Source organism: Dyadobacter sp. Leaf189 (assembly GCF_001424405.1).
Classification (GTDB): Bacteria; Bacteroidota; Bacteroidia; order Cytophagales; family Spirosomataceae; genus Dyadobacter.
Genome location: NZ_LMPS01000004.1, coordinates 921,463 through 979,133, shown reverse-complemented (window position 1 = coordinate 979,133; position 57,671 = coordinate 921,463). Strand labels below are relative to the sequence as shown.

The window sequence follows — 57,671 nt, the reverse complement described above, 5'->3', positions numbered from 1 at the left end:
TCGGGGAAGAGCTTGAAGCTTTTTACACGAACCTGATCATTGCCGGGCGCACTTTCGATATTATCCCAATGCTTTTCAAGGCTCTTGTGTGAGACTTTACTCAGGTAATTGGTGACAATATGCGTAGTTTCTCCCTGATCTATCAGTCTGCCTTTTTCAAAATAGAATGCTTTGTTGCAAAGTGCCTGTATTGCAGTCAGGTTGTGGCTCACGAAAATGAGTGTCCGGCCACTTTCTGAAACATCACGCATTTTGCCGAGACATTTCTTCTGAAATTCCGTATCACCTACTGCCAGTACCTCATCTACGATCAGGATCTCAGGGTTAAGGTGGGCAGCAATTGCAAATCCAAGCCTCACGTACATTCCGGAAGAATATCTTTTTACCGGAGTATCAAGGAATTTTTCAACACCTGCAAAATCAACGATCGCGTCAAAGGATTCCCTGATTTCACTTTTGTTCATCCCCAGGATAGCGCCATTCAAAAAGATGTTTTCGCGCCCGGTCAGTTCAGGGTGAAATCCGGTACCTACTTCCAGCAAACTGGCAATGCGGCCTTCGATCTTGATCTGTCCTGTGCTGGGCTCGGTAATCCGGCTGAGAATTTTGAGCAGGGTAGATTTACCCGCGCCGTTGTGTCCGACGATACCGATCCGGTCGCCCTGGTCGATACTGAAGTTGATATCTTTTAATGCCCAGAATTCTTCTTTTTCAGAAAAACCATCCTGTGCTTTCTTTCTTGGAAATATCTTGTCGACCGTATCCGTAACAACATCGCGCAGGCTTGAAGACCCACTTTTGCGTTGGTGGTCGATGATATATTTTTTACTGATGTTTTCAGCTACAATTACAGGCATGCCCAGGTGTAATTTTCAGATGTGATCCACAAACGTGTTCTCTTTTCTTCGAAAATAGATCAAAGATAATACGAGAATCAAAAAGGAAATGATCACCGTTGAGTATAAACTTTGTGGATTGAAATACGATTTTTCTCCCAGTAAACACCAGCGAAAACCACCGATAATGCCCACCAGGGGATTCAGATTATAATACTTCTCAAACCAGGTATCTTTGACAAGCGAGCTTGGGTAAGCTACCGGCAATATGTACATCCCCACTTGAATCAGGAATGGGATCAACTGGCCGATGTCACGGAAGCGCACATTGAGCACCGCGAAAAAGAGCCCGAAGCCCATTGATGTAATAAATGTAAGTAAAACGAAGAAAGGAATATATATGATCTGCCAGCTGATTGTGTAATCAAAGAATGGTGTAAGTACGATGAAAATGCCCAATGCGATCAGAAAGTCTACAAACCCGACTGCAATTGAACTAAGCGGCATCAGCAGCCTCGGGAAGTATACCTTTGATACGAGGTTAGAATTAAGCAGGATACTGTTGCTGATTTGCTGGAATGTATTTGAGAAGAAAGTCCAGATTGTAAGCCCGCTTAAAACCATTAAAGGGTAGGGGATACCTGGATCACTGTCGATTTTGGCAACGTAGCTGAATACAAAAACCATAACGGTCATTGTCATAAAAGGACGAAGTACGCTCCATGCCACGCCAAGCAGTGTTTGCTTGTAACGAACAGAGATATCTCTTTTAGACAAGATCCACAAAAGCTGTCTGTGCATCCAGAGATCTTTCCAATAGTCCTTTTCAGAACCGCCTGCTTTGATTGTAATTGTGTGTTGCGCCGCCATTTTTTACGCTCTCTCTACTTTAACCGTGGTAGCAGGAGTACTGAATACTGTTCTTAAATAAGTAAATATCAATGCGATCAGCAAGCCCGACAATGCGCCGATCTTAGCATTACGCTTGTCTTCTGCTTTCATGTCCAAAGGCACCTTGATACCTTCGATTTCTGTAAATAAGGGTGCTTCCCGAACAAGCGACATCTGCATTTTTTCTGCATTCGCCATTGCTTCGTAATAAAGCTGCTGCAGGAACGTCGATTTACGCTCCATGCTGTTGGTAGAAACTTTCGCCTCTGGCAGCATAATCTGCGTACTGTAATCCATTTGCTTAGCCAGCTTGTGCTCGGCAATTCCGAGTACCCTGGCCAGGGAGTCTGCACGGTGTTGAAGCAGTCGCAGTGTTTTTCTTGTTTTCTGCGTCTGGTTCTCGGTATACATTTCTTCTACCGTTTTCAAAAGCGTAGTAACCCAAAGCCCCGCCAGCGCCTCATTTTCCATCTGCGTAGATAATGCAATGAAAGAAGATTTTCTGTCAAGAGAAGCTATTTCAGTCGCATCAGCGGCTTTCTTAACGATTTCGTTCAATACAATTCTTGAATTCCTGTCCAGCTTTTTCAGATCGTTTGTCTGAAAATGGAAGTTCTGCAAGTCAGGCCTTTCTTCCCAATCCGAAGTTTTAATGCCGCTGGAATCGATAAAGAAGTTGGCAAAAATCTCTTTTTTACCATGAATGTCCACTTCCTTCATCAGGTTCCTTTCGAGTACCGGACGGGATTTAACAAAATAGAAGAAGTTCTCACCGGTAAAGATGTTGGCGTCAGGCGCTGTTCCAAGTCCGAGTAACCCGGCCATATCACCTAAACCCGAGGCCTGGCTTCCTCCACCTAGGTTAAAGACAACATTTGCTTCGTACTTGGGCGCTTTTTTAATGTAAGTGTCCATGGCATACCCGATCCCGAAGCCAATAATGGGCAGAAGCAGGATCATTTGCCAGTTGCGAAGGATCGCATCCTTTACAACGATCACCTTTGCGACAACTTCCTTTGGAGATAGTTCATCGTCAGGAATTTGTTGCCTATGCGGGGGTGTGAGTGTTTCAGCCATTATCTAATTGAGCGAAAAGCCAATACTGTTACTATTAATCCCATTACAGAACTTAACAAGCCTGTGGCGGTAGATATTGCCTGTTGCGTATTCAACTGAGGCGCTGCGCGCACTGGTACAAAAATCTCAGATCCTGGTTCAACCTTTGGATAAACGTTGAAGAACAGGAATCTTCTTGTGCGGTCAATATTTCCATTCGGGTATTTAATGTACGAGCTTTTCCGCAACGATTGAACCGTAAAGCCTCCCGATTGTGAAATATAGTCCGTAAATGACATTCCCTTGCCATATTTCACGGTAGTAGGATAAAGTACGGATCCAGCCACCTGAACAGTTTCAAGGCGTTTTGGTATCCTGATAATATCGCCTTCCTGTACGATCAGATCTTCAAACGATCCTGGATTTTTTAGAATGTTCTTTAAAACAATACCGATTTTTTCCTCTTTCACATTAGGCTGATCTCCCAGGATTGTGCCTTTTTTGATGCTCTGCTCGGTAATCGCGGCCTGGTCAAAATCGGTAGGCTCTTCAAGGTCACGGACAATCGTGCGGCGAAGCAATGTGGCACCTTCAGGATAAGCCAGTTCTGTTAATCCGCCTGCTCTCTTGATGATGTCACTAATCTTGTCATTTTTATTGATGATCGTGTACGGACCTGTTACGAGCACTTCTCCTTCTACAAAAACAGTTTGCTGCTCTACATAATTAGGAGATTTACGAACAATAACCTGGTCAAAAGGCAGCAGTCTGAAATTTGTTGCTTTGCTGTTGAGTGACAAGTCGCGGTTCAGGTCAAACTTGAAGACCTCCGAGATTTGTGCATTTGCAGTACCGGCCACCCCATTACGCTTCCGTCTTACCACTTCTACCTCGGTCGTGTAAGCCGATTCTTTAAGGCCGCCAGCCTGTACCAATGCATCTTCCAGCGTCATTTCTGATGTGTAAGGGAATTTGCCCTCATTAACGCCAACTTTGGTATTATTAACTTCACCTTCCACACTCACATAAGCCGATTCTGCCATATCGAATTTCGACGGCACAATCACCTGGTCGAGACGGGTGAGGATCAGGTCAGGAACTACGTTGTTGATCAGATCAGTGTAGTTCATGGAGATATTCTGCAAAGTAAGATCATCACGAGTTCGCAGAACACTGATACGGCCGACGAAAGCATCTTCACGTAATCCCTGCGCATTTTCAATCAGTGCTTTTAACGTTGGGCTGCTTTCAAGTGAAAAATTACCAGGCCGCATTATGGCTCCTTCAATAGTGACAATGTTATCAAACCTGTCGAGTACAGTACCAACATCAATAGAGTCGCCGGTGACAACGTCGAAGCTATCATAGTTGCCTTCCGCTACATCCAGCAATTTTCTTTCCTTGGATGTAATACGCTGGATTTTAAGTCTGGCGCGGTATGCTTTGTCCTGAAATCCGCCTGCATATTTAAGAACATCCCCCAGCTTTTCTTCGGGTTTCAGCTCATATATACCCGGACGTTTAACCATACCGGTGATTTCTGCTCTTTTCAGATAGTAACCAACTACAATGTTATCGTTGTCCTGAACACGGATATCTCCTTCAATTTTACCATTTACAAGATAATCGTAGATATCCATGTGAGATACCACTTTCCCATGCCGCACAACGCGCACATCGCGGAAAGATCCAATTTCATTAGGTCCGCCAGCCTGGTACAGCGCATTGAATGCAGAAGAGAGGGAAGATACTTCGTAAGTGCCCGGATTGATTACTTCCCCGGTCACAAACACCTTTACTGAACGAATATTGCCAAGCGTTACCATCAGTTTGGTACGTGCCGTTTCTCCGCCTGATCCCAGCAGTCCGGGAACAAACTTGGCGAATTTGTCAATCAATATCTTTCTGATCTCTTCAATGGTGCGTCCTGCTACCTGAACAGGTCCTACACGCGGGATCAGGATATTTCCGTCCTTATTTACAATGCCTTCGTAGGTGCTTTCTGCGTAGTTGTAGATGTAAATGTTAAGCTCATCACCAGGACCAACTATGTAGTTTGTAGGTGTAGCAACCTGTAAATCAGGGATTGGATCCAGGTTTTTATTTGCAAAAATCGAGTAGCCGTAGATTTTCTGGCGAAATGCTTCTTTTTCCTGCTCAGCGGGCGTCAGCTCGGTCGTAGTAGATTTGTTTACCTTGCTTTGGTCATTGCCTTGCTCGCCATTTTGTCCATTCTGGTTTTGGCCGTTCTTTCCGGCATCATTGGACTGATTGGCGGCATTTTGCTGGTTTCCGGTTTGCTGGTTGCCATTTTGCGGATTACCAGACTGCGGATTGTTCGCATTACCTGTTGTACTACCCGGTGCGTTTCCTGTGGTGCTTCTTGGGCCGCTTTGCTGTGCACCTCCGGGTGTTCCCTGGGAAGTAGGAGCAGTTGTTGTTGGAGCTGTGGGAGTTACCTGTGAGATTGCAGGCAGGGATATCAGAAAACTCAGAAAATAAAGAAATAACGATTTATAACTTTTAGTTAATCTGAATCTGTTCATATGAAGAATTATTGTACTATTGAAATGCTGAAAATCCATGAAACCTATCTTTTTGACTACTATTTTTGAGTTTGGAATCCGGGCCAGCTTCGTTTTTCGATGTGTATGTGCTAGCAAAGTAAATTAGATTTTTCCTATTTTTAAAGAAATTCTATTAATCGGCCTCACCTAATCTGCGCAAAGTTATAACAGCGTAACGACAAAAAACTGAAATTATTAAAATACAATATTTAAAATCAGAAATAAGACTAAAAGAATAATTATAAAAATGGAAAGTGCGAACGTTCAATACGACGAGGATAGTATCAGGTCCCTGGACTGGAAGGAACACATACGACTTCGGCCGGGAATGTATATTGGAAAACTGGGTGACGGGTCGTCAGTGGACGATGGTATATATGTGCTTGTGAAGGAAATCGTGGATAACTCGATCGACGAGCACATGATGGGAAATGGGAAGACGATTGAGATCAAAATTTCGGAACACAGGGTTGAGGTGAGAGATTACGGCAGAGGTATCCCGCTGGGCAAGGTGGTGGATTGTGTATCGAAAATTAACACAGGTGGAAAATACGATTCCGGCGCTTTTCAGAAATCTGTGGGTTTGAATGGAGTGGGTACAAAGGCGGTAAATGCACTTTCACAATATTTTAAAGTGCAGTCATTTCGCGACGGCAGGACCAAAATGGCTGAATTTGAGCAAGGTGCATTGCTGAAAGAGTCTGCCGAAGAATCTTCCAGCCAACGTAATGGAACGCACACGTTGTTTGAGCCGGACGGGACTATTTTCAAGAATTTCAAATATATCCCGCAATATCTGGACAGTATGATCTGGAATTATTGCTATCTCAATGCAGGACTTACTATCAACTTTAACGGTCAGAAATACATCTCGCAAAACGGTCTTATGGACCTGCTGCAAAGCAAAACAGATGCGGAATCAATACGCTATCCTATTATCCATTTAAAAGGAGAGGATATTGAGTTTGCGATGACGCACGGTAATCAGTACGGCGAAGAGTATTATTCATTCGTGAACGGCCAGTACACAACGCAGGGTGGTACGCACCTCGTCGCATTCCGGGAAGCTGTGGTAAGAGCGGTGCGCGAGCACTTCGGTAAAGATTATGCACCGGAAGATATCCGCTCGTCGATCAGTGCGGCGGTAGCTATACGTGTGCAAGAGCCTGTGTTTGAATCTCAGACCAAAACCAAGCTTGGCTCCAGTACCATTACGCCGGATCCGAACAGTACCACTGTGCGGACTTTCGTGAATGATTTTGTGAAGGAAAGGCTGGACAATTACCTGCACATGAACCCGGAATCGCGGGATGCATTGAAAAAGCGAATCGAGCAATCGGAGCGGGAGCGTAAGGAGCTGGCGGGTATCAAAAAGCTGGCGAACGACCGCGCTAAAAAAGCCAATTTGCACAACAAGAAACTTAGGGATTGCAGGCTGCATTTGACAGACCTTAAAAACGAGCTCCGCTACGAAACAACGTTGTTTATCACTGAAGGCGACTCGGCGAGCGGATCCATCACGAAATCAAGAAATATTCAGACACAGGCGGTGTTTAGTTTAAGAGGGAAACCGTTGAACTGCTTTGGCCTTACAAAGAAGATCGTGTACGAAAATGAGGAGTTCAACTTGCTTCAACACGCGCTGGATATTGAGAATGGAGTTGAAAACCTCCGTTTTAACCGCATTATCATAGCTACCGACGCCGACGTTGACGGAATGCATATCCGCTTGCTGTTGATGACATTCTTCCTGCAGTTCTTCCCGGACCTGGTACGAAACGGACACGTTTTTGTGTTGGAAACGCCTCTTTTCCGGGTCCGCAACAAGAAGGAAACTATTTATTGTTACAGTGACGAGGAGAAGCAATATGCGATCCACAAGCTGGGCAGCAAGCCTGAAATTACACGTTTCAAAGGTCTGGGCGAGATATCCCCGGAAGAATTCGGGAAGTTTATCGGGGAAGATATGCGCATTGAGCCAGTTATCCTGCAAAAGGAAACCTCTATTCAAAAGCTGCTAGGCTATTTCATGGGTAAAAACACACCCGAAAGGCAGCGCTTCATTATCGATAATCTGAAAATCGAAAAGAATATAGAGGAACTCGCACTGGCCGGGTAACGGATATTATTACAATCATTTTACAATATCATCTGTGGAATTACAGGATTTAAGAAACAGGATTGACTCACTTGACGATCAGCTGCTGACCATTTTGAACGAGAGAATGGAGCTCGTTCAGAAAGTGGGAGAGCTGAAACGTTTGTCACAATCTATTATTTATCGCCCCGAAAGAGAAAAACAGATCCTTGACAGGCTTGAAAAACGAAATACGGGACTGCTCACGCGCCAGGCTATCGATGCCATTTTCTTTGAAATTTTTGCAGTATCCCGAAATCTGGAACTGCCCGAAAGAGTATCTTACCTAGGTCCCGAAGGCAGTTTCACGCACCAGGCCGCCGAGAGCCGTTTTGGCGGAATGAGCGAATACATGGTTTTGCCGACGATCCATTCTGTTTTTGAAAGCGTGGAAACCGGGCGGGCCAAGTTCGGTGTAGTGCCCATTGAAAATAACCAGGAAGGGATTGTGATCGAGACCGTGGATTTCCTGCGTGAAAAAAACCTGTCCATTGTAGCCGAAGTGCTGTTGGAGGTGCATTTTACTTTTGCCTCTCAGTCCGACAGCCTCAAAGATATCAGACGTATTTATTCCAAAGACATTGCATTCCGCCAATGCGGCAAATTCATAAACGAGTACCTTGATGGGATGAATGTGGAGCTGATCCCGGTGGAATCAACTTCGAAAGCCGCGAAAATGGCGGCGGAAGAGCCAGACGCGGCAGCTATTTGCTCCTCGATCTCGGCCCGGCTGTTCGGGGTACCTACGCTTTTTGACAACATTGAAGACAGTGACCAGAACAGGACCCGCTTTCTCATTCTTGCCAAAGATTTTGTAAACATCAAAAGCGACGACGACAAAACCACGATCATCGCCAATTTGCCCAATACAAACAGGCCGGGTGTACTTTATGAGTTCCTGAAAGATTTCAATGACCGCGGAATCAACCTTACCAAGATCGAAAGCCGGCCGCTAAGAGGCGAGGCTACATTCAGGACCTGGTTTCTGGTAGAATTCCTCGGGCATATGCAGGACCCGCCAGTGCAGGAGATCATGCACAAATACGGTACGCATTTGAAATGGCTTGGCAGCTATATCAAAATATCCTGATTATTTCAAAGTCCCCCGGTAAAGCGAGGGCCAATTACCATAAAGCTCGATGGACGTTTCAGTTCCATCGGGCAAGCGTACCTGCACTACCTTGTTCGCATTCGGTGACTGAAAGCAGTCCACTGCGAGTACCGCAATCTGCTTACCATTTACAACGGAGGTGATGAAAGGCTCCTTATGTTCAATAGCGAGCAGTGCCTGTTCTTTCTTGGGTTGTTTCCAGCCGCCATTTGACTTGAATGCAAGATCTTTGACAACACCACCCGTAATCACGTCTTCCACCTGCTTGGCCATCCAGTTGCCCAGCATATAGTATTCCGTAGGGAAATCCCAGTACATAGGTGCGCCGCTGGTCATGTTTTTGCCAACCTCACTTTCGGGCGTCTTTCCGTCTGCCGCATGCCACTCATATCCCCAGCCCCAGCTGTCTTTCGATAGCTTGTATGCATTCGGATCTTTGCCCACGGGCGCACTGTCCTGCCATAGGTAGTAGCCGTCAAACAGCACCAGCGAGAAGAGAGACAAGCTCAGCGCCTGGCTGGCCGGCATTAATTCTAGCTGGTTCATGATCAGCTCGCCTTTCGGGCTGGTAAGCTGGTAGTTCCAGGGGTTAATGGGGTCTTTGTATAAAGGCTGGTACTTGTTCCAGCCGTAAAAAATAAACTTGTTGTTTTTCTGATACGGTATCTGCTGGTTAATGCGCTGCGAATGCGTGGCAGAGAGCAGTACGAAGTTGTTAGGCGAGTTACCCTTTTCGTCCATCGGGAACATTGACTTCGAGTAAACATCAATCGGCACCGTGTTGAAAACAGTTCGCAGGCTTTCCCCGCTCGGCATCACGTCGAAATTGGTGTTATTTGATTTTGGCTCCTGATAATCTTTGTAAAAATCCGCCGGCTTCGCGCCACCTACTGTGTTGATGTGCGGATTGGTATAAGCGCCGCCGCCCCAGTAATCCATCAGGTACATTTGAGGATGATTTTTCTTGATCACACTTGCAAACCAGAACAGGCGCTGCTTCACATCAGGAGAATACTTCTGGTTCCAGAACTCAAAATCCAATGCATAAACACCAAAACCTGGAACACCTGCACGGGATTCAACTTCCTGTTTGCTGAGCTGTGAAAACCACTTATCATCCTGATCGGCAAAGTAGTTGGGCGTGGCTGTATAATGCAGCTTGCTGGGCGGGTACTCTTTTTCCGTATTAAAAAGATAGCCGATCCCACGCTTGTAATAGTTTTCTGCAGGGACGTAATCGTTGAGTCTGAACTGCGCGACAATCTTGTTTTTGACAGGTTCAAATTCCGGGAATTTTGTGTCAAATGTTACATTCAGCCCGCGGGGAGGAGCAAACCAATCTGGAATGTTAATCCTGGTCAATGCCGATTTCGTCTGTTCGGAGACCCTACCGGAAATCCAGATGTTTTGCTGGCGTAATGAGCGGTTTTTCATTTCATTCCACCAATCATTATAAGGTGCATCTATCCAGCGGGCAGTAATGGAGTAAAGGTATCCCGGCCTCACCTCAACACCGTTTTCCAGTCCGTTCACACCAATGCCGTCGATCATTACCACTTTGGTCCGTCCGTCCTGGTAATTGGCAAAATCTTTGAGGAAGAGCTTTCCGTCTTTTAACACCGGCCGCACATCGAGCCAGTTATCCTTGCTTCCGTGCCGGATCCATTGTGAAATATCCGGGATTTCTTTTTTGATAGCTTCGTCGAAGTTGAAAGAAGCAGTGGTTTCACATCCGGGTTGTCCCAGGCTGATCACTTTAATGCTCGCTTCACCTGCATTCAGATCCACTTGGGGGAGGGTAAGCCAGGTGCCGTACCTGTGCGGCACGTCTGCAAACTTCTGAACCTTGCCCGATTGGGTCAGTTCTATATGATAAGGAGCAAGCCCGCCAACATTTGCCGCGAGCTCAAATTGCATTTCGGAGCCGATCTGTCGGTACCTGCGTACGACCAGATCGCAGGCATTTGAAGATGAATCAATGGTAGTTGCAACCGGAAAATCCTTGGTACTCTCCGGATAATGCCGGTCGGTGGAAGGGCCGAAGCGGTTCCAGGCCCATAGCCCGGAACCAGCCAGAAAAATGAGTATTCCCGAGGCCCAAAGAAAAAATGATTTTGACAAAACTTTGTTTTTACGTACCACAATCTGATGATTACCACCAACGATAGAAAATGCCTATCGAACCATTAAGTGATGACACTCCTTTTTCAATATAGTCATGTTTGTAAGCTGTGCCATTATATTTAACCCGCACATCCACACCCACCGATCCATCTTGCTTGAAAAGGAATTTCGAGCCGAGCCCAACACCATATTTAGGTGCTACTTTCTGGTGCTGCGAAGACAAGCTGCCATAATAAAGCACATTGTCAAGAATGCTGACACCGCCGCTCACCTGAATGTAAGGCTGGATACTCGATGTTTTTCCCAGGAAATGGTAGTTACCGAACAGCTCTACCGGGTATTGCGACAAAGTGCGCGTTTGTACTGCTGAAATCGTCTCGTTTCCATTCTGATACAAAGCCCGCGGCAGTCGCTTCTGGAAATAGGTTGATCCGATTTCTCCTCCAATGGAAATGGGCGAATTTCTTAAAACCCATTCAATGGAAATGGAAGCATTCTGAAACGAGGCTTTATCAATGTACGAGTCAGCGAACGAGCCCAGGGGCATTGCTCCTGCAAACCGGAGTGTTGCCAGATAGTGCGTGTACCGTTCGAAAGGCGAAGGCAATGTATAAAGTTTAGGCGCATCCTGCGCAACAGCAGGTATAAAACCGGCCAGAAAAAAGGCTGCTATTATTAGTTTTTTCATTTTCAGTTAATCTTTAAATATCCTGACTGGCCAAAAATTGAGTCCACCATCGTGTCAACATACTGCCTTTCTCCGATACCGGCACCTCTGATCTGAGCGTCCCAGATTACATTGAAGGTCTTATTGGCAGTGTTTGGATTTTTGAAATCCAGCATCGAAACCAGCCAGTAGCTTTCGGCTGTTTCATAGTAGCTGTAATAGCTGGGGTATCCGTAACCATATCCGTAGCCTCCGCCCCAGTAGCCACCGTAATACGACGAAAGCGGCTGGGAAACTACATTCAGGTAAGTGTTGGTAACCCAGGTTACATTGATACCCACATCAGGGTTGCTCTTGGGACTGACATACTTATAACCAAGGCCCTGCATCTTCGTGATGATCCGGTTCAAAACATCCCGGTCCAAATCAGTTAATGCTGTTTGCTGACGGTTATTTTCCACTACAAGCACGGAGTCAACAATGCTGAAAGTTTTGTACTGCGTAAAATTGGCGGCCTGATCGTGATTGGTAACATATACCAGAGACTCCTCAGTCGACAGGTCACTGATAGGGTCTTTTGAGCATGAAATCAATCCGAGGCCAGCTATCAGAAGGAATAACGAGGCTTTTTTTAACATTTTGGGTCTAACATTTAAATTTGATAATTAAACGAAATTTAAAATTGAACATTTTACTCAGGTGCATTCCATGTTCAACTTTTTGGCTTGTTCAGCCCTCTTTGAAGCAATGACCTGAATATTCAGAAATTGGTTGTAAAGAACTTTCTTTGCAGAAATAACGCATTAGCAACCGTCGGGCACAGAAATGTTGTTGTAAAAAGACGAATAATAAAATCATGCAAAGGCAGGTCTTGTTGGTTTAACAAAAATGGATCTTCGTAAATAAGGAGAAGGCATTATTTGCCATCTTTGGTTTCAAAAGAAGCAGCAGCACCTTGCATTAAATAATAGATATGGAAACAAAAGAAGAGATTTTGAGGATCATAGATGTTCTTAATGATACCTATGAGAGTGAAGAAGCCTGGTATGGGCCGTCGGTAGTGGAGGCTTTGCGGGATGTTACCCCGAAGATGGCCGAGGCAAGGTTGAGTACCAATACGCATTCGATCGCGGAGATCGTGTACCACATGACGACATGGCGGATCTTTACAGTCCGTAAGTTGCAGGGTGATGCCGAGTTTGATATCAAAACACAGGATAAAGACTGGAAGAAATTCCCGGTTGTGGATGAATTTGAATGGGAGGCGATCCAGATGGAGCTGAGCCTGTCACAGGAAGAACTGATCTCGGAACTGGAAAAGATCGAGAGCGACAGCTTCCTGGAAGATTTTGTGCCCGGGCGCGATTATTCTTACTATACATTGATTCACGGGATCATACAGCACGATGTTTACCACGCCGGACAAATCGGACTGATTAAAAAGGCAGTGAAGGGAATGCGCCTGGAAGAGGACGATGATTTTGGCGCGTACAATGATCGTTCAGACTTTGATCAGGGTGCAGACTACTATTAATACTTGCATAAAATTTTGTTAAAAGTTAAAGTTGCATCGCATTTATTGTTTAAATTTTCTATTTTGCATTATAATGGATCGTTCCAGCGGAAGTGCTGCGAACATCCAATGGTGTGGATATAGACAAAAAGGCTGTCCGATATTTCGGTCAGCCTTTTTTTAAGTAGAAATGTGTGCGACATTGGGGTTATAAATATTTACTGTTCCTATGAAAATTCTAGTCGTTGAAGATGAGCCGAAGCTGGCCGGTTTCCTGAAAAGGGGGCTTGAAGAGCAATCCTGGGAAGTTGAGCTGGCTTATGATGGCCAGGTAGGCAAGAAAATGGCTTCCAATTACAGGTTCGATGTAATTATTCTCGACGTGAACCTCCCGCTCCTGAATGGGTACGATCTCGCCAGGCAGTTACGTAATGACGGGCTTTCAACCCCCATTCTTTTCCTGACCGCGCTGGGCACCATTGACGACAAACTGGACGGTTTTGAAGCCGGCGGCGACGATTACCTCGTGAAACCGTTTGAATTCAGGGAGCTGATCGCAAGGGTAAAGGTGCTCGCGCACCGCAGTACTACGCGGGAACAATCCAGCCAGGTACTGACCATCGCCGACCTGGAACTGAACCTGGACGAAAAGGTAGCGCGCAGGTCGGGCAACCGCATTGATCTTACCGCCAAAGAGTTCGCATTGCTGGAATACCTGATGCGCAACCGCGGCCGGGTGGTATCGCGGGTCGATATTGCTGAGCAGGTTTGGGATATCCGGTTTGATACAGGTACCAATGTAATTGACGTGTACATTAACTTTTTGAGGAAAAAGGTAGATAAGGATTATCCCAACAAGCTGATCCACACGGTAGTAGGAATGGGATACATTTTCAAAGAAGAATGAACATCAAGGCCCGCCTTACGCTCATGTTCACCATGCTGGTGGGCTCTATCATGGCGCTTTTCTGTGTGGCGATCTACTTTTTTTATGATCAGTACAGAGAGAAGCAGTTTTACTCATTTCTGAACGAGCGGGCGCAAACGATCGCGCAGCTGGTGGAGGCGAGTAACGGGATCAGCAAGGCGGACATTGAGAAAATTGAAAAGGAGAATAAAACCATTCTCCTGAACGAAGAAATCACCATTTACGACGGTGCCGACTCAGTGATCTACATGAGCGGGGCCGACGATCTTAAAATATCCAAAGCTACCCTGGCCGATGCACGTGGCGGAAAGGAAATCAAAACCAAATACCAGAATAAGGAAGTAATTGTAATCCGGCACATTCTGCAGGATCACCGCAAACCCTGGATCGTGGTGATTATTGCCGACGATACGCTTGGTATGAACCAGCTGAACCGGCTGCGCGAAATACTTGTAATCGGCTGGCTGCTGTCGCTCATCCTGGTGGCAGTGGCAGGCTGGCAGTTTTCCAATGATGCGATCAAGCCGGTGGCTGACATTATCGCCCAGGTTAACAACATTTCAGCAGGTAACCTGCACGAGAAGGTGAAAGTGGGCAGGGAAAAAGATGAGCTGGCATTGCTGGCTGAAACCTTTAATCAAATGCTGACAAGGTTGGAAATCGCATTTGTAGCTCAAAAAAACTTTGTCTCCCACGCCTCGCATGAACTCCGAACACCGCTCGCCCTGATCATGAGCGAAGCAGAGCTCGGTTTAATGAAAGAACGTTCTCCGGGTGAATACCAGGATGCCTTAAAGGGTATCTGGGCCGAAGCCAGGGAGATGAATGGGTTGGTCAGCCGGCTCCTTGAACTCGCGCAGACTGACGAGAATGCATTTAAAGTTTCATTCAGGAAAATCAGGATAGACGAAGTACTCTGGCAGGCAAAAACGTCGGTAGAGCAAAAGAACCAGGGATATGTGGTGAAAGTAGCTTACGACAAGATCCCGGAAGACGAAGAGCAGCTGAAAAGGTTTGGAGACGAAAGCCTGCTCCGCACTGCGTTCGTTAACCTGATGGACAATGCATGTAAATATTCGGATGATAAAACAGTGAATGTGTCACTGGAAATCGTGAACAATTACATCCGGATTTACTTCAAAGATCAGGGAGTAGGGATAGCCGCTTCAGAGTTACCCTACATTTTTGATACATTCTACCGCAGCGACGCTACCAGTAATAGAGCGGGCTATGGGATTGGTCTGGCGCTCACCAAGCGCATCATCAATATGCAGGGTGCCACCATTGATGTGGAATCTGCACCAGGCTCAGGGACAACGTTTATCGTGCGTTTCCCACCTTTTTAATTCACTTTTAATTCCGTGTTAACATCACTTTAACCCCCGTTTAACTCCTTTGCATTGTAAGCAATGTGCCTGCTTCCGCGGGCTTGAAAACTGCCTTTACAATCAGAGAGAACTCCATTAAGTTAAATTGAGTTAGGTGAGTAGTAAACATCGACTGGCCTCCGGAAATTTCGGAGGCCAATTTTTTTTATAAGCCGGTATCTGTCATGCGAACTGGCTTCTGTTGTTCCTCAATGCGTGTGGAAGGCAATGCCTCTGGATATTCCTGAACGATGAATTCGATCATTTTCTCACGGACCAGGCAGCGCAGGTCAAACGTTTCACCAGAGTTGCGGGCCGACATCAATGCACGGACGACCATGAGCTGTCCCTGCGTGTCGGTTACCTGCAAAGCCCATGATTTCCCATTCCAGAGCGGAGTTGTGTCCAGTATTTCTTTCAACTTTTCCCTGAGCCTTGGGATCGGTGCGTGGTAGTTGAGCTGGAAAAACGCAGTACCGATCAGCGCACTTTCATTTCTTGTCCAGTTTTGAAAAGGGTTTTCGATGAAATAGGTAATCGGCAGGACTATTCTCCGCAAATCCCATATATTGACAACCACATAGGTCAGGTTAATCTCTTCAATCCGGCCCCATTCACCTTCTACGATCACCACATCATCAATTTTGATAGGTTGGGTAAATGCGATCTGAATGCCCGCCATCAAGTTGGCAAGCGACTTTTGCGCGGCAAAACCGATGATCACACTGACAATACCCGCAGAAGTAAGTATACCTACACCATACTGCCGCACGCTGTCAAAGCTGAGAAGGAGAATAGAAACGCCGATCGTCACCACGAGGATGATGACCATTCTTTTTACAAACTTGATCTTGGTAAACAGCCTGCGTGCCTGATTGTTGTCAGGTGTATTAAAATCGAGCTGATCGACGAGGATCTTCTCTACAATGATCACAATGCGGACCACAAGCCAGGTACTGACCGCAATGAGGACTATTTTACAGATTGCAAATAACCAGGCATAGTCGGGGTAGGGTACCGCGTAGGCGCGTGCGGCGATGGTTACTGCAACCATTGGCACAAAGAAAAACAGCACATTCGTGAGGTTTTCGCGCACTGCACGCACCGCCCGCCATTGTTCCCGGGAAGCGGCGATCCTGATCAGGTTAATTAACAGCAAACTCATCACAAGGCCGACGAGCGCTGCAATCGTGAGGATCAGCCAGGGTGCATTTCTGTAATTAAGTACTTCAAGAAACTCCATTCATTGTATCAGATATCGTTGAGCCGCGCGACGATCATTCCCGTGTGCTTGGGAACCGAAGCTACATATTCAGCCAGCGGCACGTTTGACATCACCACCTTTTTGCCGCCAAGTGATGCGTGTATGAGGTAGGCGCGGCTGCCGACTTTGGTGATAATACCCATGTGGTTTACATCCAAACCTTCAATGGAAGAAGTAAATGCCACAATGTCGCCGTTGTGCAGCATTGGTTCTGCTTTTTGTATGCCGGCTTTGGGAATGTAGCTGTGTTCCCGCGTATTAATGATATTTTCCTGTTCCCGTATCTTTTCCCAGACCTCGCTCTCGGCCATTGCCGGGTAAAGGTTCGCGTGATTGGTCATGAAGTTGATCTCTTTTTTGAATGGTACTCCACCTACTTTTTCGGTGATATTTACAAGCCGGCCGCGTTTTTCATTTTCGTACATCCAGTCGAGTATGTAATGCAGGCGGGATGGGTAACCGTCAATGTTACCGTCGCGGTAGCGGAGTTTGGTAAGCTCGTTTTTGTATGCTTCAAAGCTTGCGTTTTCTGACTTTGCTATGGCCAGTGCGATGACGCTCTCTACCAGCGTGGTGCAATCCAGTCCGTCGAATTTACAAACGAGCTTTTCTGTCGGATTGCCTTCCAGGGTACCAGCCACATAGGGTGTTCCAAGGAAGGATTCGGTAATGCGGAGTACCTGTGTGCCAATGTCCCTGCTTTCAGGTAAATCCATTTTTTGTCCAAAAACTTTTTGCAGGTTCGTTTGCGATTGCGCCGCGCATGAAACTGAAATGAGAATGGATAAGGCAACAATTCTAAACATGATGGATTTCTGTTACGGGTAGGTGATTAAGCCGGCAATTACGTAAAAATAGTGATCAAAGGCCTATTTGCAATGCTAAGTCTGTCTGTGCGGGACTGCTTCCTGAATTTCTTCCCGCTCTTCCATTTTGCTTTTAACAGGAAAAAAGAACGCGAGCCCATGATGAAAAAACTGCCACGCCAGGTTCGCAATGAGGTTCTTTACCTCCGCTGTTTTCGCATTCCGGGATTTTAGTGCAAAAGCAATGGACAAGCCGAAACTGACAATCACGTTCATCACACCTATGCCTGCGATACCGATAATGGAATTGAAGATCAGTTCTGTTGAAACATGGTTTTCCAATCCCGAAACGGCCAGTCCGAAATTACCGGCGGCAAAGGTAATGTGCCGGATATCAAGCGGCAGACCGAATGTAAACCCGATCGCGGCCGTGGAGCCAAGGCACACACCCAGAAAGAAGTTACCTGCCAGACCACCAAAGTTTCGCTCGAAATAGTGCGCCACGCGATTAAGCCGCTCCTGGCCGAGCAGCTTGTTCAGTCTGCGGTGTTTCTGGATCCGCAGCGTGTATTTGTTATAAATCCATTTGTTTTCATAATACCCCGAGACGAGCCCTGAAAGCATCAGGTACACACCGGCAAGCGCGGCATGCGGCAGGGCGAGGCTTTCCCAGATATTCAGTTCGGCGATCAGCCTGATCGACTTTGCGGGATCGGCGATGTGGTACTCCATTGCACGGTAATACAGCTGGTCAATTCCGTATGCTACCGGAAATGCGATCACTGCATTTCCAACCAATGAAATAAACTGGCTCCGGATCAGCCTGATCAGCAGCTGCGTGGTGGAATGCAGCCAGTTTACATTCTCTCCATTATTGCTAAGGTTGGCCGCAATGGTAGAGGCAGTCATCGCAGGCTGCTTGGTAGCGATCGTAAAGCCCAGAATGTGGATCAGCATAAAGCCGAAAGAGTAGTTGAGGCTGTAAAAGAATGCCTCCCAGAAAATGGGCAAATGCTGGAAGTAGAGCCGCGTTTTGTTCGCACAAAGGAATGCAACGATTATGCCGCCGCCCAGCGCTTTTCCAAACAACTTCCAGTAGGCAGATTGATCCGAAGCGATATAGTGCTCGCCCGTTTTGGAAGTGTTTTCAATGACCTTAAATGTAAGCAGCTGCAAGTTGGTCGAGAAATGCTTCCGCAGACTGTAACGCGTATTTTCTGCATAAACAAACTCTTTCAGCAAGCCCGCGATCACCAGCCAGCGTTGTTCGTTGTCGGCAGTTTGAATGATTTCCAGCAGTTGCGTAAGCCTTTTCAGATACTGTTCAATCTGGCGTACCAGGTAAGTCAGCTGCAGACTGATGCCAAAAAGGTCTTTGTGCTTGTATATATAGCTGATCTGCTCTTTGCACTGGCTGATCATAACCAGAATGTGCTTGTAATCGTTTTCGCGGACTGCGCCCCGGTAACTGGCAGAATTAAGCGTGTTTTCTACAAAAAGGATAACCTCCCGGTTGAGTCCAAGGAAAGGGGAGTCCAGATCGTCTACCCTCGGAATCTTGGAGACGACTTCCGGGTCGACACCCAGTGTAGCGGCACGCTGCGCAAGTATCAGTACGGAGTTGAGTACCTCTTTTTCCATGTGGCCGCCGGAAGTAAAATCCTGATCGGTGAACACGAGCTGCAGGAAGCCGCTCCATTCCCGGTCAGAAATGGCGCGTACCCACTGATAGTCTTTTGTATAGCAGAAAAACTGATCGAAATGCGTTCTCAGCTCATTCGGCTCCTCTACCGGCGGCAGAAATTTGAAACTTAACCTTGCCGACGCATCTGAAAAGAAGCCCTTGTTGGCCCCGATCTCCGATTCGGTCAGCAGTGACACGAACTTGGTCGATAAAAGCACGGACATGATCTCACCTGCAATCAGCGCTCTTTCATCTTCATCCGAAAACAGACTGGAAAGGCTGTCAATGAATGCATATTTGCCCCGGCGGTTTGCCTTCCACCGGTTTCGCGCCTTTTCGAGGAATCTGCTGAAGTATCCCGCTTCGTTTTGTATTAAATCTGTCCTCATATTCAGAAATTTAGCGGCTTGTAACAAAATCCTCACGCACAGGCTGCACCGCCTTATTTCAGATAACCTGCTTCTTCACGATCTCATATACAAAAACCGATGCCGGAGGAAGCTCCACATGGACTCCCGTGGAAGTAATATCGCCGGTTTGTAAATGTACCTGTGATATAAATGCGGGAAAAACGGGTTTCAGCTTGTACAAACCGGTATTTTCGAGTTTGAGCACCTGGCTCCACGCATCCTGTGGAATGCGTACGTTCGTTTCAATGGCTTTTTCGCGGTTGAAGTTGCAGATAAACAACAGCTGCTGGTTTCCTGTGTGTCGCAGATAGCTGTAAACGAACTTCTTATCGTAATTAAAACTTTGTCCGTCGATATTTACGTATTGCAAATCATAGAATTCGCCCGCAAAAACAGCCTCGTTTTCGAGTACAAAATGATTAAGACTTTCGTAAAACTGACGGAGCCGCTTCTGGTCGTTGCTCAGCAGGTCGGTATTGAATTTCCCGCTATTTACCCAAAGCTGGAATTCGGTTACACCCCAATAATCAAAAATGGTAGTACGTCCGTCCTCTCCCTGAAAGCCTTCCGCAACAGTAGGATTCACCCCCAGCTCCTGACCAAAGTAGATCATCATTGGTCCGGTATGCAATGTAGCGCTGAGCACCATTGCCGGTACTGCCAGCCACGGATTGCCTGCAAAGTAGCGGGAGGCAATGCGCTGCTCATCGTGATTTTCAAGAAAGCGCAGCATATTGGGCGCAATGTCGCCCGACTCCTGCTGCCAGAGCCTGGTAATATCCTCCGCAGTTCCGTGTCCCTCGATCAGCCGGCGCAGTGAATTATAAAGTCCGACTTTATCGTACAGATAGTCAAACCTGCCGGTGTTGATATAGTTGTGGTACTCCGCCGGATTATATATTTCTGCAATAAAAATAACTTCCGGCTTAACCTTCCTGATCTCGGGGATCACCCACGACCAGAATGCAACCGGTACCATCTCGGCCATATCGCATCTGAAACCGTCCGCACCTTTTAATGTCCAGTATTTGAGGATATCATACATTTTGAGCCAGGTGGAAGGGATTGGGTCAAAATACGTCCTGTGTTCGTTGAGGTAGTCGATACCATAATTCAACTTGATCGTTTCGTACCAGTCGTACTGACTTGGCTGCGCCGCGAAAACATCATTTCCCGTCGCTTTCGCTGGCCTTTCGGAGTACGGCGCTTCGGGTTGTACCGGAGGTTTGTGGCCTTCGGGGACGATAAAATCCTGATTAGGGATGTAGTAAAAGTTGTTTGAGGGACTGAATGCAACTGTATCGTCATCATCTTCCCCAAAATCCAGTGCATTTTCCGGCCGCATATTTGAGCAGTATTGCCGCGCCACGTGATTTGGGACAAAGTCAATAATTGCTTTCAGGTTATTGGCGTGGGTGCGGCTGATCAATGCTTCAAATTCCTGCATGCGGTTATTTACATCCACAGCAAGGTCGGGATCTACATCGTAGTAATCTTTAACTGCATAAGGCGATCCGGCAATGCCTTTCACGATCAGCGGGTGGTCAGGTTTAATCCCGAATGCCGAGTAGTCGGTGAGTGTGGCGTGTTCCAGCACGCCGGTGTACCATACGTGCGTTGCGCCAAACGCTCTCAATGCCTGTAATGCCTCGTCGGAGATATCGTTGAATTTTCCCGAGCCGTTTTCCGCCAGTGTTCCGTAAAATTTGTTTGTGGTGTTTTGGTTTCCGAAAAGGCGCGTGAAAATCTGGTATATGACTAATTTATGCTGGTTTTCTAATGGCATGATTTGGGTGGACTATAATGCTGAACAGGAATGAATGAACTGCTAACTCTCTTGTTTTCAGTTGTAGTACGAGCTCTGTCTTGGAGCTGACACAGGAGAATGGGAATTTTTACTGCTTTGCAAGATATTAATTTTGAATGTACGCCCCCCATTCGGGACAGCCTTTTTGAAATCGCCTGGCAATTTGTAAATGATACGTGTTCAGGTTTACAAATCCGGTTGTTTTACTATTTCGTTAAAAAATAAAATTATAGCTGGTTTTTGCCTGCCCAGGCGGGCTGATTATTGTAATTCTCGGTGATTACTCGTAGGTTAGAGGCTTTTGAGCCATTTCTACTTGACTGTGGTACAGAAAATCTACTTACTCTTTTGCGCTGGTATTTTGCTGATGCTGACTGTATTAGGTCCTGGCAATGCTACTGCACAGGATTTTGGAGAGTGCCAGCGGCTGGTCAAAGATCTCCTGCCTGTTTTTAACCGCTCATTCGAAGAAAACAATCCTGCATTACTACGCGAAGAATCTTATCAGCGCGGTATCCGCAATCTGCAATCCGCCTACGCACTCTACCACAAAGAAGCATTTGACCCCTCTGATTCTGTACAGCGAATGAACAATGAGGCGGTGATCCTGGCGCTGCTTGGCAACTCGCAGAAGGCACTGCACATTATGGAAGAGCTCGATCTCAGTACGCAGGACGCCCATTTGCGATATAACAGGGGATTGTTTGCATTGCTTTCGGGTAAATACATTGCAGCCAGAAACGATTTTGCAGAAGCACCCGGCGGCTCTCAGGCTAACCTGAATACCGTAGTCTCATTTGGTAAACAGAAACAGTATACGCAGGCAATCGACTTTGCAACCGGCAACTCTGCCAAAAGCAGTGGCGGTAAATGGAACTATAACCTGGGCATGGCTTACAAATACACAGGCAGGACCGAAGAGGCGATCGATGAAGTAACTACCGCGATCAGGCAGAAGGACGAAATGGCTTACAGGTTGCAGCGCGGCGATATGCTCATGCGCACCGGCAATGAGAAAAGGGCAGTAAAGGATTTTGAAAAAGTCGCCAGAAAGCATCCGAAAGCACAGATACGTTACGCCAATGCATTGTTATCGCTCGGCCAGTTCGGCGCGGCGAAAGCGGTTTTTGCAACTTACCTGGAAACCGACGACCGTACTTTCCGGGGCGATGCGTACCTCGGAATGGCGCATTCCAATTATGGTTTGAAGCTGATCAGTGAGGCGCAGCGTTACTACAAGCTCGCTTCCACATTAAAGAGAGAAACGCCTGCATTGCAATCCGGTATCGCCAATACGCACCTTTCAAAACGTGAATACCAGACTGCATTTACGCTGTTTGACCGGGTTATTAAAAAGGATTCGACCTACATGCCCGCTTATCTGGGCCGCGCAGTCGCTTACTATGGTCAGAAAAAATATGACCTGGCGCTGAAAGATTTCAAGAAAGCAGAAAAGGCAATGGACGAAAACAACCGCTTTTTCGCAGACCTTTTCGTTACCAAAGCTTTCTCGGAGTATTATCTCAAAAAGACGAGTGAGGCACAGGAGGATTTTCAGAAAGCGATCAAACTGGATCCGACCCGTTACGAGGCTCTTGCAGGAATCAGCGGTATCATGATTGATCAGAAACGTTACTCCGAAGCAGGTACCTACCTGGCGAAGGCGCTGCAATATGAACAGGGGTACGATCTGATGTGGAGCAATTACGGCAACCTGCTGCTGCATTTTGATATGTTCAAAAAAGGATATCAGGTTTTCAAGAAGGCAGTTTCGTTGAACCCGGCCAATGTGAATGCACAGAATGGATGGGGTGTGGTGCTGCTTGAAAATGATCAGCTCGACAAATCCATGGCGCTATTCGACAGTCTGGTAAAGGAAAAACCCGAACTGCCTTTTTTACACAACAACCACGGGATTGTGCAGGCGTATATAGGAAACAGGCACGATCAGAAACACCAGGTGAATGAAGCAAACCTCCGGTACGACGGGGCTTATGAAGATTTCAAAAAAGCAATGGAGGCGGCTCCTTCCCGAAAGTTTTACAATGTAAATCAGGGCAACGTGTACCGCTATATGGAAAAGTACGATCAGGCCAGGCTGAGCTACCAGACTTATCAGGACAAAAGCGCATTGAACAATACTGCTGTTATGTATGCAGGACAGGAGCGGATCAAGGATGCCAAATATTACCTGGGAGTAGCGTTGCAGATCGACTCACTGCACCGCGTCTTTCAGTACAATATGACTGTGCTTGCAAAGGGAAAGCAGAAAGAAATGATGCGGTTGGTTGCCTCGGCGGATGAAAACAGCCCTTTTTCAGATATTGGGATCAAATATAGCCGCGACGGGTTTGTGACAATCTATTTGTACGACTACGAATATGATGTGCTTACATTCCCGGGCCGGCATTATATGCCTTTGCCGGTGGCAGAGTATAAAGAGGATTATTTTATTCCCGATTACGATTTCAAACTTGTGCCTTACGGAAAGAAGAAGAATACCCAGCCGAAGAAAAAGCACGTAAAGTACCGCAGCCAGAAAGTGAAGTTGCCGGGTTCAAAAAACAGGTCAGGGACCCGTTGTCCGGTGTTGTTTTAAGGGAGTGTGCACACAAAAAAGTTCTTTGAGAAACATTTTCTACGTATTTCTCCTGCCTATCCCCAAACATTGTAAAATTTTCTACTGTTTTCGGGTGTGTGTCTAGTGTTCTTGATTAGTATCGGTGTTTTGCGAGAATGTTCCTTACTTCTACAAAACTGATCGGTTTATCCAGGAAGTAGTCGGCGCCATTTCGGAAAGCTTCGTCACGCAGGTTGGTCATTGCGCTCATTGTCACTATATAAATCTTTTTGTCGGTGTACATGCTTTTGATCCGTTGTATCTCACCAATTCCTTTTCCATCGGGTAAGTTGTTGTCAATGAAGATCCAATCCGGTTTCATGTCACTAATGCAAGCCATTCCTTCCTCAATGGAAGCAGCTACTTTAATCGCTTCCTGAGGTTCCTTAATATTAAACTGTCTTACTAGAAAATTGCGCATCAACACTCCCAAGTCTGTTTCATCTTCAATAATTACAATCTTCATAGCGATGTGTTGAAAAATAAATTAGTCATCAATAGCGGAGGTGTTGGGCAGCGTCGACATTTGTTGTCGCGATTTGAAGTTAGTATGGCAATAATCCTGCCATCTTGAAGAGGAAAATGAAGTTTCAGATCAAAAAACACAGTATACCTGCGCATTCTCCATAGCCTGTTGTGTGTCCTTCTTTTACGCTGAATAGGTATTTTTATTTACATATTATGGCAAAGTGTCATAAGTGAAATAATCGTAAGTTGTTGTAAATAAGGAGAATGTGATTGAGGGTAACTGTGTATTCCTGCTGGTACAGGATTTTTCGAAATGAACTTGAAATTGATTGATAACATTAACGACTTGAAATTATGTCAGCTAATAGAGTTATTTTAGGAGTTGTGTCAGCGGCACTTGTAGGAGCTGTAATCGGATTGCTGCTAGCGCCGGAAGAAGGATCTACCACAAGAAAAAAGATCAAGAAAAAAACCAATAGTCTGGCCAGCGACCTCATCGATGCGCTGGAAAGAAGCAAGCATGATGCAAAGAAAGCCGCTGAGGATTTGAAAGAGGAAGGGCTTGCGTATAAAGACGAGGCAGTAAATAAGGCAGCCGAATATACGGATGCTGCAAAAAATGAAATCAACGATTTTAGATAAAATCACATAGGCCGGAATCATGCATTCCGGCCATTTTTGTTTACAGCTATATGGAAAATTCATCGACTACATCAACAAACAAGACAGGCAGCGAGCCAGCTTCCGATTCATTCAGCTTTGTAAATAGCCTGGTATCGTCAGGTAAGCAAGCGTTGGGCGGAGGGAAAGGGTTGCAAATGGGCGTGCATACCTTAATTGCACGTACTGCATTGAAACGCCTGCCGCCACCACTGAACTTCGTAGTGCCACTGGTAGTGGAGAAGGTTATTCTGAAACACGGCGTAAATGAAGGCAGGGAAGTGTTGCTGAAAGGATTGCGTTGGGTAAAGAAGGTAACCGACGAGCCCACAACCAAGCCTGTGTAACTATCATTACTTAGATATTGACAAAACCCCTCTCACGGAGGGTTTTGTTGTTTTGTAGCTTAGTGCCCGCAGGCCCGAGTCGGCGGCTGTTGCGCGGGTCGGCAAGGCTTTTGTTTTATTAAATGTGTCTCGTTATTTATTTTCCGCAAGCAGGGAACAATCGGGATATTTCAGCCATGGAGAAAACGGCATGCTGATTGCCGGAATTCCTTTACAAAAACAACTTTGTCTGTCAGGATTTTGTCTTGATACTTTTGATAATCAGACATATAAAAACGAGTGCAATCCGAACCCTGACCGAAGGGCGGCAAAGGACGTTTAACAGTTCGTGCCCACTTAGCTGCGTTTTCAAAGCAGCTCCAGGCTGACACCGACGTGAGCAAAGACGTAGAGAGTTGCGACATTCTGAATTATAATACTCAGTCTGTGGAAATAACTACGCAATCTTTACAATCACGATTGACCTTACAGGAAGATTGAATAAAGAGTAGTAAATTTAAAGCATTAAGAGAATTACCATTTTACCCTTACTTGCTCTATGCAAAGACAAACGCAGACGCAAAGGCAGACCTTAAAATATTCTCCATTGCAGATTCAAATGCTGAATTTATTGCATTTGACCACAATGGAGCTTGAACAACGAATCAAAGAGGAATTAGAGGAAAACCCTATCCTGGAAGAAGGTAAAGAAGAGAATGCCGCAGAAGAAACGGCGGACGATTTTGACGAACCTTCGGATTCCGGCTCCGGGGACGATACATCCGTACAGGATTATTACGATTGGGACGAGTTCAGGGACGATGATATTCCGGATTACAAAACATATGCAAACAACCAGTCGGCTGACAATGAGCTTTACACCCGGCCGATGGTCGAATCGATCTCCTTCCGGGACGATTTAAAGCAGCAGGTACATTTCCTGAGACTCGACGAAAGGCAGCAGCTGATAGCAGATTTTATCCTTGATTCGCTTGACGAAGACGGGTTCCTCAGGCGTGAAAGCGAAGTAATAGCAGACGATATTTCATTTGCAAACAGCATGTTCATCGATACCGAAGAGGTGAACCTGATGCTGAAAGTAATCCAGCAGCTTGAACCTGCCGGAATAGCAGCGAGTGACCTGCGCGAATGCCTGCTGATCCAGCTTAACCGCATGGAGACTCAGAATGAAACGTGGAAATGGGCATACCGGATTGTGAGTGATGCATTTGATGAGCTTGGGTCGCGCAATTACGATAAGATCATGCGCATTACCGGGCTCGATGAAGAGTCGCTTAAAAAGGCAGTTCAGCTGATCACTACGCTGAATCCCAAGCCAGCTTCGGGACTTCGCAACGATTCCATTGTGAATGAAAGTATCAAGCCGGACTTTATGCTCTGGTATACCGAAGATGGAGAGATTGAAGTACAGCTTACCTGGGGAAACAGCCCTGCATTGAAACTGAACAAGGTTTTCACGCAGATGGCGGAGCAGAAAAATGACAAGGCGACGAACCAGTTCCTGAAAAATAAAATGAACTCTGCGAAATGGTTTATAGATGCCATCAAGCAGCGTGAGAATACAATGCTCAGCACATTGAAAGCCATTGTAAGGCTTCAATATGATTACTTTCAGTCAGGCGACGTGAAAAAACTCCGTCCGATGATCCTGAAAGACGTAGCTGAGATCATTGATATGGATATATCAACGGTATCACGCGTTACTACCAACAAATATGTACAGACACCATTCGGGATCGTTTTGCTGAAAGATCTGTTTACAGAGGGGGTAACCAATGAAGATGGTACCGAAGTCTCTAACCGTGAAATCCAGGAAGCGATCCGTGAGATTGTGCTGGACGAAGACAAGAGGCACCCTTACAACGATCAGCAGATCACCGATATGCTTTCTGAAAAAGGCTATTCAGTTGCGAGAAGAACGGTTGCTAAATACCGCGAACAATTGAACATTCCGACTGCAAGATTACGAGTTACCATATAAATCTGATTAAGTTAAGCCCTAGAAACCTGGCATGAAAAAAATAGTTGTTGTTGATGATGAGGCAGATATTTGTTTTCTGTTGAAGAGATTTTTGTCCAAGAATGATTTCATAGTTGAAACAGCGCAAAACGGCAAAGACGGACTGGCATTGATCGAATCGATCTCGCCTGACCTGGTTATGACGGATTTCCGGCTGGGCGATATTACCGGAACGGAACTGCTGACAGCTATCAAATCTAAAAGGCCGCACGTGCCGGTTTTGATTATAACGGGCTATTCAGATATTAAAGTGGCGGTCAGCGTAATGAAAGCTGGTGCTTATGATTATATCACCAAACCGCTTTTCCCGGATGAAATCCTGGTAACAGTTAAAAAAGCACTGGCCGACGCAGAATCTTCGCAGAATGATGAGCAGGAATATTCGTATTCAGGCACGCCGGGCTCGGCTTCTGAAACAACTACTGCGAAGCCTACCAGAAAAATGCACTCCCGGACCAAGGCGGGTTACGTGATGGGTAACAGCGATGTTTCGGATAATCTTTTCAAACAGGTCGACCTGGTTGCACCAACTAATTTCAGCGTGATTATCTACGGTGAAAGCGGCTCGGGAAAAGAGGCGATTGCACAGGAAATCCACAATCGTTCACGCAGGAAGGATATGCCTTTCGTGGCAATGGACTGCGGTGCTATCTCGAAAGAGCTTGCAGGAAGCGAATTGTTCGGTCACGAAAAAGGATCGTTTACGGGTGCATTGCAAACGAAAATCGGTCACTTTGAGCTGGCTAACGGCGGTACCCTGTTCCTCGATGAAGTTTCCAACTTATCATACGAAATCCAGGTTGCATTGCTGCGTGTAGTGCAGGAGCGTAAGATGAGGAGAATCGGCGGATCCAAAGAAATAGAATTGGACGTACGGATTATCGTAGCAAGTAACGAGCGCCTTCTTGAATCTGCTAAAAACGGTAAGTTCCGCGAGGATTTGTATTACCGTTTTAATGAGTTCACGATCGAAGTACCTGCATTGAGAAACAGGAAAGACGATCTGATGCTTTTTGCAAATTCATTCCTGGATACCACCAATGCGGAGCTAAACAAGAATGTGAGCGGATTTTCGGAGGAAGTAAAAAGCGATTTTCTACATTACTCATGGCCGGGTAACCTTCGTGAATTGAAGAACGTGATCAAAAGAGCTACACTGCTTTCTGACGGTGAGCTGATTGAAGAAAAGGCGCTTCCATTTGAAATTGTTAACTATCGCAGGCTGAAAGACCTGGACGAAGAGCCGGTTGCAGCGACGCCAGCCACTCCGGGCATTGTGGATACACTCGAAGGGGAAGATTCAAAACCAAGCTTGAAAACTGTTGCGAACGAGGCGGAGTACGATATGATCATGCAGGTTTTAAGGGATGTTAATTTTAATAAAAGTAAAGCTGCCCGCTTGCTGAACATTGACAGGAAGACGCTTTACAACAAAATGAAGCAATTTGATATTTAGTCAGATCCGGCGGGTTAATGCATAATGAATAACAAAACAATTAAGGTCCTTCTTGTCGACGACGACGAAGACGACTATTTTCTTACCCGGGAGTATTTCAATGACCTGGTTAACTGGAAGTTTGACATTACCTGGTGTGCAACATTCAGGGATGCGCAAAATGAAATCAAGACTAAAAAATACGATCTGTACCTGTTTGACTACCTGCTTGGTGAAAGTACAGGTATAGATCTGATTGATCTTGCATGCCAGTTTGAATGCGAGGAGCCGATTATCCTTTTGACGGGAAAAGGGGATACTAAAATCGCGGTAGAAGCGCTGCGCCTCGGTGCGGCTGATTACCTGATTAAAAGCGAGCTGGACGCTGAGAAGCTGGAAAGGAGCATTCGTTATGCGCTGGAAAGAACATCGGTGATGAAAGCTTTGAAACACAGCGAAAGAAGATACCGCCGCATTTTCGAAGAATCCAACGACTTCCTGTTTATCAGTGATCTGGCAGGTAATATTATCGACCTGAATACCTCCGCTGGCACGCTGACGGGTTATTCGGAGGAAGATCTTAAATTCAAAAATATCCTTGACCTGATTGAGGAACCCCAGTTTCCTGTACTCTGGAAGAATATCAAAGAGCACACTATTCACGATCAGGAAGTGAGGCTGCTTACCAAAGACGGGGACAAGAAGTACTGCCTTTTCTCGGCTTCCATTGAAATCGACGACGACCATCCGTACATACAGGGCCGTTTGCATGATATGACTGCGAGAAAGCAGTCGGAGAGAGAGCGGTTGTTTTCTGAAAAGATGGCGGTAACCGGCCGGCTTGTCCGCATGCTGGCGCACGAAGTACGAAACCCATTGACAAATGTGAACCTCTCTGCCGAGCAGCTTGAAATGGAGCTCACTGATGAGGACCAGAAATTTTACACACAAATCATCAAGCGTAACTGTACAAGGATCAATGATCTGATCTCCCAGCTGTTACAACCATCCAGCTCTGCAGATATCGAGCTTGTTGATAACTCGGTACACCTTGTTTTGAACCAGGCGATCGGTGCCGCGCTCGACCGCGTACAGCTGAAACGCATTCAGATCGTCAATCATTTCGCCGAAGAAGACCTGTCCATTCCGCTGGATCCTGTTTCTCTTCAAATGGCTTTCCTTAACCTGATCACGAATGCGATCGAGGCGATGGAAGAGGATAAAGGTATCCTGCGCATTTACACCAAAAACCAGGGCGACAGCATTCAGGTGATCTTTATGGATAACGGATCCGGGATCAGTGAAGAGCACATGGAAAAGATTTTTGAACCTTATTTCACTGGTAAAAACAATGGAATGGGGATCGGCTTGTCAACTACGATGAGCATTATACACGCGCACCACGGGCGGATTGACGTGCAGTCGGAAGTGGGAGTAGGTACTACTTTTACAATCAGTTTCAAGCTGAACAGTTCCCCCGCCGATACAACTGCCTGACTACAATAAAGTAGTACAGGCAGTCACTCTTCCGGGTCGGATCATACACGTATAAGCCTCACCGCAACTTTACGAATTGACGTATGCTCTCTTTTGTTTACGATTGAAGAATTCGTAGATGATCGGGAAGATCAGCAATGTGAGTACTGTGGCAGTAATTAACCCCCCGATTACAACGATCGCCAGCGGCTTCTGTGTTTCCGAACCAATTCCGGTTGACGTAGCGGCTGGCAGCAGACCAATCGCGGCCATTAATGCAGTCATAATTACCGGCCTGATCCTTGATTTTACACCTTCTCTTATCGCATCGTCCAGCGGCATTCTGGCAGCCAGGTTTTTGTTAAAAACAGAGATCAGAATGACCCCGTTCTGGACGCAGAGGCCAAACAATGCAATAAAGCCTACACCCGCGGATATACCGAAGTTCATGTGCGTAATATGCAATGCCAGGATGCCGCCGATGAGGGCAAAAGGTACGTTGATCAACACCAGACCGGCATCTTTCGCATTGCTGAACATAATGAATAGGAGGATAAATATGCCGACAAGACTGATCGGTACTACTTGTCCGAGGCGGGCTGTGGCACGAACCTGGTTTTCAAATTCACCCGACCAGTTTACAGAATAACCTTTCGGCAGATTTTTGAGTATTGGTTTAACCCGGTTCTGCGCGTCGGCAATGGTACTTCCCAGGTCACGTTCGCGGACTGAGAATTTCACCCCGATGAAACGTTTGTTGTTGTCGCGGTACACGAATGCAGGTCCGGTGACTGTGCGAATCGAGGAAATCTCTTTCAATGGGATTTTGCCACCTGTAAGTGTCGGTACCATCAGCTGCTGGATATCGTCTACTGTACGCCGGTATTGTTCTTCGTAACGCAGGCGTATATCAAATTTGCGCTCGCCTTCATAAAGTATCGAAGCAGTTTTACCACCGATCGCCATTTCAATCACAGCTTGTGCATCGGCAATGCTAACACCGTACTGCGCCATTTTATGATCATGCAAAATCACGCTGACTTCGGGCTGGCCGATATTTCTTAAAATTCCCACATCCTTGATCCCGGGCACATCCTTGATCGCTTCCAGCACTTCATTGGCTTTGGTATTCAGCGTTTCCAGGTCGTCGCCGTAGATTTTCACTGCATTACTCGCATTCATCCCCGCTACTGCTTCGGCCACATTGTCGATGATCGGCTGTGAGTAATTATAGTTGATCCCCTGGAATTGTTTGAGTTTTTTGTCCATTTCCTCGATCAGCTGATCTTGCGTGATCTTCCGTTTCCATTCTTCTTTTGGTTTCAGGTTTACCTGCATTTGCACATAATAGAATCCCGATGGGTCGGTACCGTCATTGGAGCGGCCGGTTTGTGACAGCACGCCATTCACTTCCGGGAATTCATTCAGTTTTGCCCGCAGTGTACTTACCATCTTGATCGTTTCATTCAGCGAGCTGCTCATCGGCATTTTTGCTTCCACCCAAAGCGCGCCTTCATTCAATGTCGGCAGAAATTCGGTACCAAGGAATTTGGCGGAAAACAGCGAAGTCGCCAGGAAAGCCATCGCCAGTATGACACTGATCTTTTTTCTTGCATAACACCATTCGAAACCGCGCGTAACCGTATTATCGAAGAACCGTACGATCGGGTTACTTTTCTCCCGGACGTTCTTACGGAGCAGGATGGAGCAAAGCACGGGGACGAGCGTAAGCGTATAGAGCAATGCGCCCAGCAGGGCAAAACCCAGTGTGTAGGCGAGGGGAGTGAACATTTTACCTTCCACTTTCTGGAAACTGAAAATGGGGATCAATGCGGTGATAATGATCAGCTTGGAGAAGAAAATCGCTTTTCCCAGCTCGCCGCCGGTGGTTTTCACAAGCCCGAGTTTGGACAACTTGTTGTACCGCTCCATTCCATTTTTATGCGCAAGGCGGTCGAGCGCCACAAATATGCCTTCTACCATTACCACGGCTCCATCTATAATGATCCCGAAATCAATGGCGCCCATGGAAAGCAGGTTAGCCGACATGCCCATCAGTTTAAGGCACATAAATGCAAAGAGCAATGCAAGCGGAATGATGATCGACACAATGACCGTGGTGCGCCAGTCGGCCATAAAAATGAAGACGATCACAGTTACCAGCACAATCCCTTCCAGGAGGTTATGCTTTACGGTATGTGCACAAAATTCAATCAGATTGTCACGATCATAAAAGGTCACCATTTTGACATCCGGGGGCAGGATTTTGGTGTTCAATTCATTCACCTTATCCTTTATACGCGCCAGTACTTCGCTCGGGTTTTCACCTTTTCGCTGCACGACGATGCCTTCCACCACATCATCATTTTGATCCAAACCTACCTGACCAACCCTCGGCATATCCGACTCACGTACATCGGCTACGTCTTTCACGAGCACCGGGTTATCCTTTACAAATTCAACGATAATGTTCTGAATATCAGGAATGGAGTTGAGCAATCCGATGCCTCTCACCACATAAGCCTGCCCGTTTTTCTCAATTACATCGCCGCCTACATTGATATTGCTTTTGGTTACAGCCTGGTACACTTCCAGGGGCGTAATGTTGTACTTAACCAGCTTGGTAGGGTTAACCTGCACTTCATAAATCTTCTCCCTTCCGCCAAATGCAACCACATCTGCCACGCCGGGAATACTGCGCAGTTGTCTGTCAATTACCCAGTTATGTAAGGTCAACAGCTCGCGGCTGTCGCGGTCTTTGCTTTTCAATGTAAACCTGAAAATTTCACCGGTCGGCCCGTAAGGCGGCTGTACGTCAGGCTCTACACCTTCGGGAAGCGAAATGTTTCTGAGCTGGTTGTTAACCTGTTGCCGGGCAAAGAAGTCTTCGACGTTATCATCAAAAATAATCTTGATAATGCTCAGTCCGAACATCGTGGTACTCCTCACATTGGATTTCTGCTGTACAGAGTTCATGGCCACTTCAATGGGCACGGTTACAAACCGCTCGATTTCCTCTGCGCTGCGTCCATTCCATTGGGTTACTATAATAATCTGCGTGTTGGTAACGTCCGGAAAAGCTTCGAGCGGCGTATCGCGGTAGCTGACAACGCCTGCGACAATCAACAAGCCTGTCAGGAAAAATATGAAGAACCGGTTTTTCAAAGAAAACCCTACGATTCCTCGGATGAATTTGTTCATGAATGCAATTTTGAATGATTGAATGAATGAATGATTGAATGTTGTAAAAGGGGGGAAGAAGGGGGGGGGAGGGAGGAGGGAGGAAGCAGTGAACGCTCCATCTTCCCTTTGCTCTATCCTCCCTTATCTCCTATTAATCATTCAGCGCATCATAAACCAGTAGCTGGTTCTTGGAAATGATTGTTTCGCCGGGTTGAAGGCCGGATTTAATGTAGGTTCTGTTGGCCAGAGAACGGTATACTTCTACGGGACGGGTTTCGATTTTGCTGCGGCTGTGGTATACCATTACCCAGTTTTTACTTCGGTCAAAAATGATGGCCTGAGATGGTATCGCCTGCATTTCGCTTCCTTCCTCAAAATTGAGGCTCACGGTTGCATGCATTTCGGGTTTGAGCTTGAAACCTACATTTTGAAGCTGAATGCGGATCTTCATCGCCTTGGTATCCGGGTCGAGCACATTGTAGATCTTGTCTACCTTTCCTTTGAACACTTCATCCGAAAAGCTGATCGTACGTACATCTGCCGCCATTCCGAGCTTTATTCTTGGAATATCACTTTCGTTTACATTCGCCATTACCCACACATCGGCAATTTGTCCGACAGTGAAAAGACTCTCTGAATTGTCGGATCGCAGCTGCATGCCGCGGTTTACGTTTTTGTCGATGATAAATCCATTGATTGGCGACTTGACGGTGTAGTTGGTGGATTTACCCAGACCATAAATAGAGAAGATTTCCTTCACCCGGCTCAGTTCCGCCTGCGCTTTGTCAACCATTTGGCGGGCAGAGATTACGTCGCGCTCAGGAACCAGCTTGCTTTCGAACAGGTCTTCGGTGGAGGAGAGGTTCTTCTGAGCCACCAGCAGGTCTGACTGCGCCTGGATCATCTGCCGCTCAAAATCCGCCACTTCACCCGAGCGTATCACAGCAAGTTTCTGACCTTTGCGCACATTATCGCCTAGCTCTACATCCACCTCTTCCACATTGCCGCCTACCAGCGGGTATACCTTAATCACTTGATTTTCATCGGGTACCACCTTGCCGACGAGTGTCAGCTCATTGCGGACGGGCTCCGTTTGTACTGTATCCAGCTTAATGCGGCTCATCATTGTATCCGACAGCATAAATGCTTTTGACTCTTCGGCATCTGCCTGCTTTTTTTCACAAGCCCCGAAGCTGAGGCCCATTGCGGCAAGCGCGGCGGAGTAGATTATATTTTTGATCATTATAAAAGTGGCCAGGCCATTAAATTTGTTCGATTTGTATGATTATCAGTTGAATAGCTCTTCGCCAACTACGTAATTCAGTTCCTCGTAGACCTTAATGCGATCAGCTTGCAGGCGGTTGTATTCCTTGATGCTCTCGTTGTAGGTTTCGATAAAATCGATGAATTCGAGGAGGGTAATGTTGCGTTTTTGGAAGTTGTCGTAAATGCCGCTGCTAAGTAGCTGAAACTGATCTGTAAATTGATTTTCAACACTCTGATAAGCTTTTTCGGCAATCCCAACCTTCTGGATAGCCGCGTCAACTTCATTACCTACACTGTTCTGGCGAGCATTTTCGGCGGTTTTGTAGTAGCTGATGTTGCTTTTGGCGGCCCTGATATTTCCCTGGTTCCGGTTGAAAAAGGGCAGGGAAATCGCCGCATTTACACCGAAATAATTATTGACATAATTACTCGCCTGATCATAAATCGCTCCGACCTCAATGTCCGGCACGGCCAGTGCTTTTTGCAGCGTGTAATTAAGTTCTGCTTCTTTCGTCAGCGATTGTGCGACTTTCAAGTCGGCGCGGCTTTGTAATGCTCTGTCTTTCAATGCAGCCGGCGTATACCTGTCAAGCTGATACCTTCGGATATCGGAGCTGTCCACCACGGACTTAACGGGCCGCTCGGTGTTCAGCAGCGTGCGAAGGTCCCGCTGGTTTTCCTGAAGTTCAAAGAGGATATCTGCCCGGTCATTCGTAAGCTGAAAGAGCAGCGCTTTCAGGCGTACCACCTCTTTCAGTGAAATGTTCTTTCGTGCATATTCCTTTTCAAAAGCGCTGACAGTGGTATTCAGCGTATTGATCTGGGTGTCGTACAATGCGACGGTTTGTTCCAGATAATAGGTCTCGAAGAAGTTCTGGCGCAGCTCGAATTTGAGCGTACGAACGAGGTCATAAAACTGGTACTCGCTCTTGCGGGTACTCTCTACATCGAGTGCGACTTGTTTGTTACGCTTCCCGGCACGGGTGATCAGCTGGGAGATCGTGAAAACTTTCTGACCATTTTTACCAACGTCAAATGCGCCGCGTGAGGGACTGTAAGCATTGATCTCGACGCCAAATGTGGGGTTGTTCCAGAGCTTGTCCTGGATTTCAATCGATTTTGCAATATCGATCTGGTATTTCTCCGCAAGCAGTTCGAGGTTGTTCTGGAGGAAAAGACTATCAGCCTGCCTGATAGTGAGTTTGAGGGTATCCTGTGCGTGTAAACCGTTAACGGTTAAGATAAGCAGCCCGATGAAATAGGTTCGCATAATTTCTGTTTTAGAATGATGCGATATTCGGACGGCAGTATTACAGCAGGCTTAAAATAACGTTAGAAAAAAATTAGAATTCCCCAGACCCCTCTGAGGAGGTCATAGGGGACAACGCAAAGTCCCCTTCAGGGGATTCAGGGGAAAAAAAGGCCGAGCCTATACATGACTGAGTTGAACCCGGAACTCGCTACCTGCACCAAGTTCACTGGTCACTGAAATGTTGCCGTGATGGAGTTCAACAATCCGCTGGCAAATGGACAAACCAATGCCGAAACCGGGCACGCCCGACGCATTCGATGATCTGAAAAATGGACTGAAGATGTGCGGAATATCCTCCTGGCTGATCCCGATCCCATTGTCTTTCACTTTCACAATGCAGGATTTTGCATTAGATGAAATGATGATCTGCGCCTGATGGTTGGAGGAATATTTGCAGGCATTATCCAGCAGATTGGAGAAAACCCTTTTTAGTAACTCCTCATTCCCTTTGATTACGGTTTCGTTCTCGTTTTCAGGGATCGTTTCGTACCCGATGATCACCTCGTAGTTCGGGTGGGCAGCCAGTAATTCTTCTTTTGCCAGGAATGCAAGATCTTCAATGTGCACAGGTGCCATTTTCAGGTTGCCCACGTTTTCCAGTGATCTTGCAAGAAACAACAGGTTATTGGTTATGCTGATCAGCCGTTCGGTGTCCGATGACAAGTTGTTGAATACTTCTTCCAGGTCGGGATTACTGGTAGTAAATCGCTGCCCGAGCTGTATCTCCGATTTCAATGCAGCCAGCGGCGTGCGCAACTCGTGCGAAGCGTGGGATACAAAGCTTTTTTGTTGTTCAAAAGCTTTGTTAAGGCGGTCGAGAACGGTGTTGAAGTTAATGGCGAGCTGGGCGATTTCATCTTTCCTGTTTCCCTCGTCGAGTTGCTGGGACAGGTTCTGTGCGGTAATAAGTGATATCTGCCCGTTGATCCGGTTGATCGGCCGGAGCGCATTGCCGGCAAAGTAAATGCCCAGTCCCACTGTCACCGCAATGCCCGCGAGTAAACCCCAGCCCAGTGTATTTTTCAGGTTAGCAAGCTTGCTGTGGCCAAAAGTATCGTAAGCAGAAGCCAGTACCACAAGCGGCTCACTGTCATCCTGGTAGAATAACCCGATCACCTCATTTTCACCCTGATGGAATTCTATATACTTCTTCTCGCGCACTTCATCCAGCAGTGATTTCCGGTAGGTCAGGAGCTTGTCGTCGACACTGGAATAGATCATATCATTCTCTTTGTCAAAGATCAAAACCTTTTCATCCAGCATTTCCGATAATGTATTCTGGTCAATTGCTTTGAGCAGATCCTTGTCGATGCCTTTTACCTTTACCAGTAGCCGGCAGGTAGTTTGTGCCCTGCTTTTTAGCCGGTCATAAAATTCCTCCTGCCTGTAATGCTCGGAAACGCTGTAAATCGCAAATGAAAACAAAAGAAGTATCGCCGCTACAAGTAGCGTGAACTGCAATGCGATCCGGTCTTTTATTTTCATAGGAACTTTACTCTTCTTTCATGATATAGCCCATTCCGGGGCGGGTATGGATCAGTTTTACGGCAAAATCCTTATCTACTTTTTTACGTAAATAATTGATATATACCTCCACTACATTGGTTCCCGGATCGAAGTTAAGGTGCCAGACGTGTTCTGCCAGGTCCATTTTGGATACTACCCTTCCGCGGTGCTGCAGGAAGTATTCAAGCAATGCAAACTCCTTTGCTGTCAGATCGATCACATTACCTGCGCGTTTCACCTGCTTGGTACCCAGATTCATTTCTAGATCCGCAATCCGTAATATGGTATCTGTCGTTTCGGGATTGTTGAGCACCGACACGCGCAATGCGGCATTAATGCGGGCCAAAAGCTCTCTGAAATCAAATGGCTTGACAATGTAATCGTCAGCGCCACGGTTCAGTCCCTCGATCTTGTCCTCAATTTCTCCGTACGCGGTAAGCATGATAATGGGCAGCGCCGGCTTGTAAATCCGTATTTGCTGACAGACTTCGTACCCTTTCATTCCTGGCAAATTCACGTCCAGGAGTACCAGGTCAAACTTTTTGTCCAGCGCCAGCTGCTTTCCGGTAATACCATCATAGGCTATTTCTGCCTCAAAATGTTCTGCTACCAGTCCGCGAAAGATATTCTGGGCGATTCTGCGGTCGTCTTCGACGATCAGTATCTTCTTCATATTTGTCAGTTTAAAGTACAGCGAGCGCCTGGTCCAGATCGCTGATCAGGTAATCCGCGTCTTCCAAACCGATGTACAAGCGCGCCATTCTGTGCTTTTCAATATCTGCGTCAAATGCATCGGGCCCTATTCCCGCAGCCTGCGGCAGGATCAGCGATTCGTGCCCGCCCCAGGAAACAGCTACCAGAAAGTGTTTCAATGAATAGGTAAACCTCTCAATGGACGCATGCGAGTCTGCTTTCAAAACGATGGTCAGCAAACCGCAGGCACCCGACATTTGCTGTTTTGCCAGTTCAACTTGTGGGAAATCAACATCAAAAGGGAAGATAACCCTTTCAATTTTCGGGTGTGTTTTCAGGAATGCGATTACTTTTTCCGTGCTCGCCGTGATATGTTTAAGCCGCATCGGCAAGGTACGTAATCCCCGCAGGATCAGCCACGCATTGAATGGCGATATGCCCGAGCCTGCATTCAGCAGTTGCTCATTGAATATCTTGTGAAGCATAGCCCGTCCGCCTGTCAGAACGCCAGCTACGGTATCACTATGCCCGCCGAGGTACTTGGTCGCTGACTGCAGGGAAAGGTCAATGCCTAATTCGATCGGTCGCTGGTGAATGGGGGAGGAGTAGCTGTTATCAACGATCGTGATAATGCCGCGCTCTTTTGCAAGCCTGGCCACAGCCCGCAGATCCTGGATTTCGAAGGTATTTGAGTTGGGGGATTCCAGGTAGATAATGCGCGTTTCTGGTCGTATCGCCTGCTCGAAGTTCTCTATCCGGGTACCGTCAATGTAGGTGGTAGTGACCTGGAAGCGTGGCAGCATGTTGTCGAACATCCGCCAGGCCCAGCTGTAAGGTTTATCAACCGAGATAATGTGGTCGCCACTTTTTACATTCGCGAGTACAGCAGCAAAAATAGCCGAAGAGCCGCTGTTGAATACCAGCGCATCCTCCGCTCCGTCGAGCGCGGCCAGTTTCTTTCGCAGGATTTCAATGGTTGGGTTTTTTCCCCGTGAATACAAAAAGGCAGAATCCTCATCGTCAAATGCCTTTTTCAGATCTTCAAAAGTATCAAAAGCAAAGTTGCTGGACTGAATAATCGGTGGCGCAACAGCATTGAAATAGAGGCTCCTGTCTTCGCCCAGTTCATTCAGTATGTGTGATATTTCCATTTATAAAAGTTAATCTTAACCTGTTAAGATGTTTTTGGGGACTGATTTTCGATGATTTCTTTGGGAATGATTTCGGTAAGCGGCTCGGCTGGCGTCTGGAAAACAATGCCCTGATCGAGCGAATGAATGATCGCCTTATTGCTATGTGCGAAGTAGCAGGCGTCAATGCCCTGGTCCTGGATACTTTTGATCAAAACCGTTGTGTCGGGCCTGCTCCGTTTTCTGGTTTGCCTGATGTAAACAGCACGGATATTGGTAGGGAAAGTCCGGCAGATCTCTTCGTAAATCTCAGGGTCTTTCTGCGAATCGTCGCCCAGTAAAATAAACTGCAGCTCGGGGTAGAAGTTGATGATGTTATGGATTTTCCTCAGCTTATGTACATGCGAGCCCGCACCCGTCATTACAAAATCATCAAGCCCGGATTTTATCTTTTTCAGTTTTAAAATCGCCTTCGGCAGTCCGTTCAGCTCGGCAAACCTGACGATCATATCGTACAGATTCCATTCGCTGCTGGAAACATAGAAGAAGATGTTACTCTCTTTCTGGGGATGGGTGCGACTGGCAAATGAGAGGAGCTGGTAATGTTTTACCACATCATCAAAAGGCTTCCTCGCCTGTACATTCCGCGCCAGCAACACGAAAAGCTTGCGGAAAGAGCGACGGCTGTGCGAGATCAGGAATGTGTCGTCTATGTCCGAAATCAGCCCGTAAGAAGTTTTATAAGGCAGGAAAAACTCCTCTGTGCTCGTCGCCTGGTACTTTTTTCCATTTACCTCCTCGTCAACGCTCACTTCAAACGTATGCCAGCCGCTCGGCATGCTCTCTGTAAAAGGTACCTGAAACCGGAAATATCCGTCTGCCTCGGCGGTTGTTTCAGCAGTCAGGTTACCTACTTTGAGTACTACTTTCAGGAACGGAATGGTTTTAATGGAGAACAGTTCAATGATCGTTCTTGCGTAACGGAAACCGCTGCGCGTGTATTTACGATCTCCGGAAGGATATTTTCTAACAACATGTCCAAAAACAACCAGTTCCGTTTTATTCGCATAGCCGCGATACAGTTTTAAGTCACAACGTTTCATAACTATCTTTAACCCACTTAGACTTTACGACCCTAATTTAGCCATTATGTTTTCAGAACGAAAAGTTTTGCTGGTTGTTAATCCGATCTCCGGCGACGTCAACAAGGATGTCATTTTTGAAAAGGCCATTGAAAAAACAGAGGCAGAGGGGTATGAGTTGCGCATGTATTCAACTACAGGAGAGCATGATCTCGAACAAATCCGGGATATGGTCCATGAGATCAAACCGGAGCGTGTACTGGTTGCCGGCGGCGACGGAACTATCTCGCTGGTAGCGCAGGCAGTTTATGGTGTTGATATCATTATGGGCATTATTCCTGCTGGTTCAGCAAATGGGCTTTCGGTTGATTTTGGGTTATCTGGTGCTATCGACCAGGCCATGGAGGTTGCTTTCGGAAGCAATATCATGCACATGGATGCAGTGTCGATCAATGGAGATATCAGCCTGCATTTAAGTGATTTGGGTTTAAATGCATTATTGGTCAAAAACTATGAGAACAGTGAAACCCGCGGCAAGCTGGGTTATGCGCGTGAAATGCTGAAAACGCTCAGCGAACATGAAAACTTCCTGGCCAAAATTACCACTCCCGACGAAGTAATCGAAACAGACGCATTGATTGTCATCATCGCGAATGCACAGAAGTACGGCACAGGCGTTACGATCAATCCCATGGGCGATATGTCCGACGGACTTTTCGAGCTCGTCATCGCCAAGAAGCTGGACTTCATCGAGACCGCGAAGATACTGGCAGGCAATACCGATTTCAACCCTGAAATCATGAAGGTAATATCCGTAAAACACGCCATTATAGAATGCCTCGACAAAGAAGCCCATTTCCAGATCGACGGAGAATATAAAGGCACAGTAAACCGCGCAGAGGCAAAAATTATCGAGAAGTATATAAAGGTGGCAATATTGTGAGGGGGCTGTCGGCTGTAGCAATCGGCTTTCGGCTTTTTGTTTTATCGGCAAAGAAGTTAGTCTTGATTGAAGGGGCTAGTTGGTAGCTTGCTACCAGGAAGCACTCGGCAAAAGCTGACCGCCGACAGCCGGAAGCTGATAGCTAACGAAGCAGTAGTTCTTCCCGGGCGATGCTTTTTCACAAAACACCTTAACGCTTATTATTTTTTACAAATGAAGGCAATTGTTCTTGTTTTGTCTGGTCTGTTCTTGTTTCAGTTACATTGTTTCGGGCAAGCTGTTGAGCTTTGTCAGGGCGCTTATTTTACTGAGGAGCAGGGGAGAGAGTTTCTTGAAAAACACAAAGTAACTTCCAAGCTGGCGTGGGAAACCCGGGCTGCCCAGATCAGAAAGCAGATTCGCGAGGGTATGGATTTGCAAACTCTGCCTCCCAAACCAACTTCAAAACCGATCGTTCACAGCCGCAAGGAAATGGACGGATATTCCATTGAAAGTGTCGCATTCGAGAGTATGCCGGGCATTTATGTAACTGGAAATCTTTACCGGCCATTGAAAAAGCAAAAATCTTATGCGGGTATCCTGGCGCCGCACGGGCACGGTGAAAATCCGCACGGACGTTTCAGGGAGCAAACCCAGAAACGTTGTGCGACACTCGCACGAATGGGGGCGATTGTTTTCGTATGGGATATGATTGGGCAGGGCGACGCCAGGCAATGCGAGCATAAAATGCCCAAAGCATTAAAGCTTCAGACGATTAACAGCATCCGGTCGCTCGATTATCTCCTGTCAATCCCCGGTGTCGATCCCGATAGAATAGCAGTTACCGGTGAGTCAGGCGGTGGCACGCAGACTTTCCTGCTGGCTGCATTGGACGATCGTGTAAAGGTGTCCGTTCCGGTGGTGATGGTTTCAGCGTACTTCTTCGGAGGCTGTGTTTGCGAAAGTGGTTTGCCCATTCATAAAAAAGGTGACTACCAGACCAACAATGTGGAAATAGCCGCGCTGGCTGCGCCCCGGCCGATGATCCTGATCTCCGACGGCGGCGACTGGACCAAGAATACGCCAGAGGTAGAATATCCTTTTATTAAAAACATTTACAGTTTGTACGGGAAAACAAATCAGCTGGAAGCAGTTCACCTGGCTGACGAAAAGCATGATTTCGGGCCTTCCAAAAGGAAGGCGATGTATGCTTTCATGGCAAAGCATCTCCGGCTGGATTTGAAATCAGTTACTGATGCCCAGGGCAATATCGACGAGACGCCAGCCAAAGTGCTGAGCCAAAAGGAGCTGGAAGTATTTAACGAGGCCAATCCCCGGCCTGCAAATGCGGTAATGGGCGATGATGCGGTTATGAAACTTCTGTAACACAGCATTCATGATCATTTTCATTGTATTTGCCGCCATTGTCTTTATTGTTCTCAGTTCAACCGTGTTCAAGCTGCACCCGCTTGTTGGGTTGCTGCTGGCGGCGATAGGAGTAGGGGTTTTTGTAGGGCTTCCTATTGATAAACTGGCTGAAACCATCGGAAAGGGATTTGGAGAATTAATGTCCAAGATCGGTTTGATGGTTATTCTCGGTTGCGTAATCGGCGCCATCCTGGATAAATCAGGCGCAGCAATCAAGGTAGCTGACGTGATATTAAAGTTGTTTGGTGAAAAACATCCTGCATTTGCAATGTCAGTTATCGGCGGGATTGTCGGTATTCCTGTTTTCTGTGATTCAGGGTTTATCATTTTGCATAAGCTCAATCAGATCGTTGCGAAAAGAACAGGCAGGCCGCTGGGTACAATCGCATTGTCACTGTCTGGTGGTTTGTTTGCAACGCATACACTCGTTCCGCCTACGCCCGGGCCACTTTCCGCCGCGGGTAACCTGGGTATAGCCGATTCGGTCGGTCTGGTGATCTTAATCGGCTTGATAGTGTCCGTGCCCAGTTTGTTTCTTTCCACCTGGTTTGCCCAGAAATTCGCGCGCAACATAGAGATTACGACCGAAGCGGCTGTCGAGGAGCCGGTGCTAGTCCCGGAAAGACAGCTTCCGCCAGCCTGGAAAGCTTTTATGCCCATTGTGCTTCCTATTCTGCTGATCACACTTGCTTCTTTCGCCAGTATCTTCCACTTTCCCAAGCAGTGGACGGAGTGGCTGGGATTCTTTGGAAGTCCGCTTGTTTCGTTCCTGCTGGCTATCTTTTTCAGTTATTCTTTATTCCCCGAAAATGCCGCTGAACGGATGATGTCCTGTTTTAAAAGTGGCATTGAGCATTGCGGTACCACGCTTGTGCTGGTCGGCGCAGGCGGCGCTTTCGGCGCCATTCTGAAAGAGACGCATTTAAAGGAAATGGTAAGTGAGTGGTTATTGTCGAACGAAATGTCTGGCGGCTACTTGTTGCTGATTGCATTTCTGATCGCTGCATTCTTCAAAACGGCGCAGGGTTCAACCACCTCTTCCATGGTGTTGACAACTAGCATACTCGCGCCATTACTTGCTTCACTGGGCTTCATTACTTCCGTTCAAATCACGCTTGTAGTAATGGCAGTAGGCAGTGGTGCAATGGTGGTGTCACATACCAACGATGCATGGTTCTGGGTCGTGTCACAGTTTACCGGCATTTCAGCAAGAGATACCTATCGCACGCATACGATTCTGACTGGCTTGCAGGGGGTGGTGAGCTTTGTGGTGGTAATGTTGTTGTGGGCTTTGCTCGCATAAAAAAGCTTGTCACCCTGAGCGGAGTCGAAGGGGCGCTACTACTAGGCAGTAGCGCCCCTTCGACTCCGCTCAGGGTGACAAATGTACTTTATCCACCTAAGGTTGATACTATTTCTTAAACGCCCAATTCAGCTAGTACCTCAGACACCTTGGCAGCAGCTTCTTTGAACTCAATCGCCGAAGATACTTTCAAACCTGATTCGTTGATAATTCTTGCGCCTTCTTCTGCATTGGTTCCTTGCAGACGAACGATAATAGGTACAGGAATTTCGCCGATCGCTTTGTATGCTTCCACAACACCGGCGGCTACGCGGTCGCAACGAACGATACCACCGAAAATGTTGATCAGGATTGCTTTTACATTCGGATCTTTCAGGATAATGCGAAAACCTGCTTCAACGGTACGTGCATTCGCGCCACCTCCAACATCCAGGAAGTTAGCAGGCTCGCCGCCCGAAAGTTTGATAAGGTCCATTGTTGCCATCGCAAGTCCGGCGCCATTTACCATACAACCTACGTTTCCGTCCAGTTTTACGTAGTTCAGGTTATTTGCACCCGCTTCTACTTCCAATGGATCTTCTTCGTTAGTATCACGCATTTCAGCCAGTTCCGGGTGACGGTACAATGCGTTGTCATCCAGGTCAACTTTTGCGTCAACAGCAAGTATTTTATTGTCAGATGTTTTCAAAACCGGGTTGATTTCAAACATCGATGAGTCACTTTCTACGTAAGCTTTGTAAAGTGAGGTAATGAATTTCACCATTTCTTTGAAAGCATCGCCTTCAAGTCCAAGAGCAAAAGCCACTTTACGAGCCTGGAAAGGTTGCAATCCAACTTTTGGATCGATCCATTCCTTCATGATTTTTTCAGGAGTATGCTCAGCAACTTCTTCGATGTCCATACCGCCTTCAGTGCTGGCCATGATCACATTGCAGTTTCTGCCGCGATCCAGGAGAATAGACAAATAGTATTCCTTTGGCTCGCTCACACCCGGGTAGTAAACGTCTTCTGCGATAAGTACTTTATTTACGCGTTTTCCGTCCGGTCCGGTTTGGTGTGTCACCAATACTTTACCCAGAATATTGTTAGAAATTGTTCTTACATCTTCCACTGATTTTGCAAGAGCAACACCACGCTGCTCAGTACCAACGATGCGGCCTTTACCACGGCCACCGGCATGAATCTGGGATTTAACTACATACCATTTGGTGCCTGTTTGCTGGCTCAACTCGCGTGCAACTTCCACCGCTTTATCGGGAGTGTCGGCTACGAGTCCTTCCTGAATACGCACACCGTATTTTTTAAGAACGCTTTTGCCTTGATATTCGTGAATATTCATGAGTATAAAAGTAAATTGGTATTTTCGAGGCAAATTAAGGAATTAATCAAAACGGGCGAAGGAATAAGCTCAATTATCTTCAATCAGATCATGAATTTACTTCAGGCGAACGGGATCCGTCGCACTTATGGTTCTTTACAGGTTTTGAAGGGAATTGATCTGGAAGTTAAAAAAGGAGAAGTGGTGGCAATTGTCGGTCCGTCGGGTGCAGGGAAAAGTACTTTCCTGCATATTCTGGGGACTTTGGACCGGCCCGAAGAGGGAGAAGTGATTATCGACGGGGTGAATGTTTTTAGTCAGAAAGACAAAGACCTGGCGCGGTTCCGGAATGAAAAAATCGGCTTTATATTCCAGTTTCACAATCTGCTAGCCGAGTTTACAGCGCTTGAAAATGTGTGTATGCCCGGGTATATCAATGGAAATGCGGGTGAAAAGCAGATCATCGGGAGAGGGAAGGAGCTGCTTGCTATGCTGGGCTTGTCCAACCGGATGGACCATTTGCCTTCGCAGCTTTCGGGTGGCGAGCAGCAGCGTGTGGCAGTGGCCAGGGCACTTTTGAACAATCCTGCAATCGTACTCGCCGACGAGCCAAGCGGTAATTTAGATTCCCATAATGCATTGGAGCTGCACCAGCTTTTCTTCAAGCTAAGGAATGAATTCGGACAGGCATTTATCATTGTCACCCACAACGAGGATCTTGCTGAAATGGCCGACAGGCGCCTTGTAATGCAGGACGGACAGATGCTTTCGTGATCAATAAAATAAATAGCTCAAAATATGTGACCAAACTTCCGGATGTACGTCTAAATAAGGAAGTTTTTCATAACGTTGAGTATCGCAGATAGCCGCCGAAAGTTTTCACGCGGATATTTCAAAATTCATTAACAACAAAAAACCGTCAGGATGTCCCGACGGTTTTTCTTTTTATCAGATGAGATTGGAATTACATCATTCCACCCATTCCACCACCGTGGCTATGGCCACCAGCAGCAGGAGCTTCTTCTGGCTCGTCAGCAATTACGCATTCTGTTGTCAACAACAAGCCTGCGATAGATGCTGCGTTTTCAAGAGCCAAACGCGAAACTTTCTTAGGGTCAATGATACCAGCTTCCAGAAGGTCTGTGTAAACATTGTCTTTCGCGTTGTAACCGTAAGCGCCAGTTCCTTCTTTCACTTTTTGTACAACAACCGATGGTTCCTGACCTGAGTTGGAAACGATTGTTCTCAAAGGAGCTTCCAAAGCTACGCGGATGATGTTGATACCGGTTTTTTCGTCTTCGTTAGAGCCTTCAACGCCTTCCAAAGCAGCAGTTGCGCGGATGTAAGCTACACCACCACCTGCAACGATACCTTCTTCAACAGCAGCACGTGTTGCGTGCAATGCATCGTCAACGCGGTCTTTTTTCTCTTTCATTTCAACCTCAGTTGCAGCTCCGATGTAAAGGATAGCCACACCACCTGAAAGTTTTGCAAGACGCTCCTGCAATTTTTCACGGTCGTAGTCAGAAGTTGTATTTTCGATCTGCGCTTTGATCTGGTTTACGCGGCCCTGAATGTCTTCAGAGTTGCCTGAACCGTTAACCAAAGTAGTATTGTCTTTGTCGATGATCGCTTTTTCGCAAGTACCCAGGTATTCCAGAGTTGCATTTTCCAATTTGAAACCGCGCTCTTCTGAAATTACAGTACCGCCAGTGATGATCGCGATATCTTCCAGCATTGCTTTACGACGGTCACCGAAACCAGGAGCTTTAACAGCAGCTACTTTCAATGCACCACGGATTTTGTTTACTACCAATGTAGCAAGTGCTTCTCCGTCAACATCTTCTGCCAAAATAAGCAAAGGGCGGCCGGTTTGAGCTACTGCTTCCAGAACAGGAAGCAATTCTTTCATTGAAGAAACTTTCTTCTCAGAGATCAGGATGTATGGACGCTCCAATTCAGCTTCCATTTTCTCTGTGTTTGTTACGAAGTATGGAGACAGGTAACCACGGTCAAACTGCATACCTTCCACAGTTTTAACTTCTGTTTCAGTACCACGCGCTTCTTCAACAGTGATAACACCTTCTTTTCCTACTTTCTCCATCGCCTCAGCAATCATATTACCGATTTCCTCGTCATGGTTTGCTGAAATAGTAGCAACCTGAGCGATTTCCTTGGAAGTAGATATATTTTTTTTCTGTCCTTCAAGATCTTTAACGATGATCGAAACAGCTTTGTCGATACCACGTTTCAGGTCCATTGGGTTAGCACCAGCTGCTACGTTTTTCACACCGATCGAGTAGATCGCCTGTGCCAATACAGTTGCAGTTGTAGTACCGTCACCCGCAGAGTCAGCAGTTTTAGAAGCAACTTCTTTCACCAGCTGAGCTCCCATGTTTTCGATAGGATCTTTCAGGTCAATTTCTTTGGCAACAGTAACACCATCTTTGGTGATGCTTGGAGAACCGAATTTTTTATCGATCACCACGTTACGACCGCGAGGTCCCAATGTAACTTTAACGGCGTCAGCCAATGTGTCCACACCGCGCTTTACTTTGTCGCGTGCTTCTGTGTCAAAAAATATTTTCTTAGACATAACAGTTAATAATTTGAAAAAACTTTAAGAGAAACTTAATGAATAATAATGTCGGACAGATTAACCGATAATGGCGTAAATGTCCGATTCGCGCATAATCAGGATATCTTTTCCTTCATATGCCAATTCAGTACCTGAGTATTTGCCATACAATACAGTATCGCCTACTTTCACTGTAAGTGGTTCATCCTTTTTACCCGGACCAACGGCAACTACGGTTCCACGCTGTGGCTTTTCTTTTGCAGTATCAGGGATAATGATACCAAATGCAGTTTTTTCTTCTGCTGGCGCTGGCTCTACAAGAACACGATCAGCCAAAGGTTGTACGTTCACTTGTATTTCTGCTAAAGTTGACATAAATATTAAACGTTTGTTTTTTGAGATTTGTCAGTAATAGATTTGACTGACTATCGGTAAGCACAATCTATGCCAGGCATTTCAGCTCTGACATTTTTTCCGGCGAATGTGACAAATTTGTACTCATCGGCGGGTACATATAACTATAAGACTATTCGGGTGTCAGTAAAAGTGAATGATTGCTTTGTGTTATGAAAATGCCTAAATTTTATCGGCACCAAATAAGAACGCGCTATGATAAACCTCCAAAAAAACTGGTTGACCGAAGGTGTTTTTGATTTTGAATACAAGAAGTACGTGCTGCTCGCTTATTTACAGCACATTAACCGCGAGTTTGATGTTAACAGGCTGCACCCGCATTTGCCGGACCTGAAATTCCATTTCGATGCCTGTCTCAGTATTCGCGCCAACAAAAGCTCCATTAAAACCGCCATTCCCAAGAACCTGACCGGCATTGACCTGAAAACGTGGCAGCTTAAATACGAAGAGACGCACCAGGACGATCCGTATATGGAAGACCTGAATTACATTCTTGACTTTGCTATACCGAGGTTATCCAAAAGCATTGAGCAGGGTACCGAGCGGTTTACGGAAGTGTCCGAGAATGTCAGAATTTCACCTGTGGGCATTGTGCCGTTGCGTTTGCAGGAAGGGTATCTGCTGTTTTTACATACTTTTCAGCCGCTGGTCAGTGTGTTTCAGTACCAGGTTGCATTGTATGATGAATTGAAAGAGCGGGTGCTTAAAACGCGTTTTCTCGAAACGGTCAGGATCGGGATCGGTTATACAGTTCCGCAGATTAAAGTGGATCTGACTAAAAAGAATAAGTCACTGCCAAATCCCGCTACTTACATCATTGAGTCAAAATACGATTATCCTTTACACGAGACACTCTTGCCGGTGGCGAAGAAGCTGGTTATGAAAGAGATCAACATTACCTGATCTGTATTCTGTGTAAACAAAAAAGGGGTCGTGATGCATCATCACGACCCCTTTGACATAATTCCTGTTTCTTATTTTGTTGTATCAGCCGGTGCAGCAGGAGTTGCAGGTGAAGTTTCCGCCGGAGCAGGAGCAGTGCCTTCCGGTGCGGTGCCTGCCGGTGCCGGAGCGATTTTGCCGCCTGGTACTACTGCATTCTGTGCTCTTTCCACGTTCACACTGTTAATACCACCTGTATCTTGGTTACCTCCGATTACAATGTATGATCCAAGTGAGATCAGAATAATTGCACTTGCAAGTCCCCAGGTAATTTGTTCCAGCAAATCTGTTGTTTTCTTTACACCAAACATTTGCGTAGTACCGGCACCGCTAAACTCGCTCGATAGTCCGCCACCTTTTGAGTTTTGAACCAAAACTACCAGAATCAATAACACTGCGACAATCGCCACGAGAATAATCAAACCTAAATACATGCCTTATATAATATAAAATGATTGAATGACTAAATGATTGAATGACCGAATATTAAGAGCCGAAAGCTGAGAGCTGACAGCCAAAGTTCTGCATTCTACTGTTAGCGATATAATTCGCTCAACTTTTTCGCAAAGTAATTTCTTTTTTCCGGTTTTTTCAAGATCAATTTTTGGTATACATCAATTGCTTTCTCGATTTTGCCCTGACGGATCAGAATTTTTGCAAATGCTTCGGTCTCAATGGTTCCTTCCCAAGACTCGGCGACTCTTCCCCTTAGATCAATCTCGACGGGTTCGAGGTTATTATCCTGCCTGTTGATCCGTGGGTTTTTCTTCATAAAACCCTGAATAATCTGTTGCTGGCGCTTTTGCTCTTCTGACTTTAAGACAGACGCTGCCGTGGCTTGCTGCTCCACATCTGAGATCAGAATGTCTTCGCCGTTTTGCGGCTCAATAATCTCGGGGATTTCTGCCGGCTCCTGAATTGTAACAACAGCTTCATAGCGGTCTGTATCATTTTCTATCAGTTGCTGCAATGCAATGCGGCTCAGGGCATACACTGCGGCACGCGGCCGGGTTTCGTCCAGCTTTTCAGAACCGACAGTCGCTTTTGCAAGAAGTGAATGCGCGATCTGGAAGTAAGGAAATGCCTTGATTGTCGCTTCCAGCGTAGGAATCAGGTCACTGCCAGTTTGTGCAGGTTCTTTAACAAGCCGGTTGAATGTGTCTTTCTCAATAATGGCCATAACCGGCTACTCTGTTAGATTTGGAGGGTTGAAATTAAGTAAAATCGACCTGCTCTTACCAGTCGGCGGCTGATTTATTGAAAATCTGCTGTACCAGGTTTTCGCGGATTGTCGGCAAAAGCCGTGCTTCATTCTGGTTTAAAGTCTGATCCTGAGGGAAATCCGCATAGTAAGTGAAAGATTGGTCGAAGTTCTTCGTTTCGTCTTTTGCATTCGTATACCGAACCTGGATAGTCACGTTGAGCCTGTTCAATCCTGCCTGGTCATTCGCGGTCGGAGCGGCCGGAAGTACGTCGTATCCTGTAACAGAACCTTCTAAAACGAGGTCGCCGCCGCCGGGCTGGCTGGTAAGGCTGGTATTCCGCTGAAAGTATTCTTTCAAATCCTCTGTTAACCTTTGCGGCAGGTCCGACGGGCCGCCGGCAGTTCCCATTGTGAAGTTAAGTATGCTAAATGTCTTAATGTCAGGAGAGAGGTTGGTGCCTGTAAACGAATACACGCCGCAGCCCGACAGGAAAAATGAGCTGTGCAGTACCAATAAAACGGCGAGCACCTTCCTGAAATTCACTTTGCCCACGCTCCCGCGCCGGGCTTTATTCTTCAATATCATACTGCTTGATTTTTCTGTATAACGTCCTTTCGGAAATGCCTAATGCATTGGCTGCATACTTTCGTTTGTTGTTGTTCTTTCGCAATGCTTTGATGATCATTTCCTTCTCCTTGTCTTCCAGCGACAATGATTCCTCTTCGGCCGAAACGTGCACCACATCTTCGATCTCGCTGCGTTCGTCAGAATAGCGGTCCAGATCCACGGTACGGGGCGGGGGAGGCGAAAGGAGGCGCGCTGGTTCAATGGTCGGAGTGTTAATGGTTGGCTCAATGTTGTTTATCGAGCTGAATAACTCCTGGTGGTCTTTCAATATATCACCCCCATACTTTTCATTTTCCAGTACATTCCTGACAAGCTTTTTCAGCTCTGTCATATCCCGGCGCATATCGAAAAGTACTTTATACAGCAGCTCCCGTTCTGAAAATGAGCTCGCTGAGTCTTCACCGTTGCGCAATGTAACGAGCGCCTTGCGGCTGGAAGGCTGAACGGGATTCAGGTAATGATTCAATCTTTCCGTGCTGATCGGCAGGTCCTTGTCTGTTTCGAGGATTGTAATCTGCTCGGCGATATTTTTGAGTTGGCGGATATTTCCTGGAAATGCATATTGCAACAGCAGGTCCTTCGCTTCCGCATCCAATCTGACGGGTTTGGTCCGGTATCTTTCAGAGAAATCGTTTGTAAACTTTCGGAAAAGCAGCAGAATATCTTCTCCCCGATCGCGCAGTGGCGGAACGTAAATAGGAACGGTATTCAGACGATAGTAAAGATCTTCTCTGAACTTTCCGTTATTTACTGCATCGAGCAGGTTTACATTCGTGGCCGCTACTACGCGCACATTGGTTTTTAAAACTTTGGAAGAACCTACGCGTATATATTCGCCGTTTTCAAGCACGCGAAGCAATCTTGCTTGTGTTCCCAACGGCATTTCGCCCACTTCATCCAGGAAAATGGTACCGGTGTTGGTTGTTTCAAAATACCCTTTACGTGCATCCAATGCGCCTGTAAATGCGCCTTTTTCGTGCCCGAATAGTTCAGAGTCAATTGTTCCTTCCGGGATAGCTCCGCAGTTGATCGCTATAAACGGACCGTGTTTGCGGGAGCTGAGACTGTGTATGATCTTAGAGAAGGATTCTTTCCCGCTTCCGCTTTCCCCCGTGATCAGCACGGTAAGATCGGTTGCTGCCACCTGGATCGCCACATTGATTGCGTGGTTTAGTCCCGGTGATGTACCGATGATCCCGAAGCGGTTTTTAATGGATTGTATTTCAGTAGGATTCATTCAAATAGCTGTTCGCAATAGCCACTGGCTCCTGGCTATTAAGTTAAAAAGCCGGAAGCTTGTCCGGCTTTGTAATAATTATAAAACGGCTTCAACTTCGGCCACGATTTTTCCTCTCAAAGTGGCAGCCGTGCATTCCGTGATCAGTACGTGCACATAATCACCTTTTTTGAAATTCTCCCGGGGGAAAATCACCTTTTTGCCCTGATCGATCCTGCCCGAGAAATCCTCTTCCGAACGTTTTGATGTTCCTTCAATGAGTACTTTCTGAACCGTACCGATCAGTCTTTTGTTTCTTTCCAGTGAAATGCGCTGCTGTACGTCAATCATTTCCGCCAGCCTTCTTTGTTTCACATCGGCAGGAATATCATCTGCAAATTTCTTCGCCGCCAATGTACCAGGACGTTCGGAGTATGAGAACATATATCCGAAATCAAACTGAACGTATTCCAGCAGCGATATCGAATCCTGGTGCTCTTCCTCAGTTTCCGTGCAAAAGCCGGTGATCATATCGTGCGAAATCCCGCATTCATCGCCGAGTATCCGGCGAATGCTGTCGATTCTGCTGAGATACCATTCACGATCGTAAGTACGGTTCATCAGATCAAGAATCCGGCTATTACCGCTTTGGGCGGGTAAATGGATGTATTTACAGATGTTATCGTACTTTTTAATGGTATATAAAACTTCATCCGTAATGTCTTTCGGGTGCGAAGTACTGAACCTGACCCTCAAATCCGGATGTACCTGCGCAACCATTTCAAGCAGCTGGGCAAAGTTGACGCTGTTCTCCCATTTGTAGCTGTCTACATTCTGGCCAAGCAAAGTCACCTCACGGTACCCGTCGCGGAACAGATCCGCTGCTTCTTTTACAATGGAATGAGGATCACGACTGCGCTCGCGGCCACGCGTAAATGGTACCACACAAAAGCTGCACATATTATCGCATCCCCGCATAATGGACACCATCGCCGTTACGCCATTTGAGTTCAGACGAATGGGAGCGATATCGGCGTAAGTTTCCTCTCTTGATAAAAACACATTTACCCCTTTCTGTCCGCTGCCGGCTTCCATAACCAGCCGGGGCAAGTCTCGGTAAGCGTCTGGGCCGGACACGATGTCGACCATTTTTTCCTCTTCCAGCAACTGCGCTTTCAGCCTCTCTGCCATACACCCCAGTACGCCGATCAGTGTTCCTGGTTTTCTTTTCTTGATAAAATTCAGGTGCATTAACCTGTTCCGCACTTTCTGCTCGGCATTGTCGCGGATAGCGCAGGTATTCAGGAATATCAAATCTGCATCTTCCACATCGGAGGTAGTAGCAAATCCCGCCTCCCGCATGACCGATGCCACGATTTCGCTGTCAGAAAAATTCATCTGGCAGCCATAACTTTCTATAAAAAGCCTCTTTTTATTGGACGCAGGCTCGTTTTCTGAAATACGGACAGTCTCACAAGCTTCTTTATCCGCGTCCGTCAAAATTTTCAGTGAATTGGCAACTCTTTGCTCCATTGGTAGGATTCTTAAAACACTTTTTAAATCTGCATGAAGCAGTAAACAGGATCTTTAACCTCACCAAACAGCAGGTGAAAGATTACAAATATAACAAGAAAACGAAGATAACTGACAAACTGTCATGGAATGTGACCGGCGGAAAGCGGGTCAGAAGGGATATCCTACACCCAGATTGATGTTCAGGAAATTAGGTTGTGTTTTCTTGAACAGTTTGTCGAATTGCAGTTCGTCAAGCACAAATTTCTGAACTGCCGGATCATAAACCTTGATCCCGAAGTCAAACCGAAGGATAAAAAAGGACAAATCGTAACGGATACCAAAGCCGGTACCGACGGCAATTTCACGTGCAAAACTACCCGCTTCAAACTTCTGTGATTCAGCCGCGGTACTATTCAGGTTCCAGACATTTCCCGCATCGATAAAGAGCGCATAATTGATATCGCCAAAGAAATTGGCCAGGTACCCGCGCCATTCCAGGTTACCTTCCAGCAGGAATTCGCCCGGCGACTCTATCGAAAGATTGTTGACCGTCAATCGCGGCGGAGAAGAACCTGGCCCGAGCCTCCTGGGAAGCCACGCGCGCAAGCTATTGGAACCACCTGCAAAAAAGTACTTCTCGTAAGGAGGTACCTTGCTGTCTCCATAGCTGTAAACCGCCCCGCTGTTAATGCGTGCCACAAACGAAGACCGTTTTCCAACCGGCCAGTAGCGGCGGTAATCCGCATTCCACCGGAGGTATTTGTAAAACAGCAGATCGTCGCCGAAAACGTGCCTGATCAGCTGCTGTTGCTTTGGCAGGATATTCAGCGAAGTTCCACCCGATTCCAGCGCAAGCCTGAAATAGGTAGCGCGTTTCGGAGGGCCGATCAATGCATTGGTATTGTAGACAAAACTTGCATTGATATCTGACACAAATGATTTCTGAAAGCTGTTTGCCAGGTTATTCCCTTGCTTGAATAAGTCGTCGAGTAAACTCTGAAAATCAGCCCGGATATTCTGGGTGTTCAGAATATTCAGATCAACCAGCGACACATTAAAGAGCGTCTTGTTCGTGGGCTGCCACGAATAGTTTATTGCGGCTTTCACGTTCGTACGTGTGTATTCGGGCCTGTTTACGTAATTGTAACCCAAACCAACTTGCGTACGCGGATTGTAATTGGCCGTTTTGCGTTGCAGGAAAGTCCCTGGTGCCAGCAGGCGCGGGAAGATCAGTGAGGTATTTAACCCGATTTCTTCACTACGGTAAATATCCTGGTCACCGATAAATCCGGGAACCAGCTCAATGCCGCCGCGTAGGTTAGCTTCAAAATTTTCCAGTCCATTGAATACATTCCTGATCTTGTAAGACAAATTGGCAAATGGCCCCGGCGCGCCTTGCAGCTGGATTACATTCAAACCGACGTCGGTAGAAATCTGGTACTTCTTCAAGGGAATAACCTTGAAATAACTGTTGATACCATAGCCAGTCGAATCCAGGGTGTAGCTGTAATTGACGAAATCAAACTGGTCCGTAAGCGAAAGTTGCTGCTGCGTTCCCCTTTCTTTGGCCTGACTGTAAAAATCGCCCGGGCGCATCTGGATCTTGCTGTCGAGGATCCGTTTCGAAAACCGTTTTTCGCTGAAAACGTACTGAATGCCCTTGAAGCTGCTGGTATCTTTCCTGAAAAGTGAATCGGGAGTTCCGGCTGCGGGGAGTACTTCGAAGTGTACGGAGTTGATCTTGTACCTGACAGGATTGTTGTTTTTACCAGGCATTTCCACGCGCACATTCACGTCCACGGATTTGAAAGTGCTGTCTGTTTTCGGATTGGTAATGGTATCGTTTACGAGATAGGATACATTCTGGCGGGAAAAACCCATATAACCTTCGTTCCGCATTAAAGTTTCTATCCTGATACGCTCTTCTTCAAAGCTATCGCCATCGTAACGCTTTTTGCTGGCCAGTGCCGCATTCTTGGAAGTCGCATTGATAATGCTGTCTGCAAGCACATTTTTAACCTGGTAATAAACATCCCTGATGATCGTCGGCTTGTTTTCAGTTACCAGATAATTGATCTTGACGCGGTTCAGGATTGTGTCGGGCTCGTAGCCTACTTTTGCTTCAAAAAAGCCGTTATTATAGAGGTAGCGCTGCATCTTATCCGCATTTTGGGCGACCTCCTCCATTCGAAAATAAACAGGTGCTTCGCCCAATACGCGCATCCAGAAATTACCCTGGGCAGCGCGCACCTGCGCTTTTTCAAGTTTTTTGGCATAGCGACGCTGTACCTTTTCGAGCTTTTTGGGAGAATTTTCGTGAATCCGGGATTCTTTCTGATAATTTTGCGTGACCTCGATTACCTTCCTTTGCTTTTCCTCCTTGTTGTAGAACAGCTCACCAAAGCGATAGAGTCCGACATACGGGAAAATGGGCAATCCCAGCAACCGGCGGTTTGGTTTTTGAGGGATCAATGCGTCGAGCTCGGCGTCGCTAATGGCGCGGTTGCCTTTGATGGACGAGTTTCCGAGATAGTAGTTATTGTTGGTGGGGGAAGAATTGGGTGTGCAGGAAAACAATCCTGTGAGTACAAGGAAGGCGACGAAGCTGTATGTAATCCTAGAATTGATATTCAATGCTGTCAAAAAATCGTATTAAGTATATTAACTCGCTCAAAATCAAAAAGTACAGGCAGCTGCATCAGGCTTTTATAGTCGAAGGTGCCAAGAGTGTTCTGGAATTATTTGATTCCGCTTTCGAAATCGAGTTTGTATTAGCCACAATCGAATTTCAGCAAAAATACTCAACTATTCTGTCCCGGCATAGTGCATCCTTAGAAACGGTCACCATGCAGGAGCTGGAAGGATTAGGTTCTTTCCAGACGAACGATTCCTGCCTCGCTGTTGCTAAAACGAAGGAAAATACGTTTTTGTCTCAGGAAGGAAATGAATTTGTGTTGATTTTGGACGATATCCGCGATCCCGGAAACCTCGGTACGATCATCCGGGTGGCCGACTGGTACGGAATCAGCAAAATTGTCTGCTCGGAAGGTACTACTGATTTTTACAACCCCAAAGTAATCGCCGCTGCAAAAGGTTCTTTTACCCGGATCAAAACCTTTTACACAAACCTCGACACTTACTTAGCTGAAAACAAGCATGATAAACCTGTTGTCGGTGCATTTCTCGGCGGCGCTTCCCTTTATGAATTTGAGTTTTCCTCCAATGGCGGGTTTATCGTTATGGGGAATGAATCCAATGGGATCAGTGACGAGATTGGTGCATTCGTAAGCGACAGGGTTACCATTCCAAGGGTGGGAGAGGCCGAGTCATTGAATGTGGGCATTGCCACTGCGATTATGCTTGATAATATGCGGCGGCAGATTCCGGTGCATTAATTCTCATGAGCCGCCCTGTGCGAAAGTTCTTCCGCGTATTCTTTTCCGAGGTAATTGTCGATAAAATAATGGGCAATGTAAATCACGGGAGTGAGCAGGATTGCAACTACTCCTTTATACAAATAGTTAATGGTACCTACCGAGAATATCTGCTTCAGGTCCCAGTTTCCAAATACATAAAATGCAATCGTGATCACCACGAAGCTGTCTACAAGCTGTGAAAACATGGTTGATCCGGTCGCGCGCAGCCAGATGTACTTACTGCCTGTTTTTCTGCGGAGCCACGAAAAAACAAAAACATCCAGCAACTGGCCAAGCAGGAAAGCGGTGATAGACCCGATCATAATACCCAAACCCTGGTTGAATATCTTTGAAAATGCATCATTGATATTAAATACATTTCCGTGAGAATCGGTATTGTTCAGGTCAAGCCAAAACTGCG

Annotated in this window: 46 protein-coding genes (2 of these 46 only partly in view); 17 read left to right on the top strand and 29 right to left on the bottom strand. The window is 46.5% G+C overall.

Annotated elements, in window-relative coordinates; genetic code table 11:
• The 4 genes in view from ASG33_RS13365 to ASG33_RS13350 are tightly spaced (at most 15 nt apart) and all read right to left on the bottom strand, a layout consistent with a single transcriptional unit that may run on beyond the window.
• Window positions 1–857, bottom strand: partial view of an ABC transporter ATP-binding protein gene (locus ASG33_RS13365; RefSeq protein ID WP_056285702.1) — the 5' portion only. 403 nt of this gene lie to the left of the window's left edge; only the first 857 of its 1,260 coding nucleotides appear in the window; its start codon is at window positions 855–857; its stop codon lies off the left edge, out of view.
• Between the two features lie 15 nt (window positions 858–872).
• Window positions 873–1,706 carry an ABC transporter permease gene (locus ASG33_RS13360; RefSeq protein WP_056285700.1) on the bottom strand — a complete coding sequence of 278 codons (834 nt, stop codon included), beginning with the start codon at window positions 1,704–1,706 and terminating at the stop codon, window positions 873–875.
• A 3-nt stretch (window positions 1,707–1,709) separates the two neighbouring features.
• Window positions 1,710–2,804: a hypothetical protein gene (locus ASG33_RS13355; RefSeq protein WP_056285698.1), complete on the bottom strand. Its 1,095-nt coding sequence runs from the start codon at window positions 2,802–2,804 to the stop codon at window positions 1,710–1,712.
• On the bottom strand, window positions 2,804–5,329 hold the full coding sequence (locus ASG33_RS13350) for an SLBB domain-containing protein (RefSeq protein WP_056285695.1): 2,526 nt from the start codon (window positions 5,327–5,329) through the stop codon (window positions 2,804–2,806). The genes ASG33_RS13355 and ASG33_RS13350 overlap by 1 nt, the downstream gene beginning before the upstream one ends.
• Window positions 5,330–5,597: 268 nt before the next feature.
• Between ASG33_RS13350 and ASG33_RS13345 the strand changes: the two genes are divergently transcribed.
• The gene (locus ASG33_RS13345; RefSeq protein WP_056285693.1) at window positions 5,598–7,469 is read left to right on the top strand and encodes a DNA topoisomerase IV subunit B; all 1,872 of its coding nucleotides are present in this window, start codon (window positions 5,598–5,600) and stop codon (window positions 7,467–7,469) included.
• A 34-nt stretch (window positions 7,470–7,503) separates the two neighbouring features.
• Window positions 7,504–8,577, top strand: a complete 1,074-nt coding sequence (gene pheA, locus ASG33_RS13340; RefSeq protein WP_056285690.1) for a prephenate dehydratase — start codon at window positions 7,504–7,506, stop codon at window positions 8,575–8,577.
• Here the strand turns inward: pheA and ASG33_RS13335 are convergent, their stop codons facing one another.
• The 3 genes from ASG33_RS13335 to ASG33_RS13325 are packed head-to-tail and all read right to left on the bottom strand — an operon-like array spanning window position 8,578 to window position 12,027.
• Window positions 8,578–10,719, bottom strand: coding sequence for a hypothetical protein (locus tag ASG33_RS13335; RefSeq protein WP_056286544.1), 2,142 nt, complete (start codon window positions 10,717–10,719; stop codon window positions 8,578–8,580).
• 31 nt (window positions 10,720–10,750) lie between these two features.
• Window positions 10,751–11,410: a hypothetical protein gene (locus tag ASG33_RS13330; protein WP_056285689.1), complete on the bottom strand. Its 660-nt coding sequence runs from the start codon at window positions 11,408–11,410 to the stop codon at window positions 10,751–10,753.
• 2 nt (window positions 11,411–11,412) lie between these two features.
• Complete coding sequence (locus ASG33_RS13325; RefSeq protein ID WP_056285685.1) at window positions 11,413–12,027, bottom strand: DUF4136 domain-containing protein; 615 nt, start codon at window positions 12,025–12,027, stop codon at window positions 11,413–11,415.
• Between the two features lie 335 nt (window positions 12,028–12,362).
• On the opposite strand from ASG33_RS13325, the gene ASG33_RS13320 reads away from it, so the two are divergent.
• From ASG33_RS13320 to ASG33_RS13310, 3 genes are all read left to right on the top strand, one after another.
• Window positions 12,363–12,923: a DinB family protein gene (locus ASG33_RS13320; protein ID WP_056285682.1), complete on the top strand. Its 561-nt coding sequence runs from the start codon at window positions 12,363–12,365 to the stop codon at window positions 12,921–12,923.
• 208 nt (window positions 12,924–13,131) lie between these two features.
• Window positions 13,132–13,809, top strand: a complete 678-nt coding sequence (locus tag ASG33_RS13315; protein ID WP_056285679.1) for a response regulator transcription factor — start codon at window positions 13,132–13,134, stop codon at window positions 13,807–13,809.
• Complete coding sequence (locus ASG33_RS13310) at window positions 13,806–15,176, top strand: HAMP domain-containing sensor histidine kinase (RefSeq protein WP_056285678.1); 1,371 nt, start codon at window positions 13,806–13,808, stop codon at window positions 15,174–15,176. The genes ASG33_RS13315 and ASG33_RS13310 overlap by 4 nt, the downstream gene beginning before the upstream one ends.
• 187 nt (window positions 15,177–15,363) lie before the next feature.
• On the opposite strand, the gene ASG33_RS13305 is transcribed toward ASG33_RS13310, so the two are convergent.
• The 4 genes from ASG33_RS13305 to ASG33_RS13290 form a co-directional block, all read right to left on the bottom strand.
• The gene (locus ASG33_RS13305) at window positions 15,364–16,440 is read right to left on the bottom strand and encodes a mechanosensitive ion channel family protein (RefSeq protein WP_056285676.1); all 1,077 of its coding nucleotides are present in this window, start codon (window positions 16,438–16,440) and stop codon (window positions 15,364–15,366) included.
• An 8-nt stretch (window positions 16,441–16,448) separates the two neighbouring features.
• Window positions 16,449–17,267, bottom strand: a complete 819-nt coding sequence (locus ASG33_RS13300; protein WP_056285675.1) for an N-acetylmuramoyl-L-alanine amidase-like domain-containing protein — start codon at window positions 17,265–17,267, stop codon at window positions 16,449–16,451.
• Between the two features lie 75 nt (window positions 17,268–17,342).
• The gene (locus ASG33_RS13295; protein WP_056285670.1) at window positions 17,343–19,340 is read right to left on the bottom strand and encodes a site-specific recombinase; all 1,998 of its coding nucleotides are present in this window, start codon (window positions 19,338–19,340) and stop codon (window positions 17,343–17,345) included.
• A gap of 58 nt (window positions 19,341–19,398) precedes the next feature.
• Window positions 19,399–21,147 carry an alpha-amylase family protein gene (locus ASG33_RS13290; RefSeq protein ID WP_056285667.1) on the bottom strand — a complete coding sequence of 583 codons (1,749 nt, stop codon included), beginning with the start codon at window positions 21,145–21,147 and terminating at the stop codon, window positions 19,399–19,401.
• Window positions 21,148–21,535: 388 nt separating this feature from the next.
• Here ASG33_RS13290 and ASG33_RS13285 point away from each other — a divergent pair, with 388 nt between their 5' ends.
• A complete protein-coding gene (locus tag ASG33_RS13285; RefSeq protein ID WP_229238638.1) occupies window positions 21,536–23,767 on the top strand; it encodes a tetratricopeptide repeat protein in 2,232 nt (743 codons plus the stop codon).
• 115 nt (window positions 23,768–23,882) lie between these two features.
• On the opposite strand, the gene ASG33_RS13280 is transcribed toward ASG33_RS13285, so the two are convergent.
• Window positions 23,883–24,254, bottom strand: coding sequence for a response regulator (locus ASG33_RS13280; RefSeq protein WP_056285664.1), 372 nt, complete (start codon window positions 24,252–24,254; stop codon window positions 23,883–23,885).
• A gap of 356 nt (window positions 24,255–24,610) precedes the next feature.
• On the opposite strand from ASG33_RS13280, the gene ASG33_RS13275 reads away from it, so the two are divergent.
• From ASG33_RS13275 to ASG33_RS13255, 5 genes are all read left to right on the top strand, one after another.
• Window positions 24,611–24,898 carry a YtxH domain-containing protein gene (locus tag ASG33_RS13275; protein WP_056285661.1) on the top strand — a complete coding sequence of 96 codons (288 nt, stop codon included), beginning with the start codon at window positions 24,611–24,613 and terminating at the stop codon, window positions 24,896–24,898.
• Window positions 24,899–24,948: 50 nt separating this feature from the next.
• The gene (locus tag ASG33_RS13270; protein ID WP_056285659.1) at window positions 24,949–25,263 is read left to right on the top strand and encodes a hypothetical protein; all 315 of its coding nucleotides are present in this window, start codon (window positions 24,949–24,951) and stop codon (window positions 25,261–25,263) included.
• A 538-nt stretch (window positions 25,264–25,801) separates the two neighbouring features.
• Window positions 25,802–27,244: an RNA polymerase factor sigma-54 gene (gene rpoN, locus ASG33_RS13265; RefSeq protein ID WP_056285653.1), complete on the top strand. Its 1,443-nt coding sequence runs from the start codon at window positions 25,802–25,804 to the stop codon at window positions 27,242–27,244.
• A gap of 31 nt (window positions 27,245–27,275) precedes the next feature.
• A complete protein-coding gene (locus tag ASG33_RS13260; RefSeq protein WP_056285648.1) occupies window positions 27,276–28,739 on the top strand; it encodes a sigma-54 dependent transcriptional regulator in 1,464 nt (487 codons plus the stop codon).
• A 24-nt stretch (window positions 28,740–28,763) separates the two neighbouring features.
• Window positions 28,764–30,215, top strand: a complete 1,452-nt coding sequence (locus tag ASG33_RS13255; RefSeq protein ID WP_056285645.1) for an ATP-binding protein — start codon at window positions 28,764–28,766, stop codon at window positions 30,213–30,215.
• A 69-nt stretch (window positions 30,216–30,284) separates the two neighbouring features.
• On the opposite strand, the gene ASG33_RS13250 is transcribed toward ASG33_RS13255, so the two are convergent.
• From ASG33_RS13250 to ASG33_RS13220, 7 genes are all read right to left on the bottom strand, one after another.
• Complete coding sequence (locus tag ASG33_RS13250) at window positions 30,285–33,395, bottom strand: efflux RND transporter permease subunit (RefSeq protein ID WP_056285642.1); 3,111 nt, start codon at window positions 33,393–33,395, stop codon at window positions 30,285–30,287.
• Between the two features lie 133 nt (window positions 33,396–33,528).
• Window positions 33,529–34,620 carry an efflux RND transporter periplasmic adaptor subunit gene (locus ASG33_RS13245; protein WP_200942763.1) on the bottom strand — a complete coding sequence of 364 codons (1,092 nt, stop codon included), beginning with the start codon at window positions 34,618–34,620 and terminating at the stop codon, window positions 33,529–33,531.
• Window positions 34,621–34,665: 45 nt separating this feature from the next.
• On the bottom strand, window positions 34,666–35,913 hold the full coding sequence (locus tag ASG33_RS13240) for a TolC family protein (RefSeq protein ID WP_056285638.1): 1,248 nt from the start codon (window positions 35,911–35,913) through the stop codon (window positions 34,666–34,668).
• A gap of 159 nt (window positions 35,914–36,072) precedes the next feature.
• Entirely contained in the window at window positions 36,073–37,440 is a 1,368-nt protein-coding gene (locus ASG33_RS13235; RefSeq protein ID WP_056285632.1) for a HAMP domain-containing sensor histidine kinase, read from the bottom strand.
• 7 nt (window positions 37,441–37,447) lie between these two features.
• On the bottom strand, window positions 37,448–38,134 hold the full coding sequence (locus ASG33_RS13230; protein ID WP_056285629.1) for a response regulator transcription factor: 687 nt from the start codon (window positions 38,132–38,134) through the stop codon (window positions 37,448–37,450).
• Window positions 38,135–38,144: 10 nt separating this feature from the next.
• On the bottom strand, window positions 38,145–39,305 hold the full coding sequence (locus ASG33_RS13225; protein WP_056285627.1) for a PLP-dependent aspartate aminotransferase family protein: 1,161 nt from the start codon (window positions 39,303–39,305) through the stop codon (window positions 38,145–38,147).
• Window positions 39,306–39,328: 23 nt separating this feature from the next.
• Window positions 39,329–40,387 carry an App1 family protein gene (locus ASG33_RS13220; protein WP_056285624.1) on the bottom strand — a complete coding sequence of 353 codons (1,059 nt, stop codon included), beginning with the start codon at window positions 40,385–40,387 and terminating at the stop codon, window positions 39,329–39,331.
• 46 nt (window positions 40,388–40,433) lie between these two features.
• Here ASG33_RS13220 and ASG33_RS13215 point away from each other — a divergent pair, with 46 nt between their 5' ends.
• The 3 genes from ASG33_RS13215 (at window position 40,434) to ASG33_RS13205 (ending at window position 44,019) form a co-directional block, all read left to right on the top strand.
• On the top strand, window positions 40,434–41,309 hold the full coding sequence (locus tag ASG33_RS13215) for a diacylglycerol kinase family protein (protein ID WP_056285621.1): 876 nt from the start codon (window positions 40,434–40,436) through the stop codon (window positions 41,307–41,309).
• 213 nt (window positions 41,310–41,522) lie between these two features.
• A complete protein-coding gene (locus tag ASG33_RS13210) occupies window positions 41,523–42,674 on the top strand; it encodes a S9 family peptidase (RefSeq protein WP_056285618.1) in 1,152 nt (383 codons plus the stop codon).
• A 10-nt stretch (window positions 42,675–42,684) separates the two neighbouring features.
• Window positions 42,685–44,019 carry a GntP family permease gene (locus tag ASG33_RS13205; protein ID WP_056285615.1) on the top strand — a complete coding sequence of 445 codons (1,335 nt, stop codon included), beginning with the start codon at window positions 42,685–42,687 and terminating at the stop codon, window positions 44,017–44,019.
• A gap of 115 nt (window positions 44,020–44,134) precedes the next feature.
• On the opposite strand, the gene sucC is transcribed toward ASG33_RS13205, so the two are convergent.
• Window positions 44,135–45,358, bottom strand: a complete 1,224-nt coding sequence (sucC, locus tag ASG33_RS13200; protein ID WP_056285604.1) for an ADP-forming succinate--CoA ligase subunit beta — start codon at window positions 45,356–45,358, stop codon at window positions 44,135–44,137.
• A gap of 90 nt (window positions 45,359–45,448) precedes the next feature.
• On the opposite strand from sucC, the gene ASG33_RS13195 reads away from it, so the two are divergent.
• A complete protein-coding gene (locus tag ASG33_RS13195) occupies window positions 45,449–46,111 on the top strand; it encodes an ABC transporter ATP-binding protein (RefSeq protein ID WP_056286536.1) in 663 nt (220 codons plus the stop codon).
• Window positions 46,112–46,301: 190 nt separating this feature from the next.
• Here the strand turns inward: ASG33_RS13195 and groL are convergent, their stop codons facing one another.
• Together groL and groES are read right to left on the bottom strand one after the other, a co-directional pair.
• Entirely contained in the window at window positions 46,302–47,933 is a 1,632-nt protein-coding gene (groL, locus tag ASG33_RS13190) for a chaperonin GroEL (RefSeq protein WP_056285602.1), read from the bottom strand.
• A 60-nt stretch (window positions 47,934–47,993) separates the two neighbouring features.
• Window positions 47,994–48,290, bottom strand: a complete 297-nt coding sequence (groES, locus tag ASG33_RS13185; RefSeq protein ID WP_031526862.1) for a co-chaperone GroES — start codon at window positions 48,288–48,290, stop codon at window positions 47,994–47,996.
• A gap of 234 nt (window positions 48,291–48,524) precedes the next feature.
• Here groES and ASG33_RS13180 point away from each other — a divergent pair, with 234 nt between their 5' ends.
• Window positions 48,525–49,232, top strand: a complete 708-nt coding sequence (locus ASG33_RS13180) for a hypothetical protein (protein ID WP_056285597.1) — start codon at window positions 48,525–48,527, stop codon at window positions 49,230–49,232.
• Window positions 49,233–49,303: 71 nt separating this feature from the next.
• Here ASG33_RS13180 and secG read toward each other — a convergent pair whose 3' ends face one another.
• The 6 genes from secG to ASG33_RS13145 form a co-directional block, all read right to left on the bottom strand.
• Entirely contained in the window at window positions 49,304–49,705 is a 402-nt protein-coding gene (gene secG, locus ASG33_RS13175; RefSeq protein ID WP_056285595.1) for a preprotein translocase subunit SecG, read from the bottom strand.
• Window positions 49,706–49,806: 101 nt separating this feature from the next.
• Window positions 49,807–50,451, bottom strand: coding sequence for a hypothetical protein (locus ASG33_RS13170; protein ID WP_056285592.1), 645 nt, complete (start codon window positions 50,449–50,451; stop codon window positions 49,807–49,809).
• Between the two features lie 55 nt (window positions 50,452–50,506).
• Window positions 50,507–51,061 carry an LptE family protein gene (lptE, locus tag ASG33_RS13165; RefSeq protein ID WP_229238637.1) on the bottom strand — a complete coding sequence of 185 codons (555 nt, stop codon included), beginning with the start codon at window positions 51,059–51,061 and terminating at the stop codon, window positions 50,507–50,509.
• A complete protein-coding gene (locus tag ASG33_RS13160) occupies window positions 51,045–52,340 on the bottom strand; it encodes a sigma-54-dependent Fis family transcriptional regulator (protein ID WP_056285589.1) in 1,296 nt (431 codons plus the stop codon). The genes lptE and ASG33_RS13160 overlap by 17 nt, the downstream gene beginning before the upstream one ends.
• 78 nt (window positions 52,341–52,418) lie before the next feature.
• On the bottom strand, window positions 52,419–53,852 hold the full coding sequence (gene miaB / locus ASG33_RS13155) for a tRNA (N6-isopentenyl adenosine(37)-C2)-methylthiotransferase MiaB (RefSeq protein ID WP_056285585.1): 1,434 nt from the start codon (window positions 53,850–53,852) through the stop codon (window positions 52,419–52,421).
• A 150-nt stretch (window positions 53,853–54,002) separates the two neighbouring features.
• On the bottom strand, window positions 54,003–56,468 hold the full coding sequence (locus ASG33_RS13145; protein ID WP_229238636.1) for a BamA/TamA family outer membrane protein: 2,466 nt from the start codon (window positions 56,466–56,468) through the stop codon (window positions 54,003–54,005).
• Here ASG33_RS13145 and ASG33_RS13140 point away from each other — a divergent pair.
• A complete protein-coding gene (locus ASG33_RS13140) occupies window positions 56,468–57,229 on the top strand; it encodes an RNA methyltransferase (RefSeq protein WP_056285578.1) in 762 nt (253 codons plus the stop codon). The two genes, ASG33_RS13145 and ASG33_RS13140, sit on opposite strands and share 1 nt — an antisense overlap.
• On the opposite strand, the gene ASG33_RS13135 is transcribed toward ASG33_RS13140, so the two are convergent.
• On the bottom strand, window positions 57,226–57,671 hold the 3' portion of the coding sequence (locus ASG33_RS13135) for a queuosine precursor transporter (protein ID WP_056285575.1). The gene runs 346 nt beyond the window's last position; the window shows 446 of its 792 coding nt (coding positions 347–792); its start codon lies off the right edge, out of view; it ends in the stop codon at window positions 57,226–57,228. The two genes, ASG33_RS13140 and ASG33_RS13135, sit on opposite strands and share 4 nt — an antisense overlap.

Bases quoted from the DNA above. Each gene is read 5' to 3' on its own strand.
- ASG33_RS13315 (WP_056285679.1), top strand. From the start codon at position 13,132: ATGAAAATTCTAGTCGTTGAAGATGAGCCGAAGCTGGCCGGTTTCCTG.
- miaB (WP_056285585.1), bottom strand. From the start codon at position 53,852: ATGGAGCAAAGAGTTGCCAATTCACTGAAAATTTTGACGGACGCGGAT.
- ASG33_RS13235 (WP_056285632.1), bottom strand. From the start codon at position 37,440: ATGAAAATAAAAGACCGGATCGCATTGCAGTTCACGCTACTTGTAGCG.
- ASG33_RS13325 (WP_056285685.1), bottom strand. From the start codon at position 12,027: ATGTTAAAAAAAGCCTCGTTATTCCTTCTGATAGCTGGCCTCGGATTG.
- ASG33_RS13270 (WP_056285659.1), top strand. From the start codon at position 24,949: ATGGAAAATTCATCGACTACATCAACAAACAAGACAGGCAGCGAGCCA.
- ASG33_RS13260 (WP_056285648.1), top strand. From the start codon at position 27,276: ATGAAAAAAATAGTTGTTGTTGATGATGAGGCAGATATTTGTTTTCTG.
- rpoN (WP_056285653.1), top strand. From the start codon at position 25,802: ATGCAAAGACAAACGCAGACGCAAAGGCAGACCTTAAAATATTCTCCA.
- ASG33_RS13300 (WP_056285675.1), bottom strand. From the start codon at position 17,267: ATGTTTAGAATTGTTGCCTTATCCATTCTCATTTCAGTTTCATGCGCG.
- ASG33_RS13230 (WP_056285629.1), bottom strand. From the start codon at position 38,134: ATGAAGAAGATACTGATCGTCGAAGACGACCGCAGAATCGCCCAGAAT.
- ASG33_RS13290 (WP_056285667.1), bottom strand. From the start codon at position 21,147: ATGCCATTAGAAAACCAGCATAAATTAGTCATATACCAGATTTTCACG.
- ASG33_RS13240 (WP_056285638.1), bottom strand. From the start codon at position 35,913: ATGCGAACCTATTTCATCGGGCTGCTTATCTTAACCGTTAACGGTTTA.
- ASG33_RS13210 (WP_056285618.1), top strand. From the start codon at position 41,523: ATGAAGGCAATTGTTCTTGTTTTGTCTGGTCTGTTCTTGTTTCAGTTA.
- ASG33_RS13345 (WP_056285693.1), top strand. From the start codon at position 5,598: ATGGAAAGTGCGAACGTTCAATACGACGAGGATAGTATCAGGTCCCTG.
- ASG33_RS13250 (WP_056285642.1), bottom strand. From the start codon at position 33,395: ATGAACAAATTCATCCGAGGAATCGTAGGGTTTTCTTTGAAAAACCGG.
- ASG33_RS13215 (WP_056285621.1), top strand. From the start codon at position 40,434: ATGTTTTCAGAACGAAAAGTTTTGCTGGTTGTTAATCCGATCTCCGGC.
- ASG33_RS13285 (WP_229238638.1), top strand. From the start codon at position 21,536: ATGCTGACTGTATTAGGTCCTGGCAATGCTACTGCACAGGATTTTGGA.
- ASG33_RS13275 (WP_056285661.1), top strand. From the start codon at position 24,611: ATGTCAGCTAATAGAGTTATTTTAGGAGTTGTGTCAGCGGCACTTGTA.
- ASG33_RS13160 (WP_056285589.1), bottom strand. From the start codon at position 52,340: ATGAATCCTACTGAAATACAATCCATTAAAAACCGCTTCGGGATCATC.
- ASG33_RS13140 (WP_056285578.1), top strand. From the start codon at position 56,468: ATGCTGTCAAAAAATCGTATTAAGTATATTAACTCGCTCAAAATCAAA.
- lptE (WP_229238637.1), bottom strand. From the start codon at position 51,061: ATGATATTGAAGAATAAAGCCCGGCGCGGGAGCGTGGGCAAAGTGAAT.
- ASG33_RS13225 (WP_056285627.1), bottom strand. From the start codon at position 39,305: ATGGAAATATCACACATACTGAATGAACTGGGCGAAGACAGGAGCCTC.
- ASG33_RS13360 (WP_056285700.1), bottom strand. From the start codon at position 1,706: ATGGCGGCGCAACACACAATTACAATCAAAGCAGGCGGTTCTGAAAAG.
- ASG33_RS13305 (WP_056285676.1), bottom strand. From the start codon at position 16,440: ATGGAGTTTCTTGAAGTACTTAATTACAGAAATGCACCCTGGCTGATC.
- groL (WP_056285602.1), bottom strand. From the start codon at position 47,933: ATGTCTAAGAAAATATTTTTTGACACAGAAGCACGCGACAAAGTAAAG.
- ASG33_RS13355 (WP_056285698.1), bottom strand. From the start codon at position 2,804: ATGGCTGAAACACTCACACCCCCGCATAGGCAACAAATTCCTGACGAT.
- ASG33_RS13170 (WP_056285592.1), bottom strand. From the start codon at position 50,451: ATGGCCATTATTGAGAAAGACACATTCAACCGGCTTGTTAAAGAACCT.
- sucC (WP_056285604.1), bottom strand. From the start codon at position 45,358: ATGAATATTCACGAATATCAAGGCAAAAGCGTTCTTAAAAAATACGGT.
- ASG33_RS13280 (WP_056285664.1), bottom strand. From the start codon at position 24,254: ATGAAGATTGTAATTATTGAAGATGAAACAGACTTGGGAGTGTTGATG.
- ASG33_RS13245 (WP_200942763.1), bottom strand. From the start codon at position 34,620: ATGATCAAAAATATAATCTACTCCGCCGCGCTTGCCGCAATGGGCCTC.
- ASG33_RS13195 (WP_056286536.1), top strand. From the start codon at position 45,449: ATGAATTTACTTCAGGCGAACGGGATCCGTCGCACTTATGGTTCTTTA.
- ASG33_RS13310 (WP_056285678.1), top strand. From the start codon at position 13,806: ATGAACATCAAGGCCCGCCTTACGCTCATGTTCACCATGCTGGTGGGC.
- groES (WP_031526862.1), bottom strand. From the start codon at position 48,290: ATGTCAACTTTAGCAGAAATACAAGTGAACGTACAACCTTTGGCTGAT.
- ASG33_RS13205 (WP_056285615.1), top strand. From the start codon at position 42,685: ATGATCATTTTCATTGTATTTGCCGCCATTGTCTTTATTGTTCTCAGT.
- ASG33_RS13350 (WP_056285695.1), bottom strand. From the start codon at position 5,329: ATGAACAGATTCAGATTAACTAAAAGTTATAAATCGTTATTTCTTTAT.
- ASG33_RS13255 (WP_056285645.1), top strand. From the start codon at position 28,764: ATGAATAACAAAACAATTAAGGTCCTTCTTGTCGACGACGACGAAGAC.
- ASG33_RS13330 (WP_056285689.1), bottom strand. From the start codon at position 11,410: ATGAAAAAACTAATAATAGCAGCCTTTTTTCTGGCCGGTTTTATACCT.
- ASG33_RS13180 (WP_056285597.1), top strand. From the start codon at position 48,525: ATGATAAACCTCCAAAAAAACTGGTTGACCGAAGGTGTTTTTGATTTT.
- ASG33_RS13295 (WP_056285670.1), bottom strand. From the start codon at position 19,340: ATGAGGACAGATTTAATACAAAACGAAGCGGGATACTTCAGCAGATTC.
- ASG33_RS13320 (WP_056285682.1), top strand. From the start codon at position 12,363: ATGGAAACAAAAGAAGAGATTTTGAGGATCATAGATGTTCTTAATGAT.
- ASG33_RS13220 (WP_056285624.1), bottom strand. From the start codon at position 40,387: ATGAAACGTTGTGACTTAAAACTGTATCGCGGCTATGCGAATAAAACG.
- secG (WP_056285595.1), bottom strand. From the start codon at position 49,705: ATGTATTTAGGTTTGATTATTCTCGTGGCGATTGTCGCAGTGTTATTG.